The sequence below is a fragment of the Faecalibacterium sp. 3 genome (genome assembly GCF_048323735.1).
GTDB lineage: Bacteria > Bacillota > Clostridia > Oscillospirales > Ruminococcaceae > Faecalibacterium > Faecalibacterium wellingii.
This window is the reverse complement of record NZ_JBLWFN010000001.1, coordinates 2,865,001-2,919,567: the sequence shown is the minus strand read 5'-3', so window position 1 is coordinate 2,919,567 and position 54,567 is coordinate 2,865,001. Positions and strand designations below refer to the sequence as shown.

The 54,567-nt window shown below is 57.0% G+C and carries 51 protein-coding genes, 3 tRNA genes and 1 other annotated feature (1 of these 55 only partly in view); of the genes, 16 read left to right on the top strand and 38 right to left on the bottom strand.

Features of this window, described 5'->3' with window-relative positions:
- From ACNSPV_RS13775 to ACNSPV_RS13715, 13 genes are all read right to left on the bottom strand, one after another.
- Window positions 1–145: Maff2 family mobile element protein (locus tag ACNSPV_RS13775; RefSeq protein WP_418268307.1), on the bottom strand; the 145-nt coding region annotated here is incomplete at its 3' end.
- A 137-nt stretch (window positions 146–282) separates the two neighbouring features.
- A complete protein-coding gene (locus ACNSPV_RS13770; protein WP_348585108.1) occupies window positions 283–2,064 on the bottom strand; it encodes a VirD4-like conjugal transfer protein, CD1115 family in 1,782 nt (593 codons plus the stop codon).
- The gene (locus ACNSPV_RS13765; RefSeq protein WP_207699050.1) at window positions 2,061–2,519 is read right to left on the bottom strand and encodes a PcfB family protein; all 459 of its coding nucleotides are present in this window, start codon (window positions 2,517–2,519) and stop codon (window positions 2,061–2,063) included. The genes ACNSPV_RS13770 and ACNSPV_RS13765 overlap by 4 nt, the downstream gene beginning before the upstream one ends.
- 29 nt (window positions 2,520–2,548) lie before the next feature.
- Window positions 2,549–2,998, bottom strand: coding sequence for a DUF3846 domain-containing protein (locus ACNSPV_RS13760; RefSeq protein ID WP_418268287.1), 450 nt, complete (start codon window positions 2,996–2,998; stop codon window positions 2,549–2,551).
- Entirely contained in the window at window positions 2,922–3,122 is a 201-nt protein-coding gene (locus ACNSPV_RS13755; protein WP_348585110.1) for a hypothetical protein, read from the bottom strand. The genes ACNSPV_RS13760 and ACNSPV_RS13755 overlap by 77 nt, the downstream gene beginning before the upstream one ends.
- A gap of 41 nt (window positions 3,123–3,163) precedes the next feature.
- Window positions 3,164–3,403 carry a hypothetical protein gene (locus ACNSPV_RS13750; protein WP_348585111.1) on the bottom strand — a complete coding sequence of 80 codons (240 nt, stop codon included), beginning with the start codon at window positions 3,401–3,403 and terminating at the stop codon, window positions 3,164–3,166.
- Window positions 3,404–3,413: 10 nt separating this feature from the next.
- Entirely contained in the window at window positions 3,414–3,884 is a 471-nt protein-coding gene (locus tag ACNSPV_RS13745; RefSeq protein WP_005924908.1) for a hypothetical protein, read from the bottom strand.
- Window positions 3,885–3,949: 65 nt separating this feature from the next.
- Window positions 3,950–4,879 (bottom strand): ParB/RepB/Spo0J family partition protein, encoded by a 930-nt coding sequence (locus ACNSPV_RS13740; protein WP_348585112.1) that lies wholly within the window; start codon window positions 4,877–4,879, stop codon window positions 3,950–3,952.
- Window positions 4,836–5,669 carry a ParA family protein gene (locus tag ACNSPV_RS13735; RefSeq protein WP_348585113.1) on the bottom strand — a complete coding sequence of 278 codons (834 nt, stop codon included), beginning with the start codon at window positions 5,667–5,669 and terminating at the stop codon, window positions 4,836–4,838. The genes ACNSPV_RS13740 and ACNSPV_RS13735 overlap by 44 nt, the downstream gene beginning before the upstream one ends.
- Entirely contained in the window at window positions 5,669–6,565 is an 897-nt protein-coding gene (locus ACNSPV_RS13730) for a DUF6017 domain-containing protein (RefSeq protein WP_348585114.1), read from the bottom strand. Before ACNSPV_RS13730 ends, ACNSPV_RS13735 begins: the two co-directional genes overlap by 1 nt.
- Window positions 6,528–6,782 carry a hypothetical protein gene (locus ACNSPV_RS13725; RefSeq protein WP_005924919.1) on the bottom strand — a complete coding sequence of 85 codons (255 nt, stop codon included), beginning with the start codon at window positions 6,780–6,782 and terminating at the stop codon, window positions 6,528–6,530. Before ACNSPV_RS13725 ends, ACNSPV_RS13730 begins: the two co-directional genes overlap by 38 nt.
- The gene (locus ACNSPV_RS13720) at window positions 6,779–7,039 is read right to left on the bottom strand and encodes a hypothetical protein (protein ID WP_154256648.1); all 261 of its coding nucleotides are present in this window, start codon (window positions 7,037–7,039) and stop codon (window positions 6,779–6,781) included. Before ACNSPV_RS13720 ends, ACNSPV_RS13725 begins: the two co-directional genes overlap by 4 nt.
- A gap of 397 nt (window positions 7,040–7,436) precedes the next feature.
- Window positions 7,437–7,510 (bottom strand) — tRNA-Arg (locus ACNSPV_RS13715).
- A 371-nt stretch (window positions 7,511–7,881) separates the two neighbouring features.
- Here ACNSPV_RS13715 and ACNSPV_RS13710 point away from each other — a divergent pair.
- The gene (locus ACNSPV_RS13710) at window positions 7,882–9,267 is read left to right on the top strand and encodes a TrkH family potassium uptake protein (RefSeq protein WP_348585115.1); all 1,386 of its coding nucleotides are present in this window, start codon (window positions 7,882–7,884) and stop codon (window positions 9,265–9,267) included.
- Between the two features lie 177 nt (window positions 9,268–9,444).
- Here ACNSPV_RS13710 and pepT read toward each other — a convergent pair whose 3' ends face one another.
- Window positions 9,445–10,662, bottom strand: a complete 1,218-nt coding sequence (pepT, locus tag ACNSPV_RS13705; protein ID WP_348585116.1) for a peptidase T — start codon at window positions 10,660–10,662, stop codon at window positions 9,445–9,447.
- A 211-nt stretch (window positions 10,663–10,873) separates the two neighbouring features.
- On the opposite strand from pepT, the gene ACNSPV_RS13700 reads away from it, so the two are divergent.
- Window positions 10,874–11,869 (top strand): D-isomer specific 2-hydroxyacid dehydrogenase family protein, encoded by a 996-nt coding sequence (locus ACNSPV_RS13700; protein ID WP_339396106.1) that lies wholly within the window; start codon window positions 10,874–10,876, stop codon window positions 11,867–11,869.
- A 54-nt stretch (window positions 11,870–11,923) separates the two neighbouring features.
- Here ACNSPV_RS13700 and ACNSPV_RS13695 read toward each other — a convergent pair whose 3' ends face one another.
- The 4 genes from ACNSPV_RS13695 to ACNSPV_RS13680 all read right to left on the bottom strand — a co-directional run bounded on the left by ACNSPV_RS13695 (window position 11,924) and on the right by ACNSPV_RS13680 (window position 17,369).
- Window positions 11,924–13,396, bottom strand: coding sequence for a family 1 glycosylhydrolase (locus ACNSPV_RS13695; protein WP_348585117.1), 1,473 nt, complete (start codon window positions 13,394–13,396; stop codon window positions 11,924–11,926).
- A gap of 28 nt (window positions 13,397–13,424) precedes the next feature.
- Window positions 13,425–15,062 carry a PTS transporter subunit EIIC gene (locus tag ACNSPV_RS13690; protein WP_348585118.1) on the bottom strand — a complete coding sequence of 546 codons (1,638 nt, stop codon included), beginning with the start codon at window positions 15,060–15,062 and terminating at the stop codon, window positions 13,425–13,427.
- An 82-nt stretch (window positions 15,063–15,144) separates the two neighbouring features.
- Window positions 15,145–15,975, bottom strand: a complete 831-nt coding sequence (locus tag ACNSPV_RS13685) for a PRD domain-containing protein (RefSeq protein ID WP_348585119.1) — start codon at window positions 15,973–15,975, stop codon at window positions 15,145–15,147.
- Window positions 15,976–16,289: 314 nt separating this feature from the next.
- Window positions 16,290–17,369, bottom strand: a complete 1,080-nt coding sequence (locus tag ACNSPV_RS13680; protein ID WP_348585121.1) for an ATP-dependent 6-phosphofructokinase — start codon at window positions 17,367–17,369, stop codon at window positions 16,290–16,292.
- Window positions 17,370–17,649: 280 nt separating this feature from the next.
- On the opposite strand from ACNSPV_RS13680, the gene ACNSPV_RS13675 reads away from it, so the two are divergent.
- Window positions 17,650–17,723, top strand: a tRNA-Gln gene (locus tag ACNSPV_RS13675).
- Between the two features lie 33 nt (window positions 17,724–17,756).
- Window positions 17,757–17,832: transfer RNA gene (locus ACNSPV_RS13670), tRNA-Pro, on the top strand.
- Window positions 17,833–17,948: 116 nt separating this feature from the next.
- On the opposite strand, the gene ACNSPV_RS13665 is transcribed toward ACNSPV_RS13670, so the two are convergent.
- Window positions 17,949–18,566: a uridine kinase gene (locus tag ACNSPV_RS13665; protein WP_348585122.1), complete on the bottom strand. Its 618-nt coding sequence runs from the start codon at window positions 18,564–18,566 to the stop codon at window positions 17,949–17,951.
- A 500-nt stretch (window positions 18,567–19,066) separates the two neighbouring features.
- Here ACNSPV_RS13665 and ACNSPV_RS13660 point away from each other — a divergent pair, with 500 nt between their 5' ends.
- From ACNSPV_RS13660 to ACNSPV_RS13625, 8 genes are all read left to right on the top strand, one after another.
- On the top strand, window positions 19,067–19,651 hold the full coding sequence (locus ACNSPV_RS13660) for a DUF3793 family protein (RefSeq protein ID WP_348585125.1): 585 nt from the start codon (window positions 19,067–19,069) through the stop codon (window positions 19,649–19,651).
- A gap of 445 nt (window positions 19,652–20,096) precedes the next feature.
- Window positions 20,097–20,312 (top strand): FeoA family protein, encoded by a 216-nt coding sequence (locus ACNSPV_RS13655; RefSeq protein ID WP_348585127.1) that lies wholly within the window; start codon window positions 20,097–20,099, stop codon window positions 20,310–20,312.
- Between the two features lie 82 nt (window positions 20,313–20,394).
- Window positions 20,395–20,616, top strand: coding sequence for a FeoA family protein (locus ACNSPV_RS13650; RefSeq protein ID WP_005944554.1), 222 nt, complete (start codon window positions 20,395–20,397; stop codon window positions 20,614–20,616).
- A gap of 25 nt (window positions 20,617–20,641) precedes the next feature.
- Window positions 20,642–22,840, top strand: a complete 2,199-nt coding sequence (gene feoB, locus ACNSPV_RS13645; RefSeq protein WP_348585129.1) for a ferrous iron transport protein B — start codon at window positions 20,642–20,644, stop codon at window positions 22,838–22,840.
- 29 nt (window positions 22,841–22,869) lie between these two features.
- Window positions 22,870–23,040, top strand: coding sequence for a FeoB-associated Cys-rich membrane protein (locus ACNSPV_RS13640; RefSeq protein WP_348585130.1), 171 nt, complete (start codon window positions 22,870–22,872; stop codon window positions 23,038–23,040).
- 107 nt (window positions 23,041–23,147) lie between these two features.
- Window positions 23,148–23,552, top strand: coding sequence for a metal-dependent transcriptional regulator (locus ACNSPV_RS13635; RefSeq protein WP_348585131.1), 405 nt, complete (start codon window positions 23,148–23,150; stop codon window positions 23,550–23,552).
- The gene (locus ACNSPV_RS13630) at window positions 23,549–25,279 is read left to right on the top strand and encodes an ABC transporter ATP-binding protein/permease (RefSeq protein ID WP_348585132.1); all 1,731 of its coding nucleotides are present in this window, start codon (window positions 23,549–23,551) and stop codon (window positions 25,277–25,279) included. The genes ACNSPV_RS13635 and ACNSPV_RS13630 overlap by 4 nt, the downstream gene beginning before the upstream one ends.
- 2 nt (window positions 25,280–25,281) lie before the next feature.
- The gene (locus tag ACNSPV_RS13625) at window positions 25,282–26,952 is read left to right on the top strand and encodes an ABC transporter ATP-binding protein (RefSeq protein WP_348585133.1); all 1,671 of its coding nucleotides are present in this window, start codon (window positions 25,282–25,284) and stop codon (window positions 26,950–26,952) included.
- A 66-nt stretch (window positions 26,953–27,018) separates the two neighbouring features.
- On the opposite strand, the gene ACNSPV_RS13620 is transcribed toward ACNSPV_RS13625, so the two are convergent.
- From ACNSPV_RS13620 to glgB, 11 genes are all read right to left on the bottom strand, one after another.
- Window positions 27,019–28,032: an SGNH/GDSL hydrolase family protein gene (locus ACNSPV_RS13620; RefSeq protein WP_348585135.1), complete on the bottom strand. Its 1,014-nt coding sequence runs from the start codon at window positions 28,030–28,032 to the stop codon at window positions 27,019–27,021.
- 205 nt (window positions 28,033–28,237) lie between these two features.
- A complete protein-coding gene (locus ACNSPV_RS13615; RefSeq protein WP_348585136.1) occupies window positions 28,238–29,974 on the bottom strand; it encodes a class I adenylate-forming enzyme family protein in 1,737 nt (578 codons plus the stop codon).
- Between the two features lie 219 nt (window positions 29,975–30,193).
- Window positions 30,194–31,123, bottom strand: a complete 930-nt coding sequence (locus ACNSPV_RS13610) for an ATP-binding cassette domain-containing protein (RefSeq protein WP_348585137.1) — start codon at window positions 31,121–31,123, stop codon at window positions 30,194–30,196.
- 1 nt (window position 31,124) lies between these two features.
- Window positions 31,125–32,177: an ABC transporter ATP-binding protein gene (locus tag ACNSPV_RS13605; protein ID WP_348585138.1), complete on the bottom strand. Its 1,053-nt coding sequence runs from the start codon at window positions 32,175–32,177 to the stop codon at window positions 31,125–31,127.
- Between the two features lie 12 nt (window positions 32,178–32,189).
- Complete coding sequence (locus ACNSPV_RS13600) at window positions 32,190–33,221, bottom strand: ABC transporter permease (protein WP_249237196.1); 1,032 nt, start codon at window positions 33,219–33,221, stop codon at window positions 32,190–32,192.
- Window positions 33,221–34,162, bottom strand: coding sequence for an ABC transporter permease (locus tag ACNSPV_RS13595; protein ID WP_339396122.1), 942 nt, complete (start codon window positions 34,160–34,162; stop codon window positions 33,221–33,223). The genes ACNSPV_RS13600 and ACNSPV_RS13595 overlap by 1 nt, the downstream gene beginning before the upstream one ends.
- Before the next feature lie 777 nt (window positions 34,163–34,939).
- Window positions 34,940–36,973 (bottom strand): ABC transporter substrate-binding protein, encoded by a 2,034-nt coding sequence (locus tag ACNSPV_RS13590; protein WP_348585139.1) that lies wholly within the window; start codon window positions 36,971–36,973, stop codon window positions 34,940–34,942.
- 148 nt (window positions 36,974–37,121) lie between these two features.
- Window positions 37,122–38,438, bottom strand: coding sequence for a 4Fe-4S dicluster domain-containing protein (locus ACNSPV_RS13585; RefSeq protein ID WP_348585141.1), 1,317 nt, complete (start codon window positions 38,436–38,438; stop codon window positions 37,122–37,124).
- Window positions 38,439–38,441: 3 nt separating this feature from the next.
- Window positions 38,442–39,416 carry a trigger factor gene (tig, locus tag ACNSPV_RS13580; RefSeq protein WP_348585143.1) on the bottom strand — a complete coding sequence of 325 codons (975 nt, stop codon included), beginning with the start codon at window positions 39,414–39,416 and terminating at the stop codon, window positions 38,442–38,444.
- 59 nt (window positions 39,417–39,475) lie between these two features.
- A complete protein-coding gene (locus tag ACNSPV_RS13575; protein WP_348585145.1) occupies window positions 39,476–41,395 on the bottom strand; it encodes a hypothetical protein in 1,920 nt (639 codons plus the stop codon).
- 136 nt (window positions 41,396–41,531) lie between these two features.
- A complete protein-coding gene (gene glgB, locus ACNSPV_RS13570) occupies window positions 41,532–43,481 on the bottom strand; it encodes a 1,4-alpha-glucan branching protein GlgB (protein WP_348585146.1) in 1,950 nt (649 codons plus the stop codon).
- Between the two features lie 238 nt (window positions 43,482–43,719).
- Here glgB and ACNSPV_RS13565 point away from each other — a divergent pair, with 238 nt between their 5' ends.
- The 3 genes from ACNSPV_RS13565 to ACNSPV_RS13555 all read left to right on the top strand — a co-directional run bounded on the left by ACNSPV_RS13565 (window position 43,720) and on the right by ACNSPV_RS13555 (window position 46,325).
- Window positions 43,720–45,075 (top strand): alpha-amylase family glycosyl hydrolase, encoded by a 1,356-nt coding sequence (locus ACNSPV_RS13565; RefSeq protein WP_348585148.1) that lies wholly within the window; start codon window positions 43,720–43,722, stop codon window positions 45,073–45,075.
- Window positions 45,076–45,157: 82 nt separating this feature from the next.
- The gene (locus ACNSPV_RS13560; protein ID WP_348585151.1) at window positions 45,158–45,676 is read left to right on the top strand and encodes a transcription repressor NadR; all 519 of its coding nucleotides are present in this window, start codon (window positions 45,158–45,160) and stop codon (window positions 45,674–45,676) included.
- Between the two features lie 97 nt (window positions 45,677–45,773).
- Window positions 45,774–46,325: a TetR/AcrR family transcriptional regulator gene (locus tag ACNSPV_RS13555; RefSeq protein ID WP_339396130.1), complete on the top strand. Its 552-nt coding sequence runs from the start codon at window positions 45,774–45,776 to the stop codon at window positions 46,323–46,325.
- A gap of 313 nt (window positions 46,326–46,638) precedes the next feature.
- Here ACNSPV_RS13555 and asnB read toward each other — a convergent pair whose 3' ends face one another.
- Both asnB and ACNSPV_RS13545 read right to left on the bottom strand, forming a co-directional pair.
- Window positions 46,639–48,225 (bottom strand): asparagine synthase B, encoded by a 1,587-nt coding sequence (gene asnB / locus ACNSPV_RS13550; protein WP_418268286.1) that lies wholly within the window; start codon window positions 48,223–48,225, stop codon window positions 46,639–46,641.
- Window positions 48,226–48,278: 53 nt separating this feature from the next.
- Window positions 48,279–48,541, bottom strand: a binding site (T-box leader).
- A 14-nt stretch (window positions 48,542–48,555) separates the two neighbouring features.
- Window positions 48,556–49,041, bottom strand: a complete 486-nt coding sequence (locus ACNSPV_RS13545) for a Fur family transcriptional regulator (RefSeq protein WP_348585153.1) — start codon at window positions 49,039–49,041, stop codon at window positions 48,556–48,558.
- Between the two features lie 350 nt (window positions 49,042–49,391).
- Between ACNSPV_RS13545 and ACNSPV_RS13540 the strand changes: the two genes are divergently transcribed.
- Window positions 49,392–50,051, top strand: a complete 660-nt coding sequence (locus tag ACNSPV_RS13540) for a GntR family transcriptional regulator (protein WP_249237185.1) — start codon at window positions 49,392–49,394, stop codon at window positions 50,049–50,051.
- Between the two features lie 308 nt (window positions 50,052–50,359).
- On the opposite strand, the gene ACNSPV_RS13535 is transcribed toward ACNSPV_RS13540, so the two are convergent.
- The 6 genes from ACNSPV_RS13535 to nusG all read right to left on the bottom strand — a co-directional run.
- Complete coding sequence (locus ACNSPV_RS13535) at window positions 50,360–51,496, bottom strand: aldo/keto reductase (protein ID WP_348585157.1); 1,137 nt, start codon at window positions 51,494–51,496, stop codon at window positions 50,360–50,362.
- 457 nt (window positions 51,497–51,953) lie between these two features.
- The gene (rplL, locus tag ACNSPV_RS13530; protein ID WP_005944525.1) at window positions 51,954–52,328 is read right to left on the bottom strand and encodes a 50S ribosomal protein L7/L12; all 375 of its coding nucleotides are present in this window, start codon (window positions 52,326–52,328) and stop codon (window positions 51,954–51,956) included.
- A gap of 72 nt (window positions 52,329–52,400) precedes the next feature.
- Window positions 52,401–52,916, bottom strand: a complete 516-nt coding sequence (gene rplJ, locus ACNSPV_RS13525; protein WP_249237183.1) for a 50S ribosomal protein L10 — start codon at window positions 52,914–52,916, stop codon at window positions 52,401–52,403.
- A gap of 277 nt (window positions 52,917–53,193) precedes the next feature.
- A complete protein-coding gene (gene rplA / locus ACNSPV_RS13520; protein WP_005944523.1) occupies window positions 53,194–53,886 on the bottom strand; it encodes a 50S ribosomal protein L1 in 693 nt (230 codons plus the stop codon).
- Window positions 53,887–53,943: 57 nt separating this feature from the next.
- Window positions 53,944–54,369: a 50S ribosomal protein L11 gene (gene rplK, locus ACNSPV_RS13515; RefSeq protein ID WP_118551709.1), complete on the bottom strand. Its 426-nt coding sequence runs from the start codon at window positions 54,367–54,369 to the stop codon at window positions 53,944–53,946.
- 136 nt (window positions 54,370–54,505) lie between these two features.
- Window positions 54,506–54,567 carry the final stretch of a transcription termination/antitermination protein NusG gene (gene nusG / locus ACNSPV_RS13510; RefSeq protein WP_249237182.1) on the bottom strand. It continues 472 nt past the right edge of the window, so the window shows 62 of its 534 coding nt (coding positions 473–534); its start codon lies off the right edge, out of view — the gene reads right to left on this strand; it ends in the stop codon at window positions 54,506–54,508.

The following is a 54,567-nucleotide window of genomic DNA, read 5'->3' as shown; positions in this document are numbered from 1 at the left end:
GCTGCTTCATACCCTGACTTTTTGCGGAGGGGTTATCGCCGCCGTAACCCTCCATCAGGTTGACGGCACCCCACACGCCCAGACCGGCACCCAGAGCCACAACCAGAGTCTTCAGAACGTCCACTGCGCTGTTAAAGAATTCCATAGAAAAATCTCCTTTGTTTTGAAAAAGTGACCCTGCACACACCTGAAATCCGTTTGCAAAAAGCCGAAAGCCACGGCGAAGGCCGATTTTCCGGTGTACCTGTTGGGTCAATGGGTAAAAAATAACCGCTCGTCTTATCAGGCGGGCGGGAGTGAATCGGCATCCACCATGATGAAGGTATCATCCGGGTGGATTTTTTCTTTTCGTTTCAAGAACTTCTCGATATCGAGTGCGTTCTTGGGGTCATAATCGGAGGTGTACTTGTAGTTCGGGTGCTGGGTCAGGTCGTACTTGTCGCTCAAAAATGGGCGCACACCACGAAGCTGCAGGATGCACTTGCCGCCATCCAGCACCGCCAGTTCATCCCGGCTCATAAGTTCGTGGCCGAGTTTTTGATAGTTGGTGCCATAGCTTGGGCTATTGCCACGGGTATCAGAATTGTTGTAGCTGTCGATGGTTTCCTTGCCGAGTGCTTCGGCAAGATCTTTCAGGGTGGTAGGCTCGCTGCCGCCGAGAAAGATCTGCGAATCCATATTGCCGACAATGGTGTCGGCGTTGTCCTTGTAGATGGCTTTCAACTGGCTGCGGGTCTGCAAGACCAGACACGCCGAGATCTCACGGCTGCGGATGGTAGCCACCAGCTTTTCCAGCTGCGGAATCTGACCGATGTTAGCACACTCATCGATCAGGCACCGCACATGGACTGGCAGTTTGCCGCCGTATTGGTCATCTGCCTTATCACAGAGCAGATTGAAAAGCTGTGTGTAGATCATGGAGATCAGGAAGTTAAATGTACTGTCCGTATCGCTCATGATAAGGAACAGCGCCGTTTTCCGGTCACCCAGCTTGTCCAGTTCCAGCTCATCGTACATGGTGGCATCCCGGACTTCCTGAATATCGAAGGGTGCGAGCCGGGCACCGCAGGAAATAAGAATCGACTTGGCCGTTTTGCCGGCAGCTAGCTTGTAAAGTTTGTACTGCCGCACGGCAAAGGATTTTGGCTTCTTCTTGCCCAGATCCTCAAACAACAGGTCTACCGGATTCTGATAAGTTTCATCGTCCTCAGACACCTGCATAGTGTTTAGCATTTCCAGCAATGTTGCGAAGTTTTGCTCCTCGACAGGGGCTTCGTAGTGGAGGTATGCGATCAGCGAAACGAGCAGAAGCCGTTCCGCTTTGTCCCAGAATGGGTCGCCGCCCTGACCTTCACCTTTGGTGTTGGTCATCAGTGCGGTCACGAGTTTCAGAACATCCTTTTCACTGTGGATGTACGCCATGGGGTTATAGCGCATACTCTTGGAAAAGTTGATGGTGTTGAAGAATTTTAGCTTGTAGCCGTGCTTTAACAGGGCTTCTCCACATTCCACGCCGATACTACCTTTCGGATCTGTAACCACGAATGATACCGGAAAATTCTTGGAATCACATTGCAGCAGATTCGGCTTGATAAAGAACCTTGTCTTACCGCTGCCGGAGCCGCCGACTACCAGCACATTTTTGTTCCGGGCGTTCTTGGGGTCCGGTGGGCGGTTGGACATCATCAGGCGTTCTGTTTTGGTGAGGATGATATTGTCCTCAAACTTCGGAGCCATAAACGGCTCGATATCTTTGGGTCCGCCCCACCGGGCAGAGCCGTACTCCATGCCGTGGCGGTACTTCTTGGCGTTTTTACCACGCAGATAGACCGCCAGCCGTAACCCTGCGCCGCAGCACAAGCCCACCAGCAAATCCAGAGGGTGCAGGCTGGGCAGCGGATTTGAAAATGCAGCCGGGAGCGTATCCATCAGTGATACGATTTTGTCGCCCAGTTCCTTGCCCACGGCCAGCCGCCACGCCTCGCCCAGATTGGTGGCCAGCAAGCCAATTACCACATAGGGCAGATAGAGCACCAACAGCTTGGAAAGCTTCTTTTTGCTCATAGGCCACGCTCCTCCTGCTTGTGCCGCACTTTGTCCGGCAGATTTGCAACGGACTGCGCCAGATCGTGCAGCTTTGCCAGCACGGAAGGACGCTTGGTTTTATCCAGCACCGATGCCGAATATTCCTTGAATGCTGCGCTCAAAGCGTCCGTGTCCTGTGCCTTGAAGTAGATCAGATACCGGGGCGGCGTGCAGGACAGGTCTTTCTGGATGGAGTAGTCGATGTGATACCGCTTAGCATAGCGGTCAAAATCCTTGATGCCAGTTTTCTGGATCTCCACATTGGTTACGCCACGGTTCTGCCGTACCAGCCGCTTCATGGACTGCTTGCCCTGCGAAGCGTGCTTGTCGTACTGCCGCAGCAGAAACTGCATCCCACGCAGCAGGGTGCGGGCAGACAGTTTTGTGGTCGAGATGGCAAGGTTGACCGTCTTATGCTCGATTTCTTCCTGCATCGTTACCACCTCCTGTGCAGAAAATCGCCTTAACGGTCATGTTCCACCGGGGGCTTACTCACAGCCTTTTCTGCATCACTCTGAACTGATTCATCCGGAACCGGAATGACCATCAGGCGACGCCTCAGAGGGAGAAAGGCTTCGGGTTGATGGAATTCTTCTTCATACTTCTGCGCCAGCTCCGGGGAGAGCGATACAAAATCTTCCTCGCCCAGACCTACCACCAGAAAGGTTCCGGCAATAACATCGTACATCAGCCCGTCCTCGTCCCATAAGGCCCGGTTCAGCGGCAGACCCATAAGCTTGCCGTCATCGTTATAAACGATGGCAATCGGGTCATCAGCAAAGGGGTAGCTTGCGCCGATGGAGCCGCCCACCGCCTGCTGCAAGGCTTTCAGGTCGTTATCGATCTCGACCTGCTGCGGATGCTGTCCCGGTGCAATTTTCAGCACCGACAAGGTGTTCTCGGTCTGTTCCATTATCTTCCTCCTCGAATTTGATAGTGATTTCCTGCCCAGCACGGGCGGCGTTCAACAGAGCTGCCACAAAGAAGCCGAAAAAGGCACCAGCTTCAAAAATGATAAACGAATAAATAAAATTCATAGCGAACCTCCTACATTGACTGAACTGTGAGAAGAATCCTCTCAGGGAGGACGGGGAGCGCAAGACGCGGTGACGGTATGCTTAGTGGAAACATTGGCATGAGTATGCGGTGCGGCATCGGTAGAAAAATAGTCGTACAGAGCATCCCGCAGAGAATAGAAGCAACGAGCATGGTAGTCGTGCAGACGGAGAACCAGAATCTTCAAAACATCAACGGCAGAGCAATAATAGTCCTCTGTGACTTCTGCGAAACTCGCATAGCAGGTCATTTCAGTATCCATACTGCACCTCTCAGTCAATGCAGATGCAGACCATCTTCTCGCGGCCAGCCATCAGAGGAACACTGTTCTCGCCCAGATAACACTGGATCAGGTACAGGTCGGCGGTGGTAAGTGCAACAAAATTGCCATCGGTGTCGTAGCGTACAAAGATGACTGCGCCGGACAGGTAACGCTTGCCAGCCAGCGTAATGACCTGACGAGGATCGTAGCAGAGTGCCAGCGGCACATCTTCGCTGATGCTGTAGCAGGAATCAGTTTCATCGAAGCAAGGCAGGTAACTGCGAACGTTCGCCAGCGGGGTGATGGTCAGTTCGATCTCCGGGGCAATCACGGCGGCGTAAACTTCATCATCGCCGAGCTGCCGCTCCAGCACATCGCTCATCTTGTTGAAGAAGTCGGTCACAGCATTGTCCATGTGGTTGATCTTCTGGTTCATGGCTTCGATGGTCTTTGCGGTCTTGAGATCAATAGTAGTGTTCATAGTGTTTTTTCTCCTTTTGTTTGCAAAAGAAAAAGGCCCCATCGGGTCTTTCGTTACGGTATAAGTCAGCGTTCGTTCTGCCGCTGGAGTTTGCGCTGCCACTGTTCCAGCAGCTTGATGATGGTGTCCTCCATCTGTTTCGGGGTGTAGCTGCGCGGGAAATATTTCCGCAGAGTGTCATTTTTGATGACCACCTTGTCCAGCTCGTCCTTTTTTTCTTCTCCCATGACCGCAAAAGCAACATCATACGAGAAGTGCCCTTCCTGCGCCAGCTTTTTAAGCCGCTGCGCTTGGGAAAGGGACGGTGCATTTTGGGTGTCGTTCATCGCTTCTAAAAAATCCCGCTGTTGGCTTTCGTCCAGATAGGACAACTCCACAGCGGGATTGAAGGCAATTTTCTTTTCGTCTACCATGTCCAGCAATTCGGGAATAAGGTTGGTCAGGCGGATAAAACGCTGGACGGTTTTATATCCCTCGCCAGCATCTTCCGCAACCCGTTCAATGGACAACTTCGACTTCTGGACAATTTGTCCAGAAGTTAAATCTGACCTAGCACCTTGATTTTTTATTGCTTCCAGCTTCATTTTGTAGGCGAAAGCTCTTTCACTGGGCAAGATGTTTTCACGTTGGAGATTGCTGTCCACCATGAGCAAAACTGCGGCATCATCATCCATCTGACGGACGATGACAGGCAGGGCATCCAGCCCAGCAAGCTGTGCAGCGTGCTGACGGCGGTGCCCAGAGATGATCTCGTAGCCACCTTCCGGGCGTGGACGTGCAATCAGCGGAGAAAGCACGCCGTACTGTTCTACGCTTTCCACCGTGCGCTGCATGGACTCATCATCCAAGACCTTAAAGGGGTGGTTCTTGAAAGGGAACAGCTCCCCGATGGGAATTTGCTGAACCTGTTCCCGCTGCTGTTCCTGTCGGGATTCTTCGGTGGAGAAGATGTCATCTGCCCCTTTCAGCGACACGTTTAAGCTGTTTTTCGGCATTCGCCATCACCTCCTTTGTCAGAGAGCGGTAGGCTTCTGTCACCTTGCCTTTGGGGTCGTGCTGGAAAATACTCTTACCCACGGCACTGATTTCCGCAGCACGGACAGACCGGGGAATGGTCTGGTCGAACACCTTGATCTTGCTGCCATAGGCACCTCGAATCAGGTTGTCAATCTGCTGCCCGTAGTTGGTGCGGCTGTCGGTCATAGTCAGCAGGATGCCCTCAATTTTCAGCTTGGGGTTGATCTGCCGCCGGACTTTCTGCACAGTCTGCAAAAGCTGCTCCAGACCCTTTGCAGACAGGTACTGCGCCTGCACCGGAATCAGGGTGGTGTCTGCCGCCGCCAGTGCATTTACGGTCAGCATCCCAAGGGAAGGGGTGCAATCCAGCAGAATGAAATCGTAGTCGCGCTTTGCGCCTTCCAGCACCTGTTTCAGCATCTTTTCCCGGTTCATGCAGTTCACAAGGGAAACTTCCATCCCTGCCAATTCAATGTTTGCCGGAATCAGGTCAACGCCCTCTGCATGGTGCAGGATGCCTTCACCGGGCGGAATGCTCTGGTCGTTCATGGCTTTTGCCATCAGGGTGGAAAGGGTGGTGGGTAGTTCATCGGGCTGTTGCCAGCCCATGCTGATGGTCAAAGACCCCTGTGGGTCAGCGTCCACCAACAGGACCTTTTTGCCTTCCATCGCCAGCCCGATGCCCAGATTCTCACAGGTGGTGGTTTTTCCAGTGCCGCCCTTCTGGTTTACGATGGCAATCGTGGTTGCTTTCTTTGAAATTTTCATCACCTCCGCATCGCTAAGTCATGGTTGGTTTGGTTCTGATAGAAAAGCTGCATTGTGGTGGGTGCATTATATAGAGAAGCAAGCAGATACTGTTTCATGTTTCGGATCGGGCTGCTGTTCTCTGCAAGGCACTTCAGCACAAAGCAAATATGGTCGGCGTTCAGCTTCATAAACCGGCTGCGTACCACCTCGGCGGGCTTATCGTCCCCGGCAATGCGCAGCGTCTTGCGGTTGGTGGCACAGGTATCCACCAGCAAATCCACGATTTGGTAGAGGGTATCTTCATCATCCGGGTAAAGCCGGAGAAGAAGGTCCATCTCCAAAGAACGTGAAAAATATTCTTCCAGTTGGGTGCGTTTGCTCATCCAGTCGTTTTCATCGGAATAGATAGGATCAGTATCGCTTACCTCTGTATTATTTCTCTCAGTCTTATTACATCGTAGTTTGGCCGGGTCTTGAAGCGTATTCTGGACGGTTCCAGAATCGTCATTATCACGATTCAAAAAGCGTAGTTTTGACGATTCTGACGAAAAATTCTTTACATAGATGAGATCAGGCTTGCCCAGCCCCCTTCGTTTGCGTTCGATCAGGCCGTACTCTTCCAGTTCTCGCAGCAGCTTGGTCGCCTTTTTATCGGCACAGCCCAGTGAATCCTGTACTTCCTGCACGGTATAGATGATGAACACCCGCCCAGCCTTGTCCAACCAACCGTTCCGGGCTGAAAGGCTCATGCGGTCGAGCAGGATACCGTACAGCGTTTTGGCATCTGTGGAAAGCGGTTGGAAGCGGCTATCCTGAAACAACAGCTTGGGAATCCGGTAGAAGGAGAACAGCTCGCTGGACTGCCCATAGAAGTAATCAAGGTCTGCGGTTCTTGTCGGCTTTCTTTCGGGCATAGAGAATATCCCATTTTTCAGGTGTAGAACGGAACACGTTGACCTGCTTCTTATAAGGACAGTGGGCATACAGGCAGGTGCGGAACTTGAAATCGGGCCGATAGTACGGACACAGCTTGCAGCTGTCCGGGGCACGGTCAGAACCTTCGCCAGCGGCGATCACATGGTGCATGGAGTGCTGAACATGGCGCAGGGCTTCGTTTCGCTTGTGGCTCACTTGGCATCACCTCGCTTCTCCAGCGGTGCCATCAGGTCTTTGTAGCAGGGAACCAGCACACAGGGCTTTGCCCGCTTGTAGGGGCACCCTTCGCACTTGCTGGGGCCTTTGGGCGGCTCGATCAGGTAGTAGCAGTTCTCTTTGCCGAGAACGCAGCCCTTCTTTCGATTCTTCCAGAAGAAGCAGTGCCGGCAATCTGCCGGGCGGGAAGCATGGTAGCGGATACCGTCGATCGTGACGGTCAGAACTTTTTTCATCGGTAAACCCTCCTTTGATGGATTCGGGAAGTTCAGCCCGAAAATAAAAAAGCGCGTTCCTCTTTCTGTTCCGAGAGAACAGCGAGTGAACGCGCTATGTATGGAGAAAAGTGTTTTACACGGTTTTGGGTAGGAATGTGGAAAATAGATTTACACAAATTATTTTGTATTTACATGGATTTACAGGAAAGCGGCTACCAATTTTAGCAGAGAGCCGGAAAACGGAGTTCAAAAGGCGCTTTATGGGGCTTCATTAGCTGGAAGCCTGATTTTATTAGCTGAAACCGAAAATTCTGCTAATGGCATTAGCTGGCTAATTTTGGTGATAGGTTCAAAATGAAAAATGCGAAGATCGTCTTTCACATGGAAAAATGACCTTCGCATTTTCTTAAAGGGATACCCCAGACAGGATTCGAACCTGCGGTCTCCTCCTTAGGAGGGAGGCGCTTTATCCAGCTAAGCTACTGAGGCATATTATGTATTATCGTTGATTTTTTGAAATTCAACGCACTTGGAAACAAATGTGTGGAATGCTTTTCACACCGAAGTGACCGACTGCATTGCAACCGGGACGATGGTAAAGTTGTTGCATCAAAATTTGTTTGGAAAATCTCGATCCCCAGCCTTGCTTTTGATTAGAGCAATCACTTCCGCACCCAAGGTATCAGGTTGACCGAATTCTTAGGAGGCGGACGCTCTATCCAGCTGAGCTACGGAGACAGATGCCCTATTATAATACAGCATTTTGCGGATAAAATCAAGTTGAACCGTAAAGCAAAATGGTGTATGCTATAGAAGAAATGAAATAGCCGCGGCAGGTCTTGCCGCGTGCGGAGGATCTTATGGAAAAGATAAAGAGAAAAAAGCTGTTTTACCGCCCGGCGGGCAAGCGCAAGGGAGGGTATACGCCTACGCAGATCATCTGCGGGAGCTTTGTCATCGTGATCGCGCTGGGCACCTTCCTGCTCAGCCTACCCATTGCCAGCAGGCATGGGCGGCTGGATGTGCTGGATGCCATGTTCACGGCCACCAGTGCCACCTGCGTTACCGGCCTGATCGTGCGGGACACCTGGACGCAGTTTACCTTCTTCGGGCAGGCCGTGATCCTGCTGCTCATTCAGGTAGGCGGCCTTGGTCTGGTCACGCTCACCAGCTTTTTTGCGCTGGCCATGCGGCGGCGCATGGGCTTCCGTGACCTGCGGCTGCTGGGCGAGAGCGTCTCGGCAGATGGATACGCGCAGGCAAAGGACGTGCTGAAGATCGTGGTGGGTCTGGCCGGGCTGTTTGAGGGCATCGGTATCCTGCTGCTGCTGTTTGTCTTTGTGCCGCAGTTTGGGCTGGAGGGCATCTGGATCAGTGTGTTTACGGCAATTTCGGCCTTCTGCAACGCGGGCTTTGACCTGTTTGGCCGGTTCGGGCAGTATTCCTCGCTGGTGCCCTATGTGAACAACTACTATGTACAGGCCGTTGTGATGTTCATGATCATTTCCGGCGGTCTGGGCTTTATGGTCTGGGTGGAGATCGGCGAGTACCACAAAAAACACCGCTTGTCTCTGCAGGCCAAGGTGGTGCTGAGCTTCTCGGTGATCCTGTGGCTCGGCGGCGCGGCGCTCATCGCGCTGATGGAGTGGAACAATCCTGCCAGCATGGGCGGGCTCTCTGTGCCCGGTAAGCTGATGGCGGCGCTGTTCCAGTCGGTGTCTACCCGTACGGCGGGCATGAATACCATCGACCTTGCCGCCTGCGGGCCCATTACCAAGCTGCTGATGAGTGTGCTGCAATTCATCGGCGCGGCACCCGGCTCCACCGGCGGCGGTGTGAAGGTGACCACCTTTGCTGTCATCATCCTGACCATCCGCAGCGTGGCTCAGGGCCGCGACGATTGTGTGATCGCAGAGCACCACATCGAGTCCAAGACGGTTTATCGTGCTTTGACCATTATCGTGCTCGGCGGGCTGGCGGCGGTTGGCTCGGCTGTGGTAGTGTACTACAACACTTCGGAGGCGGTATCGATTATTGACGCGATCTTTGAATCCTGCTCGGCCTTTGGTACGGTGGGCCTTTCGGTGGGCGTTACCAGCCAGCTGAACCGGGGCGCGAAAGCTTTGTATATGGCGGTCATGTTCATGGGCCGTGTGGGCCCGGTGTCGCTGGCCATGAGCCTGACGGCAAAGCCCGACGATAACAAGCGGAAGATCATGCCGGTGGGACATATCAACGTGGGTTAAATGATTTGAATGCCCTCCGCTGGCGTGTTGGGCATGAATAGAGCAAATCAGGGCAGACTGCGGTCTGCCCTGATTTGCGTTTTCACGTGAAGAGTCGTAAAGGCAAACGTCAGAGTATAATAAAAGTGGGTGCTATCCCAAAACAGCACCCACTTTTTGTATATTGAGAATAAAAAATCACTCTGCGTACAGAGAAATGATGTTCAGCAGGATCTCGGTGCAGCGGTCCATGCGCTCGGCGGTGATGCACTCACACACGCCGTGGAAGTTGAAGCCGCCGGTGCCAAGGTTCGGGCAGGGCAGGCCCTTCCAGCTCAGCATAGCGCCATCGGTGCCGCCGCGCACCGGAATCTCTTCCGGTTCCAGCCCGGCCATGCGGGTGGCCTTGCGTGCGGTTTCTACTAAATGGAAATGCGGCTTGATCTTTTCCAGCATGTTGCGGTAGCTGTCCTTGATCTCCACCTCAACGGTGCCTTCGCCGTACTTGCCGTTCAAAAACTCGGCAATATCCAGCATGTTGTCCTTTTTGAACTGCAGCTTGTCGGCGCTGTGGTCGCGCAGGATATAGCCCAGTTTTGCGGTGGTCACATCGCCGTACATCTGGCACAGATGATAGAAGCCCTGCCGGCCCTCGGTCGTTTCGGGGCGGGCGGTGATGGGCAGCGCCTGATGGAACTCCATGGCCACATTGGAAGCGTTGATCATGGTGTCCTTGGCAGTGCCCGGGTGGACAGAGAAGCCGTGGATGGTCACGGTGGCAGAAGCGGCGTTGAAGTTTTCGTACTCAATGGAACCGGCATCGCCGCCGTCCACAGTGTAGGCAAAGTCCGCGCCGAAGCCGGGGATGTCAAACAGCTCTGCGCCCTCGCCGATCTCCTCGTCCGGCGTAAAGGCTACGCACAGTCTGCCGTGGGGCAGGCCCTTTTGCTGCAGGGTCTCCACGGCGGTGAGGATCTCCGCAATGCCGGCCTTGTCGTCGGCACCCAGCAGAGTGGTGCCGTCCGAGGTGATAAGAGTCTCCCCCTTCATGGAGGTGAGGAAGGGGAACATGGAAGGCTTCATCACCATGCCGGTGGCAGGCAGGGTCACATCGCCGCCGTTGTAGTTCTCCCAGACGATGGGCTGCACATTCTCGCCGCTGGCATCATCGGCGGTGTCCATGTGGGCGATGAGCCCCAGCGCGTGCTTGTCCTCGCAGCCCGGGGTGGCGGGCAGAGTGCCGTAGACGTAGCAGTGCTCGTCCACATGGGCATCCTCCATGCCAAGAGCCTTCATCTCCTCCACCAGCTGACGGGCAAGGTCGAACTCCCGCTCGGAGGAGGGGTGAGTGCCGGAGGTCTCATCCGAGGTGGTGTGCACCCGGACATAATTCAAAAGCCGTTCATAAGCGCGCATAAGGCACACTCCTTTTATGTTTCAGTGATGTATACTACGACTTGCTCCTTCTATCATACCCTCTTTTCCGATTTTTTACAACTCTTTTTGCAGCATCTGCATGGAAATATGCGTCCTCATGCAAAAGATGAATATAATTCACCACTAAAAATGCGTCAGTCCGCGCAGAACGTGTTAAAATAAAGACAAAATCAGCCGGGAGGGAAGTTCTATGGCAACAAAAGTCTTTTTTTACACGCTGCGTCCGTACGATGAGCTGAGCATTGCACAGCGGCTGGCACCGCAGCTGGATATTGAGTTCGGCTATACGCAGGAGTATCCCACACTGGAAAATGCAGAGCTGGCAAAGGGCTATGACGCTGTATCAGTAACGCCCTGCGATATGAGCGCGCCCATGGTAAAGCGCTTCCATGAACTGGGCGTAAAGTCCATCTGCTGCCGCTCCATCGGCTATGACCATGTAGACCGCGAGACGGCCCGGGAACTGGGCATGAAGGTGGCCAATGTGGACTACCCGCCAAACGGCGTTGCAAACTTTGCCATTATGCTCATGCTGATGAGCCTGCGCAAGGCAGGGCACATCCTCAAGCGCGGGGAGGCGCAGGACTACTCGCTGCAGGGAAAGATCGGCCGTGACATCTCCACCTGCACGGTGGGCGTGATCGGTACCGGCCGCATTGGCCGCACGGTATTGCAGCATCTGTCCGGCTTTGGCTGCCGTCTGCTGGCCTACGATCTGTACCCCAATGCAGAGGTGAAGAAGATCGCGGAGTATGTGCCGCTGGAGACCCTGCTGGCCGAAAGCGATGTCATCACCCTGCACACCAATGCCACCGAGGAGAACCACCATCTCATCGACGCCAAAGCCATTGAGACCATGAAGCCGGGCGTGACCATCATCAACACCGCACGCGGCAAGCTGATCGACAGTGATGCACTGATCGCCGGGCTGGAAAGCGGCAAGATCGGCGCGGCGGGCCTGGACGTGCTGGAAAACGAGAACGGCCTGTATTATTATAATCGCATGGGCGATGTGATCCAGAACCCGGAGCTGGCGGTTCTGCGCAGCATGCCCAATGTGATCCTGACCGACCACACGGCTTTCTACACCCACGAGGATGTGGAGAGCATGGTGCGCGGTGTGCTGGAAAGCGCCGCGGCCTTTGAACAGAACCAGCCTACCCGGCATGATGTGACCGAAAAGTAAAAAATACCGGTGCAGCTTTTCAACTGTACCGGTATTTTTATGTCTGTGGAAAAATCAGCTCAGGTCTTCGCCATTGGTGGCAATAACCTTTTTGTACCAGTAGAACGAATCTTTTCTGTAGCGGTTATAGGTGCCGTTGCCTTCGTCGTCGGCATCGACATAGATGAAACCGTAGCGCTTGGACATCTGCGCATCGCCCATGCTCACAAGATCGATGCAGCCCCACGGCGTGTAGCCCATCACCGGCACACCGTCCCCGATGGCATCCCGAATGGCTTCGATGTGTTGACGGAGATAGTCAATGCGATAGGCATCGTGTACAGTGCCGTCCGTTTCCAGCTTGTCATGTGCACCGAGACCGTTCTCAACGATGAACAAAGGTTTCTGATAACGGTCGTACAGCTCATTCAACGTGATGCGCAGGCCAGTGGGGTCGGTAGCCCAACCCCAGTCGCTGTGCTTGAGGTACGGGTTCTTCAGTTTGCGCACAAAGATGCCGCGCGGTTCCCGTTTGTCCGGGTCGTCCGAGATCACGCCAGTAAAGTAGTAGCTGAAGGACAGAAAGTCCACTGTGCCTTCCTGCAGGATACGCTCATAGTCTGGGTACCAGTCCAGTACGACATCATTGTCCCGATAGTAGTTCAGCATGGTCTGCGGGTAGCGACCCCGCGCCATGACGTCCTCAAAAAAGAGGTTCAGCTGGTTGGCCTGCATGGTGGCTAACTCATCGGCAGGCTGGCAGGTATAGGCGTAATTGTGCAGCCGTGCGATCATATTGCCAATTTTGCACTGCGGGGCGGTATCGTGGGCATATTTGGTTACAATGGCACTGGCTACCAGCATATGATGAAAAGCCTGATGCACACAGGTCAGCGGCTTTTTGCCGCTCTTTTCCACTAACATGCCACCGCCAAGATAGCTGCTGTTGGCAGCCATATTGATCTCGTTAAAGGTGAGCCAGTAGGTCACCTCATCCTTATACTCATCAATCAGAAATTTTGCAAAGTGTGTCCACAGCGCCACCATCTCTGGGTTTTCCCAGCCGTTGATACTTTCGGTAAGAGTAGCGGGGATATCATAGTGTGTCATCGTGACCAGCGGCTCGATGCCATATTTGTGCAGCTCACGGAAAACATTATGATAAAACTCTACGCCCTCAGTCAGGGGCTTTTCCTCTCTTCCGGTGGGGAAAAGGCGGGACCACTTGATGCTCATGCGGAAGGTCTTGAAGCCCATCTCGCCGAACAATGCGATGTCCTCTTTATAATGATGATAGAAATCGACACCTTTGCGGAACGGGAAATAATACTCAGGGTCGTGTGCGGCATCATGTGCCTTGTAGTCATCGAACATTTCCGGGGTGATGTTCAGCACACGGTGGTACATACCCTCCTTACGGGGCAGATAACGAATATAATCCATGTGAGACAGCCCGCAGCCGCCCTCGTCGGCACCGCCTTCATATTGGCCAGCGGAGGTTGCACCGCCCCACAGAAATCCTTCGGGGAATTTAATAGAATTACTCATGATTAAATCGTTCCTTTCAATACGAAAATCAATGCAGTTTTACAGCCTTTTTCTCGGCCTGAATCGCACGCTCGTCCTTTTCGATACCCTCATCGAATCCCAGCATATAAGTCAGAACAGCGGTAAGCACAAACGAGATAACAAAGCCAATCAACATCGTGGGAATGGAACCGCTGTAAACAGGCAGGCTAACGATGGAAGGCATTGCAAACGAGATGGCCTTTGCACCCATGGCAGCAACGAACGCGCCGGATACACCACCACCGATGCACAGAGCAATCAGCGGGCGTTTGAAACGCATGGCCACACCATACAGGCTTGGTTCCGTAATGCCGATGAAGGCAGAAATGAATGCAGAAAAGCAAGTAGACTTGTTGCTGTCCTTGCGGGCACGCAGGAATGCGCCAAAGCACATACCGGCGCTGGCCATGGTAGCCACTGCATGCACAGGGCCGAGCATATCATAGCCCAGTGTGTTAACATTATTGATCATGATGGTGGAAAGGGTCATGTGCATACCTGTAAAGATGACCAGAGGACGGGTGCCGCCATCGATCAAGCCGCCCAGCCATGGAGCAGTATCAAACAGCCATTTGAATGCATAGCCAAGGTAAACGCCCAAGTTGTAGCCAATGGGTCCAATAACACAGATGGAAAGCAGGCCGGTAACAACAAGCGTTACGATCGGCACCACGACCACACGCAAATACTCGACCGTGTGTTTCTGCATCCATCTGTAGATATAACTCATGATCCACACGGAGCACAGGATGGGCAGCACTGTACTGCTATATTTTACGCAGGTGACCGGGAAGCCCAGCACACTGATGCTGTTTCCTGCATTGTTGAGGATGGAAGGGTACATATATAGACCTGCCAGCACCAGAGCTAACACTTCGTTGGTCTTGAATTTTTTAGCAGCTGTGTAAGCGATGATGAACGGCAGAAAGTAGAATACCGAATCACCAATGGCATTGAGCACTAGATACAGGCCCGTCTCATTGCTCATCAGTCCGTAGGTCGTAAAGAGCGTCAGAAGGCCCTTGATGATGCCGGCACCGGCAAAAGCGGGGACCGCAGGAACAAATACGCTGCTGATGACGTCAAAAAGCACTTTGGGTGACCACTTCTTCTTTTCTGCATCAAGATTTTCGGTCAGTGCCGTCTGGGTATCCAGCCCAGCCTGACTGCAGACCTCAGCGTATACATCTGCCACAGTCTGGCCGATGATTACCTGAAGCTGTCCACCCTGATTCACGCAGCCCACTGTGCCGGGGATAGAACCGATCTCCTCAGTACTCTTGGATTTTTTAAGGTCTTTGAGGTTGAAACGAAGCCGAGTGACACAGTGCACGCAGCTGGTAATGTTCTCCTTGCCACCGACTGCTTCAACAATCGCAGCGGCCAGCGCGCGGTAGTCCGTATTTTTGTTCGCCATAAAGGGAACCTCCTCTTTTCTTTCCGGCTCCCCGAATGTGACCGTAAGGCGGCCGCGGCGCAGGGTGGCGGATGCAACATCCGGCAGTTTTGCCACAGCGTTTTCATCGGACAGACCGGCGTCCTTCAGGGTGACGTAAAGCACGCCGTCCTGAAACTCGCACAGACTGGTGTTTTCTTTTCCGCCAATCAGCGGAAAAAGCTTTTCCAGAAACTTCTCACGATCCATAGGGGAAACCTCCGTTGGTGGATAACTCTATCTGCATCCGGCCCGGACGCGCGCATCTCCGGAGCCGGAAACATTCAAAAAATCAGTTGCTTTCGCAGTTCTGCACACGGTAGATGTGCAACATCAGGTACAGCACTTCGTCACAGCTGCAATGCCAGCCGTGGTGCTGTTCAATATCCTGTGCCACGGTGCAGGCACAATGATAGACGGCGGGGTATTCGCGGGAAAGCTCGTCCAGCATTTTTCCGCTGCCCTGCTCCATGGCAACCCCGGCGGAAAGCCGCCGCACCAGAAACTGGATGTGCATGGCAAACCGGGCGTAGTTGTAGCTTTCGCGGTTCAGCACAATGCCAAGCTCCTGCTCCACGGCCGAGGTCACCTCGTTCAGAACTTCCACGGCGGTCAGGGTGCTGGAAAGGTCGCTGCCTTCCAGCTCGGCATTGACGATATGCAGCGCAATGCTTACTGCCTCGGCGCGGGGCAGGGAAGAACCGGTACGCAGACGAACGGTCTCCAGTGCCCGCAGGCCCAGCTCGTACTCGCGGGGATACAGATGCTGCACGTCGTAATGGAGCGGAGCTGCCATCCGGATGCCCTGCTTTTCCCGCTGCTGTGCAAAGGCGATGTGGTCGGCCAGCGTGAAGGGCAGGTTGGGGTTCAGCTCGGTGCGCAGGGCAATCTCGGACTGCTCGGTAATATCTGCCGCTGCCAGAAGAGCGTCTTCCGGCAGGTTGGACAGGATTTCGTAATACTGCGGGTCTACGTCATAAAAGGTGCGGTAGACCACAGAAAGGTCGGTCAGCTCATAGGGCATCGGGTGGAAGCCTACCCCGCGGCCCAGAACGACCATCTCACGACCACGATTATCCTGCGCCACGGCAGCGTTATTATTGATCTTACGCAGCAGCTTCATGGACAGCTTCCTCCCGACAGAATGTTGAAAAACACGCAATAAAAAGAAAAAACCTCCGAAAGCATCTACCTGTGCAGAACCGATAACACACCCATAATGTCTTTCGGTTAACTGCCAGTAGCGCCTCCCGAGGAGTAACGACTGGTTTAATTGTCTATGGATATCTTACCAGAACAGACAGAGATAATCCATTCGCGATTTCGACAAAAGATATTCTGAAAAATCAGACGGGTTACCCAAACGTTGGATACAATAAACCCCTGCCGACAGGAGAAATGCCATCGGCAGGGGGAAAGCATAATATTTGAAGAAAATCAACCCAGGCTGATGCCCATGCGGCGGGCGACGGTGAGCAGCTCGCAGCCCTCCGGCACGTTGCGGGTCTTGCCTGCAATGTCGACCAGACGGTTCTGGGTGACGTGACCGTTCACCATGGCGACGGTCACGCCGTAGCGCTCGATCTCCACCAGCTTTGCCGCATAGCTGCCGAACTGGGTGGCCAGAACACGGTCGTAGGCGCTGGGGCTGCCACCGCGCTGCATGTGGCCCGGGATGCACACACGGGTCTCCATGCCGGTCTTTTTCTGCACGGCCTGTGCAATGCGGTTGGTGGCGGTGGTGCCAAAGCCTGCCTCGGCGCGCTTTGCCATCCACTCCTTGCGCTTCATGCCGGCTTCCTCGCAGTTGATGGCACCCTCGGCAACAGCGATGATGGAGAAGTTGGAACCCTTTTTGGCGCGGCGCTCCACGGCAGAGCACACACGGTCGATATCATAGGGCTGTTCCGGCAGCAGGATGATGTCTGCACCGCCTGCAATGCCGGAGTACAGCGTCAGCCAGCCGGCCTTGTTGCCCATGATCTCGATGCACATTACGCGGCTGTGGCTGCCGGCAGTGGTGTGGATGCGGTCGATGACATCGGTGGCAATGTCCACGGCGGTGTGGAAACCGAAGGTCACGTCGGTGCCGTAGATATCGTTATCGATGGTCTTGGGCAGGCCGATGATGTTCAGGCCCTCCTGCGAGAGCAGGTTTGCGGTTTTGTGGGTGCCATTGCCGCCCAGACACAGCAGGCAGTCCAGCTTGGCTTCCTTGTAGGTCTTTTTCATGGCGGCGACTTTATCAACGTTGTCGTTCTCCACCACACGCATCATTTTAAAGGGGGTGCGTTTGGTGCCCAGAATGGTGCCGCCCAGCGTCAGGATGCCGCGGAAGTCGTCCTCACACATCTCTTTGTAATCGCCGTTGATGAGACCGCTGTAGCCGTTCAGGATGCCCACGATCTCCACATTCTCGCCCATGCGGGCATACAGTGCTTTGGCTACGCCGCGGATGGTGGCGTTCAGACCCGGACAATCACCGCCGGAGGTCAGGATTCCAACACGTTTTTTCATTCAAAAGCCCTCTTTCATTTGCTGTTCAGCACCGCGCATTCCGGCTCCGAAAGTCAGTCTGCCCGGGAACCCGCTTATTTATAGTATAAGATTATTCCGGATGGGGCACCGTGTCAAGAGAAGTGCAAAAAATTTACACGGTCCCACGGACTGTTTTTGCGGGCAGAGCAGATGGGGGAAAAGTTTTGCGGAAAAAATAAAAAAATGGTTGACAAGCAAGACCCTTTCGAGTATAATATTCCTTGTCAGCAGCGCACAGCGCGGCAGACAAACAGAATAATGGGGATTTGCATAGTGGTAGTGCGGTAGACTCTGACTCTACTTGTGGGAGTTCGATTCTCTCATCCCCAACCAGAAAACCGCAGTCTCAACTGGCTGCGGTATTTTCGGGGCATAGCGCAGTTGGTAGCGCGCCTCGTTCGGGACGAGGAGGCCGTGGGTTCAAATCCCGCTGCTCCGACCATGACGGATATTCTTATAGCATCTGAGATGCTGCGGAATATCCGTCTTTTTTTGTTTGCTGATTTGCTGGATAGCGATACCACAGGGGCGCAGTTCACAACTGTGCCTTTTTTGCATTCACCGACACATCATTCCTGCGCAGGCATTGGCTGCGGTCGTGTCTACCGCAAGATCTGCCGTTTCCTCAATGCGGTACTGGGCAAAGTAGCCCTCCTCCAGCGGGATCCACCGGGCGGCAAAATTGGCGTACCGCTCCCCCTCCCGCGCCTGCAGGCGGCGGGTCTGCTCTTCTCTTGAGCAGGTGACGAATACCTGCAGGGTCTCATACCCGGCCAACAGCGGGTGATGGCTGTAGCTGCCCTCCAGAATGACCAGCGGCTGTGAGGCAAGCTCCTGCACAGGCTGGTATGCGCCCGCCCGGCAGGAGTAGGCGCGGTAGAGCACCGGCTGGCCCTCATAGGCCGGACGCAGGGCTTCGTCCCGCAGACGGACAAGGTCCATGTTGGCGCAGGGTGTTTTTTCCCAGCCGCGTACACGCTGGGCGGGCGGCAGATAGAAATCGTCCGTGTGCAGGACGATGCTGGCCGGGAACTGCCGGGTCAGCCGGTCGGCAAGGGCGGTCTTGCCGCTGCCGCAGCGGCCATCCAGCGCCAGCACCAGCGGCTTTGTGGGCTTCTGGGCCAGTGCGGCGGCGAGGATCGAGGTCAGGCTTTCCGGTGTGATGTTCTGCGCCATGGGAAACGTGCTCCTTTTATAAGATAGAACCCTCTCATTCATTGCTGCGCAATGCCAGCTCTCCCGAAGGGGAGAGTTTTTGAATGCGCTGACTCTATAAAGAGCTCCCCCCTGAGTGGAACGACTTCCCCCGCGCCGGGGGAAGATGGCGAAGCCAGAAAGGGGAACGGCTGGCGAACGCAGTGAGCCTGAGAGGGTTTTCCTTATTATACCATACCGTATCTCAAAACGGTAGGATGCGCAAAAAACAGGCCGAAGCAAATGACGGTTTGTTGTAAATAACTTTTTTCGGAAAAAGTGTTGACAATGCCCCCGGGCTGTGGTAAGATACAGTCACGTTAGAAATAACTAACCGCAAGAAACCAATCGGCAGGCCGAAGCCTTAATTGCTCCGCGCAAAGCCGCTTCTTTTTTGAAATCTGGGTTAGAAACATCTAACTTATAAACACGGTGCATCCGGGAAACAATAGCCCGGAGAAACAAGGCGGGAGGGCACAGACATGGAGCGCAATTTTGAAACGGTCATGATCGAACAGTGTGCCCCGGTGCTGGCCAGCTTGAAACCGGCGGGCCTGTTCCGCTACGAGACCCGCGACTGCGCCGACCTTGCACGCCGCGTGAAAAACTGGAATGTCCAGCTTGAGCCCAAGGGCCTGCGGGTGCGGGTGCTCAAGGGCTGCGTGCGCAACCACCGGTATCTTGTGTACGTCTACCGCGAAAGCAGGCTGTCTGCTGTACTGGCAGACGAAAAGGTGCAGAGCTTCCTGCAGCAGGAGGGATACCGTCTGCCGGAAGCGGGGGAACCGCTGGATGTGGGCGGCATGCTCACCCAGCTTTCCCGCAGGCTGTGCTGCTCGGAGGATTTTCCCCATGAGATCGGGGTGTTCCTTGGCTATCCGCTGGGGGATGTGGTGGGCTTTATCGAGAACCGCGGCAAGAACTTTACCTGCTGCGGCTGCTGGAAGTCCTACGGCGACCCGGATGTAGCGCAGAAGCACTTTGACCAGCTGAGCAAATGCACAGCAGTCTATCTGCGGCTGTTCCACAGCGGAACGCCCATTCTCCGCCTTGCCGTGGCGGCTTGATGTTGTCATTCTCTTTTCAAATACTCTCTTTTTATCCTGGCGCCTGCTGGTGTCCACGCACCGGCGGGAAAGAAATCCTCCTTTTGACACGCGGCCGCGCGGTGCAGAATGACCACTGTACCGCGCGGCTGTGTCATTTGCTGCAAAAGAGCACAGCAGGAGTAGGAAAAAAGCCTTGTGATAGTTTACAAGATGCCGCCAAAAAAGAACGAGAAAATGTAAACAATGGCTAACTTTGATTCAATAATTTGAGTTAGTTATTGTTGATTGTGGTGAAAAAACGGAAAAACTCGGGCAGAAAAATTGTTTGTTCATATGAACTAACTTTTAAATATGAAAAAAATATTGACATCAAAGGTTAGTAAGCGTAAACTATCCACGTTGATAGTTGCGGCTGACTAACCGCAGCGATATCCCAGATTCAAACAGGAAGGGAAGCGGAAGTATGATGCCTTTGACAATGGCAAAAGCAGGGGAGACCGTCACCATCAAAAAGATCACCGGCAAGGACGAGATCCGGCTGCATCTGGCAGAGCTGGGCTTTGTGGTGGGCAGTGAGGTAACGGTCGTCAACGAGATCGCAGGCAACCTGATCCTGCAGGTCAAGGAGAGCCGCATCGCGCTGGACAAGACGATGGCAAACCGTATCATGATTGGCTGAACAGTGCCCCGGCGCTGTTTGGGAGCTGCTCCGAAACTGGAATAGTCTCTCTATAAAGACAAGCAGAGGAGGATGGTTAAGAATGAAAACTCTGAAAGACGTAAAGGTCGGCGAGACCGCTACTGTGGCAAAGCTGCACGGTGAAGGCCCGGTCAAGCGCCGCATCATGGACATGGGCATCACCAAGGGTGTCGAGATCTATGTCCGCAAGGTGGCACCTCTGGGCGACCCCATGGAGCTGACCGTGCGCAACTACGAGCTGAGCGTGCGCAAGGCCGATGCTGAAATGATCGAAGTAGTCTGATCCCAAAGGGAGGAAGGATTAAGCAATGAGCATTAAAATTGCACTTGCCGGCAACCCGAACTGCGGTAAAACGACCCTGTTCAACAATCTGACCGGCTCCAACCAGTATGTCGGCAACTGGCCCGGCGTTACGGTGGAAAAGAAGGAAGGCAAGCTGAAGGGCGATAAGGATGTTATCATTCAGGACCTGCCCGGCATCTACTCTCTGTCTCCGTACACGCTGGAAGAGGTCGTCTCCCGTACCTATCTGGTCAAGGAGAAGCCCGACGCCATCCTGAACATCATCGACGGCACCAACATCGAGCGCAACCTGTACCTGACCACCCAGCTGATTGAGCTGGGCATCCCGGTGGTCATGGCTGTGAACATGATCGATCTGGTGCGCAAGAACGGCGATAAGATCGACCTGAAGAAGCTGAGCGCAGAGCTGGGCTGTCAGGCTGTGGAGATCAGCGCACTGAAGGGCGAGGGCACCGAGGCCGCTGCAAAGGCTGCTGTGGCTGCCGCCAAGGCTACCAAGGCCGGCGAGCTGCCTCACGTGTTCACCGGCAGCGTGGAGCACGCCATTGCCCACATCGAAGAGTCCATTCAGGGCAAGGTGGATGACCGCTTCCTGCGCTGGTACGCTGTCAAGCTGTTCGAGCGCGACGACAAGGTGCAGGATGAGCTGAAGCTGGACAAGGCCCTGATGGATCACATCGATCAGCACATCAAGGATTGCGAGACCGAGCTGGACGACGATGCAGAGAGCATCATCACCAACCAGCGCTATGCATACATCAACACCGTGGTGGGCAAGGCTGTCAAGAAGAAGGCCCGCGTGGAGCACCTGACCGTTTCCGATAAGATCGACCAGATCGTGACCAACCGTATTCTGGCTCTGCCTATCTTCGCACTGGTCATGTACCTGATGTACTCCCTGTCCATGGGCACCTCCATTGCAGACGGCGGCTGGGCCATCGGCACCTTTGCCACCGACTGGACCAACGATGTCCTGTTTGGTGAGATCGTTCCCAATGCTCTGGGCGGCCTGCTGGAGAGCATCGGCGTGGCAGGCTGGCTGTACGGCCTGATCATGGACGGCATCGTTGCCGGTGTCGGCGCAGTTCTGGGCTTCGTTCCCCAGATGCTGGTGCTGTTCTTCCTGCTGTCCATTCTGGAGGATGTGGGCTATATGTCCCGTGTCGCCTTCATCATGGACCGTATCTTCCGCAAGTTCGGCCTGTCCGGTAAGAGCTTCATCCCTGTTCTGGTGGGCACCGGCTGCGGCGTCCCGGGCGTCATGGCATCCCGTACCATCGAGAACGAGCGCGACCGCCGCATGACCATCATGACCACCTGCTTCATCCCCTGCGGCGCAAAGATGCCCATCATCGGCCTCATCGCAGGTGCGATGTTCGGCGGTTCTTCTCTGGTGGCTGTCTCTGCTTACTTCATTGGCATGGCTGCCATCATCTGCTCCGGCGTGATCCTGAAGAAGACCAAGCTCTTCGCAGGTGATCCCGCTCCCTTCGTGATGGAGCTGCCCGCATACCATGTGCCTGCATGGGGCAACGTGTTCCGTGCAACCTGGGAGCGCGGCTGGTCCTTCATCAAGCGCGCAGGCTCCGTCATTCTGGCCGCTACCGTTGTGCTGTGGTTCATGCAGGGCTTCGGCTTCGAGAACGGTGCCTTCGGTATGGTCGAGGATCAGGACAACTCCGTGCTGGCTGCTATCGCTACCAAGGTCGCATGGATCTTTGCACCTCTGGGCTTCGGCAACTGGCGTGCAACCGTCGCTTCCGTCTCCGGCCTGATCGCAAAGGAGAACGTGGTTGGTACCTTCGGTGTTCTGTATCACTTCGGCGGCGAGCTGTCTGAGAACGGCGATGAGATCTGGGCTGCTGTTGCGCAGGACTACACCGCTCTGTCGGCTTACGCCTTCATGATCTTCAACCTGCTGTGCGCTCCCTGCTTCGCTGCAATGGGCGCCATCAAGCGCGAGATGAACAACGGCAGATGGACGGCCATCGCCATTGGTTACATGTGTGCTCTGGCTTACTGCGCAGCTCTGGTGGTTTACCAGCTGGGCGGCCTGATCACCGGCGAGGTTGGCTTCAACTTCTTTACCATCGTGGCGGCTGTGGTTCTGGCTTGCTTTATTTACCTGCTGGTTCGTCCCAACAAGTACACCGGCGACAACGAGGTCAAGATCGACGTTTCCAAGATCACTGCAAACAAGTAAGCTTCGTCTGCTGAAAGGAGAGATGCTTTATGATGGAATTTCTGGCAGCAAACTTTAATCTGTCTACGATCATTGTGGCAGTCATCGTGTTTGGCGGTGTGGGCTGGATCACATGGCACTCTCACAAGCATGGCGGCTGCGGTGGCTGCGGCGAGGGCGGCTGCAATGGTAATTGCGGCGGCTGCAGCGGCTGTCACTGATCGGTAAAAACCGCAAGGGGCGCGGGCTGGAACTTTCGGCTCGCGCCCTTTTTTCAAAAGAAAAAAGTTAGCCTTGAGTAACATCAAAACGAAAGAGAGTGATCGGGATGGAACTTACGTCGGCGCATCTGCGCTATCTGCTGGCGATCTACGAGGTCTCGCAGACCCATCTGGATATCAGCTCCCGCAGCATTGCGGAAAAGCTGGGGGTCACCAAGCCCTCAGTGGTGCGCATCATGAACCTGCTCATGGAGCATGGCATGATCGTAAAGGAGCATTACGGCAAGATCTACATGACCGACCGGGGCATCTGGGTGGCAAAGCAGGTGGACCGGCAGCTGAAAACGATCCTGACCCATTTCCCGCCGGTCGGCGAGCCGCTGTCAGAGGAGGAACGCTTTGCGGCGGCGCTGGCCATGACCAGTGCATTGCCGGAGCGCATCTTTACCGGCGAATACGAGCGTCTGTTCGGAACAGCGGCGGATGACACAGAAATGGAGAAAGCCCAGTGATCAACAAAAAATTGCTGTCCTTTGACCGCGGTGCACTGCGGTATGTGGAGCTGAATGTGCTGTTCCAGTGGCTGGGAATGCTGTGCAATGTGGTGTTTGTAAAGGCTGTTGCGGGGCTCATCGGTGCTGCCTTTGCAGGCAGCCTGACCAGCGCCCTGCTGTGGCAGCAGCTGGTGCTGTGCCTTGCTACGGTGCCGCTGCGCTTTGCCTGCACCATGCTGGCCTCCGGCATGAGCGACCGGGCGTCCAAAAACGTCAAGCGCACCCTGCGCAGCAGCATCTACGCAAAGCTTGCCCGCCTTGGCCCCAACTACACCGAGACGGCGGCCACCAGCGAGGTGGTGATGCTGGCCAGCGAAGGCGTGGAGCAGATCGATACCTATTTTGCAAAGTACCTGCCCCAGCTGTTCTACAGCCTGCTGGCGCCGCTTACCCTGTTCGCGCTGCTGGTGGGGGTGCACGCACGGTCTGCCATCATCCTGCTGTGCTGCGTGCCGCTGATCCCCATGTCCATCGTGGCGGTGCAGAAGTTTGCCAAAAAGCTGCTGGCGAACTACTGGGGCGAGTACACCACCCTTGGCGACAGCTTTCTGGAAAACATTCAGGGCCTGACCACCCTGAAGATCTATCAGGCAGACGGCTGGAAGCACGAGCAGATGAACGCGCAGGCTGAGCGCTTCCGCAGGATCACCATGAAGGTGCTCACCATGCAGCTGAACTCGGTGACACTGATGGACCTGATGGCCTACGGCGGTGCGGGCCTTGGCATCATCAGCGCGGTGGCTGCATTTGCGGCAGGCCGGCTGACCCTGACCGCCACATTGACCATCGTGCTGCTGGCGGCGGACTTCTTCCTGCCGCTGCGGCTGCTGGGCAGCTACTTCCACATTGCCATGAACGGCGCCGCTTCGGCAGAAAAGATCTTCCGGCTGCTGGCAGCGGAAGAGCCCGCCGACGGCGACCGCTTGCCCGGCGAAAACACCACCCTGCAGCTGGAGCATGTCACCTTTGGCTACGAAAAGGACCGCACGATCCTGAACGATGTATCGCTCACCATCCCGCAGGGCAGCTTTGTCTCGCTGGTGGGCGAGAGCGGCTGCGGCAAAAGCACGATCGCAGCGCTGCTGTCCGGCAGCCGCACCGGCTATACCGGCAGCGTGACGCTGGGCGGCGTGCCGGTGCAGGAGCTGCAGCAGGAACAGCGCCTGCGCACCCTGACGCTGGTGCCCCATAACGCCGCCATCTTCAAAGGCACAGTGGAGAGCAATCTGCGCATGGCAAAGCCGGATGCCTCCGAAACAGAGCTGTGGAACGCACTGGAACAGGTGAATCTGGCCGATTTCTGCCGCAGCCAGAACGGCCTGCAGACCGCCTTGCATGAGGGCGGCAGCAATCTTTCCGGCGGTCAGCGTCAGCGCCTTGCCATGGCCCGCGCCCTGCTGCATGATACGCCCATCTACCTGTTTGACGAAGCCACTTCCAATGTGGATGCCGAGAGCGAGAACGACATCATGCAGGCCATCCACAGCCTTGCCGGGAAAAAGACGATCATCCTGATCTCCCACCGTCTGGCAAACGTGGTGCACAGCGACTGCATCTATGCAATGAGCAATGGCCGTGTGATCGAGCAGGGCACCCACGCCGAGCTGCTGGCAAAGCAGGGGGCTTACAGCCGCCTGTATCTGGCACAGCGGCAGCTGGAAACACTGGAAGAGGAGGATGCCTGAGCATGAACAAGAGTGATCATCGCAGCCCCTTTGCCATTGTGGGGCGGCTTATCGTACTGGTAAAGCCCATGCTGCCCGTTATGCTGGCAGCGATCGTGATGGGGGTCGCAGGCCATTTCTGCGCCACCTTCATTACCATCTTTGGCGGCTTTGGCATCCTGCGTGCGCTGGGGCTTGCAAGCCCGGTGGGGACCGTGGGCACGGCCTTTGCCTGCATTCTGGTGTTTGCGCTGCTGCGCGGCGTTCTGCGCTACGCAGAGCAGGCGTCCAACCACTATATCGCCTTTAAGCTGCTGGCCCTGATCCGCGATAAGGTGTTCGGGGCGCTGCGCCGCCTGACCCCTGCAAAGCTGGAAGGCCGTGACCGCGGCGACCTGATCTCGCTCATCACGGCCGACATCGAGGCGCTGGAGGTGTTCTACGCCCACACCATTTCGCCCATCTGCATCGCGTGCATCTGCATCATCGGCATGACGGGCTTTGTGGGCAGCTGGCACATCCTGCCTGCACTGGTGCTGCTGGCGGGCTATCTGCTGGTGGGTGTGGCCCTGCCGGTGTGGAGCGCAAAGCGCGGCGACCGTGCCGCCCGGGAGTACCGTCAGGCACTGGCCGATACCAACAGCTATGTGCTGGAAAGCCTGCGGGGCCTGAAGGATACCCTGCAGTATCAGGACACCGCAGCCCGTGCCGAGGGCATCACGGCCCACAGTGAGACGCTGGGCGAAAAGCAGAAGTCTCTCAAGTACCGCGAGGGCCTGACCGTGGCCCTGACCAATACCCTGATCCTGCTCACGGTGCTGGCCGTGCTGGGCACCAGCCTGAGCCTTTACCAGAGCGGAAAACTGGGCGCCGAGGGGGTGCTGGTGTGCACCCTTTCGGCTCTGAGCTCCTTTGGCCCGGTGGTGGCACTGGCAAACCTTGGTGTGGGCCTGACGCAGGTGTTCGCCAGCGCCGACCGTGTTCTGGACCTGCTGGAGGAAGAGCCTGTCACTGCGGATGTGACCGACGGCACAGATACCGCCTTTGCGGGTGCTGCGGCAGAGCATGTGAGCTTTGCCTATGCCGAGGAAGAGATCCTGCATGACCTGAGCCTGACCATTCCGGAAAAGAAGATCGTGGGCATCACGGGCCGTTCGGGCAGCGGAAAGTCCACCTTCCTGCGGCTGCTGATGCGGTTCTGGGATGTGTCCGGCGGCAGCATCCGCTTTGGAGAACAGGACATCCGCCGGGTGAACACCGCCACTCTGCGTGCGCAGGAGAGCCTTGTGACCCAGGAGACCGAACTGTTCGATGACACCATCGGGAACAACATCCGCATTGCAAAGCGGGATGCCACCCGGGAAGAGGTGGAAGCGGCCTGCAAAAAAGCTGCACTGGATGGCTTCATCCGCAGCCTGCCCAAGGGCTATGACACCCCGGTGGGGGAGCTGGGCGGTGCCCTTTCCGGCGGCGAGCGTCAGCGCATCGGTGTGGCGCGTGCGTTCCTGCACGATGCGCCGTTTCTGCTGCTGGACGAGCCTACCTCCAATCTGGACAGCCTGAACGAGGGGGTCATCCTTAAGGCTGTGCGGGCAGAGTGCAAAGACAAAACGGTGCTGCTGGTCTCCCACCGAAAGTCTACCATGGCGGCGGCAGACATCAGCTTTTCGGTGGAAAGCGGCCGCCTGAGCTGAAAACGGGTTCTACAAAGAAACAGCCGGTCTCCTGTGCGGAGGCCGGCTGTTTTTGGTCATAAAGAATTACTGGATCGCATTCAGGATCTGCTGTGCAATGTACTTGTGGCCTTTGACGGTGGGGTGGCCGTCCGCAGCGGTCTGGGTGCGGGGAATGTCCACATAGATCAAGCCTTCCTGTGCGGCAAGGTCTTTGGCAAAGCGGTTCAGTTTGCTGAAATAGCGGTTCCATGCGGGCAGCAGAGGCACGGGATTGGTGTAACCCAGCAGCACGATTTTGGCATCCGGGTTCAGCGCGCGGATACTGGCCACGATCTGCGGCAGGCTGTTGGTCACATTGGTATAGGCCTGATTGCAGATCTCATCCATGCCGCGGAACAGCAGGCGGTTGGTGGCGCGGCTCTCGTCAAAGGTAAGGGTCATACGGTTCAGCGCTTCGAGAAAGAGCCCCAGCTTCTGGAAGTTGAAATCACGCAGGGCACCGCTGACCATCAGCCCGGCCAGCTGCTCACTCTTCCAGTTGGTGGCCTCGCCCAGACCTACGATGCAGGGCACCAGCGCGTCGTTGGAGCCGATCTGGATGGAAATGATATCGGCCTTGCGCAGATACTCCTGATATTCCGGGTAGACGTAGTACGAGCCGGAAGCCTGATTCATCTTGGGCATGGCGCTGCTTTGCACCATATCCACCATGTCAGGGCTCATCAGGCTGGGCAGGCCCAGATTGATGGCGTGCTGGCGGTCCAGCCCAAGGCCCTTGCCCACAAGGGCGGTATAGCACTGGGAAGAGTAGCCCTCGAAGTTTGGCCGGAGATCGTAGCCGATCTGGGCGATGTTGTATTTCATATCGGCAAGGCCGACACCGGAGGTGATGCTGTCGCCCAGCGCCACATAGGTGAGCTGCGGCTCCGGTTCGCCGGCTGTCTGGGCATCGACGGACGCTGCGGCCTGTTCCTGCTGCACTTCTGCTGCTTCGGCGGCAGGCAGCTCTGTCTGTTCGTCGGCAGCAAATGCAGGCATGGCCAGCAGCACAAGCGCTGCCGCTGCGGCCAGAAAGCTGGCAAATTTTTTGTTTTTCATTGAGATTCCTTCTTTCCGGAATGACTGCACCTGTGCGGCACAGCTGTTGTCTCTATGATAAAATGGAAAGTAAAAATTGTCAACTGACAAAATTCAAAAAATTGCGGTCATCGCTGCGCCCGTATTCTGCGGTTTCTTCCATACAAAAAAGCTCCCCCTTGCGGGAGAGCTCAGTGTCTGAAAAACGATAGGGTGATGTTCAGGATCAATAATCGCGGGGAGTGATCTCTTCCTCCAGCTTGCGGTAGTCCACCTTACCAACGGGGGTCATCGGCATTTCACTGATGAACTTGTAGCTCACCGGCTGCACGTACTCCGGCAGCTCTTCCTTGCACAGCTGGCGCAGCTCGCGCACGATCTGGCGCTTCTTTTTGTCGGCCTCCGGGTCCAGCACCACGTAGACGAAGGGCAGGCGGCCCTGCACATGGTCCTTATCGGTGCAGCCTACCACCGAGCACTGATGCACAGCCGGATGGCGGCTGATGACGTTCTCGATCATGGACGGGAACACCTTGAAGCCGTCGTGACGGATGATCATGCGCTTGATGCGGGAGTCCAGATACACAAAGCCGTCCTCGTCCATGTAGCCGACATCGCCGGTGTGTGCCCAGATCTGGCCGTCTGCATGGCGGCGCAGGATCATATCGGTCTCATCGGGCTTATTGTAGTAGCCCTTCATGACGGTGGGGGTGCAGATGCAGATCTCGCCGCGCTCCCCGATGGGCAGCTCGGTCTCGGTGCCGGGCTCGAAGATGGACACCACCGTATTCAGCATGGGGATGCCCACGCTGCCGGGCTTGGTCACATTGCCGGCGGCAACGGTAGCGGCAGAAGCGACTTCGGTCATGCCGTAGCCCTTGGCCAGCGGATACTCCACGTTGTGTGCCTTCAGGAACTCGTTCACGGTCAGCTCAGCGCCCAGCGGCAGCGAGTCGCCGCCAGCGGCATAGTTGCGGATGAAGGAGAGATCCTTCTTCTTCTTGAGCAGCGGAGAAGCTGCCATCTGCTGGTAGTGAGCCGGAACGCCGAACATGTGCTCGGGCTTGTGCTTCCAGATCAGTGCGCCCAGCTTGTCGGGGTCCAGATTGGGGATAATGACGACGTGCAGGCCCATGACCAGCGGCATATGCACGCCGCAGGCGTAGCCGTAGGCAATGAACGGAGGCATAACGTTCATCAGCTTCTGGCCGCGGCAGAACAGGTTGCTCTGGGCAATGAATTCGTGGGCCAGAGAGTTGAAGCTGTCGTCGGTCAGCATAACGCCCTTGGGCGAACCGGTGGTGCCGCCGGTGTGCACCACCACGCAGGCGTGCTGCGGGTCGTAGGGTTCGGCGTTCATGCTCTGATCCTTGCCCTGTGCAATAAAGTCCTTCCAGTGGATCACGTTGGACTTGTAGCGGTTCTTATCGGGGTTAGTCAGCTTGTAGCCGACGGCCAGATGCAGCGGCAGGGAGTCTGCGGGGCTGATGACCAGAACGCGCTCCACATTGGTGCGCTTTTCTGCCTTGTGGCAGCGCTCATAGGTCACATTCAGGCAGATCAGCAGGCGGGAATCTACCTCCTCGATGTACTCGTGGATGCCCTCAACGCTGTAGCGCGGGTCCACCAGATTCAGCGTTGCGCCGATCATATCGACAGCGTAGAAGGCGTAGATCACCTCGGGGGTCATCACGCTGACGACGGTGATGATGTCGCCCTTCTTCACGCCGAGAGCACGGAAGGCAGCAGCGGTTTTCTTGACATTCACAAAGAGGTCTGCAAAGGTGAATTTGCGGCCATAATACTCCAGAGCGGTCTCGCTCAGATGGTTCTTGTTCTGATGGCAGAGATACTCAAAGGCGCTGCACTTGGGCAGAGGCATGTCGATGTATTTCTGGTCGTAGTACTTCAGCCAGGGCTTCGCAGTGGACGCATAGAGCGGTTCACGCTGTTCAGTAGTCATAGAATAAAGTCCTCTTTTCTTTCTTCTTTTCATTGCTAAAAGCCGACAGCTTTGCAAGAAAGATGAAAGCCGCCGGTCAGATCACGCAAATAACTCAAAAATTAGAATCAACGATGCAGTCTCTATTGTAGTGGAGCCGCCTGAGAATGTCAAGAAATAAACTATGAACGTTGCGTAAAAGTGCCGTAAAACAACGATTCCTCCCGAAATGTCGGGGGGTCAGCGCGGCAGCCACTGCTCCGCTTCGGCGGCGCTGCACAGCACAAAATGCTCAGGCCGCAGCTCGCGCCACTGAGGGGTCTCTCTGGAGTAGTCGTGCATGGCAGGGTCGTAGACCAGAAGCTTTTTCTGCCGCTCCCGGCGGGGGTCCGGCATGGGAATGGCGGAAAGCAGGCTGCGGGTGTAGGGGTGGATGGCGTGGGCCGTCAGCTCTTCGGCCCCGGCCAGCTCCACGATGCGGCCCTTGTGGATCACGGCGATGCGGTCGGAGATGTAGCGCATCACGGACAGGTCGTGGGCGATGAACAGATAGGTGATGCCGCGTTCTTTTTGTAAATGGCGCAAAAGGTTCAGCACCTGCGCGCGGATGGACATATCCAGTGCGCTGATGGGCTCATCGGCAACGATGAACTCCGGCTCCACGATCAGCGCCCGGGCGATACCGATGCGCTGGCGCTGTCCGCCGGAAAACTCGTGAGGGAAGCGGGAAGCAAATTCCGGCAGCAGGCCCACGTCCCGCAAAGCCTGCCTCACCCGCTCCTCCCGCTGGGCGGCGGTGAGGTCGGGCCGGACGTTCTGCAGGCCCTCGCCCACGATATAGCTCACCTTTGCGCGCTCGTTCAGCGAGGACTGCGGGTCCTGAAAGATCATCTGGATCTCCTTGATGATCTGTCGGTCCAGCTGATGGCTGATCCTGCCGTTGATCTTCTGGCCTTTATAAAGGATGTCACCGCCGGAGGTGGGCAGGATGCGCAGGATGGCCCGGCCGATGGTGGTCTTGCCGCTGCCGCTTTCGCCCACAAGGCCGAAGGTCTCGCCCTTATAAATTTTAAAGCTGGCGTCCCGCACGGCATGATAGGTGCTGCGGCCGGAGCCGTAGGTCACGTTCAGGTGGTTCACTTCCACAAGAACTTCGCGTTCATTTTCCATCTTACAGCCCCTCCTCTCGCAGCATTTTCACCGCAGCAGGCGGCTCGATCTTGGGTGCCCGGGGGTCCAGCAGCCATGTCTTGGCCTTGTGGGTGGGGGATACGGTAAAGTAGGGCGGGCGCCTGACAAAATCGATCTTGAGCGCCTGCGGGTTGCGGGGCGCAAAGGCGTCGCCGCGGATCTCTGCAAACAGGTTCGGCGGTGTGCCCACGATGTTGAACAGGTCCTCGCCCTTCACGCCCATCTGGGGCATACTGGACAGCAGTGCCCATGTATAGGGGTGGCGGGGGTCGTAGTAGATCTCGTCGGCGGTGCCGATCTCCACGATGTCGCCCGCGTACATCACGGCGACCCGGTCGGCAATGTTGGCCACCACGCCCAGATCGTGGGTGATGAGCAGGATGGTCAGATCGTACTTGACCTGCATTTTTTTGAGCAGCTGCAAAATCTGGGCCTGAATGGTCACATCCAGTGCGGTGGTGGGCTCATCGCAGATGAGAATTTTGGGGCTGCAGGCCGCTGCAATGGCGATCACCACCCGCTGGCGCATCCCGCCGGAGAACTCGTGCGGGTACTGCTTAAAGCGCTTTTCCGGCTCCGAGATGCCCACATCCCGCAGGTATCCCAGCGTCTTTTCCCTTGCGGCAGCGCCCTTCAGGCCCTGATGCAGGGTGACGGCTTCCATGATCTGTGCCCCGATGGTCTTCAGCGGGTTCAGGCTGGTCATGGGGTCCTGCATGACCATGGCGATCTCCCGGCCGCGTACCCGCAGCCAGTCCTTTTCGGTTCTGAGGTCAGAAAGGCGCAGCGGCTTGCCGTCCGCCATGCCGTAGTAATCGATGGTGCCCCCGGTGATGGAGCCGTTGGCGTCCAGAAGGCCCATGAAGCTCTTGGTGAACACGCTCTTGCCGGAGCCGCTCTCGCCCACGATGGCGAGCACTTCGCCCTGATAGAGGTCGAGATCGATGCCCCGGATGGCGTGCAGAATCTTTCCACGCAGATCGAACTGGATGTTGACATCTTTTGCGGAGAGAATGAGCGGGTGATGTTCCATGATATCCCCTCCTTACTGCAGATGGTTCTTCGGGTCGGCGGCGTCCGAGAAGGCGTTGCCGATCAGGTAGAACGCAATGGTGACAAAGCTCAGGATGAGGGTGGGGTACAGCAGCTGGTAGCGCAGCCCGGCCTGCATCATCACCTTGCGGCCATCGTTGACCAGATTGCCCAGCGAAGGCGTCTCCACCGAAAGCCCGAGGCCGATGTAGGTGATGAACACCTCGTTGCCGATGGCTTCCGGGATGGTGAGGGCCATGCGCAGCATGATGACCGAGACGAGATAGGGCAGCAGGTTGCGCAGTACGATGCGCACAGTGGGCGTGCCGAGGCAACGGGACGCTACATTATAATCCCGGTCGCGGATAATGAGGATCTGGTTGCGGATGAAGCGTGCCATTTCGATCCAGCCCTTGATGGCCATGCCAAGGACCATGGTCCAGATGCTGGGCGTTGCCACGTAAGAGATCAGGATCAGCACAATGGCGGTGGGGATGTTATCAAAGATGTTGTACAACTCGGTGAACACGGGGTCCAGCCCGCGCACATAGCCCCACAGCACACCGGCGGTGATGCCCACCACCGCTTCAATGAGGGCCACGAAAAAGGCGATGGTCAGGCTGGTGCGTGCACCGGCCCAGATGCGTGCCCACAGGTCCTGTCCGATGGAGTTGGAACCCCAGATAAAGCCGTCCTGTCCGGGGGCAATGTTGCGGTACTGGATGCCGGTGGCGGGGTCCACGGCGCAGAGGTTCGGGTCTGCCTGACCGGGCAGGTGGGGCTGGATGAAGGCAAAGGCCACCACAGCGGCCAGCGCCACCAGTAGAACCACCGCGAACCTGTTCTTGAAGAAAGCGCGGAAGGTGCTGCCCCAGTAGCTGTAGTTGGAGCTGGCAGTGGCTTCGGCCTGCGCCTCGCTGAACCCGGCGGGGGTGAACAGCTCGTCTTCGGGCAGAGCCTCCCATCCGGCAGTGTGCTGTGCCTGCGCGGCATTGAGCTTGTCTTCCAGCAGCCGGGAGCGTTCACGTTTGAGAAAAGAGAGCATCAGCGGCCACCTTCCTTCCTGCCAAAGTGGATGCGGGGGTCCAGGAGAACCATGAGCACATCGCCCAAAATCAGGCCGATGATGCCCACGCAGGCATACAGCAGCACAATGCCCTGCACCATGGTGTTGTCGTGGCGCTGCACGCAGGTGACCAGCAGACCGCCCATGCCCGGGATGCTGTACAGGCTCTCGATGTAAATGGAGCCGACGACGGTGTTCAGGAATGCGGAGGGGATGTACTGCACCAGCGGCACCATGGCGTTGCGGAAGACGTGATGCAGGGCAATGCCGCTCTCGCTCACGCCCTTGGCTCGGGCCAGCTTTACGTAATCCTTGTTGCTTTCGTCTACCATGTAGCGGCGCAGCCACATGGCGTAGAACGCAAGGTTTGCAAGGCTCATGCTGCACACCGGCAGCACCCAATAGCGCCAGTCGGCGGCATCGAACAGCAGGCCCACGCCCATGGCGGTGGTGCCGTACATCTGAATGTACAAAAAGTACACGGCGGCAGGCACGGCCTGAATGAGCACGATGACGGCTGTGCCCAGCTTATCCGGCCAGCGGCCCTTGCACCGGCCCATGACAAGGCCCAGCGGGATGCCGAAGATCAGGCTGAGCAGCATGGCCAGCACACCCATTTCGATGGAAATGGGCAGCTTCTGGGCAAGGATCTTGGTCACGGGGGCGTTGAGCTTGTAAATGTGGCTCACGCCCAGATCACCGTGCAGTGCGTCCCGCCAGAAATGGCCGATCTGCACCGGCAGCGGGTCCAGCAGACCCATGGACTGCAGTCCGGCCTGGATCTGTGCCTCGGTCATTTTTTCGTAGTTGGCAAAATAGCCCTCTACCGGCATGAGCCGCAGCAGGCAGAACACCAGCGTCACGATGATGAACAGGGTCAGGATCGAGCGCCCGATGCGTTTTGCGAGATATGGCACCATCGCTGTGCACCTCACTTTTCGATTGAAATACAGATACCTATAGAATACCGCAATTTTTTACGTTTGGAAAGGGATTTGTGAGTTTTTGCGGGAAAATGGGGTGAGGAACGATTCAAAATGGCCTCCGCTTGCGCTCTGGCCATATTCAGCGGAAAAAATATTTTTAATTCGCGTTTGTCGCGGCCTGCGAGAACTTGTCGGGGCGAGGCCCCTCCATCTGCTAACGCAGACCGCTCCTCCGCTTAAAAGCCCCACTGGGGCTTTTATTGCTGCGCAACCGCGACCTACTCCAAACGCTGCTTTCACCAGTGGGGTCGTAGACCGGATACAGTAGATGCACACTTTACCGACCTTGCCCTCTCCGCCAGCGGCCTAGCCCTCTCAGTCATCGCTGCGCGATGCCAGATTCCCCTTTTTGTCACCTGCGGTGACATCTTCCCCCGGCCGGGGGAAGTCTTTCCTCAAAGGGGGAACCCTTGGCAGTCCACGCAAAGTTCATCTCTTTGCCAGGGCCTCTCCCTTTGGGAGAGGTGGATGCGAACGCAGTGAGCGGATGGAGAGGGTGAGGACGCTCCCCGCAGCGCGGATGTTTCCGCAGGAAACCAGCGCTGCAAATGCCGCTTTCCTCCACGACTCTACCCGTGAAAATGCAATGCCGGACAGCCCGCAGGCTGTCCGGCATTGCTCTAATTAAAATAATTCTTCCTCTGAATATGGCTAGAGCGAAGCGGAAGCCATTCAAAATCGTCCGTCCTGCATTGCCGCAGGCACTGCGGCTCACCGCGCGTCGCGGTTGGCATTGTACTCCTCCATGGAAACGTAATGGTCGAGGATGTGCACGCCCTTCAGGCGGTTGGTGGACAGGCCCGTGGGAGCGTACTGGCCTTCCCACAGGTTCAGGCGGGTGGCGATGTACGGCGGCACCGGCATCCCCAGCGGGATGACCAGCGCGTTCTGGATGAGGAAGGCTTCGGCATCCGCAAAGGCGTCATACCGGGCATCCAGATCCTCGGTGATGGTCTTTGCCTTCTCCACCAGAGACATGTACTGCATCACAAGTTCGGCGGTCTCGCCGGTCACGATGCCGTCCTCCACGCCGGTGCGCAGGAAGCTGTAGCAGGTGCCGCGGTCGCCGGCTTCCTGATAGAAGGGGTACACCTCGGTTTCGGGGTCGGAGTAATCGGCACCCCAGTAGTAGGACATCAGCTGGTAGGCACCCACCCGGCGCACCGCGTTCAGGAAGTTGTCGGAGGGGCCCTGGGTGATGATGATGTTCACAAAGTCGAAGCCGTCGTTCAGCACGCTCTCCACCTGCTGCTTGAACACCTGACACTGCTTGTCCCAGTCCACCACGGCGGGGTTGTAGGGGTACTGCACCTTGATGGGGAAGGTGACACCGGCAGCCGTCAGTTCTTCCACTGCGGCATCGCGGTACTGCTTGGCGGTGGCTTCGTCAAAGAAATCGGACAGGCCTGCCAGCCCGCCGCACTCAGTATAATCCACGCCCTTGCTGTTGGCGCAGAAGGAAGGCGGGGTGATGGTGTGCAGCTTATAGTTTTCGTAGCCCTCGGGCGCAGTGACGGCCAGCGTGACGGAGGGATTGATGGCATACAGGAACGCCTTGCGGAAGTTGGTGGAGTTGATGGCTTTGGCCCAGTTGTCCGGCTCATATTCAGCGTCCACGCCGGTCACGGTCCAGTTGGAGAATTCGTGGCGGTAGGGCAGGAAGTTGAAGATGTAGAAATAGCTCTTGCCGGTCTCCGGGCGCTCCATGGACACCATATCTCTGGTGGTGTCATCGGCCAGCCAGCTGTCCAGAATGTCCGAGCTGATGGTGGCCTGATCGATCTCGCCGCGCTTGACCATCTCCGGGCCGCTGATGAGCTCTTCCTGATTGTAGATGTAGCGCACCGTATCGATATAAACGCTGTCGGCATCGTAGTTCTCGGGGTTCTTCTTCATCACCCAGTTTTCCAGCGGGGTGTACTCGGCCAGATAGAACGCGCCGCAACTGCAGGCGGTCTCGGCACTGGTGCAGAACTGGTCGGCAAACTCCTCCAGCAGCGGGCCGTAGGCGGGCTCGTAGGGGGCGTAGCTGAGCAGGCTGAGGAAGCCCGGAAAATCAAAGTTCAGGGTGTAGGTCAGGGTGTGCTTGTCCACAGCCTTGACCCCCACAGCACTGAAATCCACAGCCGGGTACGCAGTGGCAGTGCCGTCCGCAGCGGTGGCCGTCACAGTGCCGTTTGGGTCGATGGCGTAGGTGGTGCCGTCCTCGGCCACGGTGCCGTTGTTGGCGTTGTTGCGGTAGACACAGTAGTTGTAATAATCATCCGCACCGGCCACATAGGGGGTGACAAGGCTTGCAGTGGAGGAAGCATAGTCCGGGTTCAGCACATAGGCCAGCGCATCCACAAAATCCTGCGCGGTCACAGGGCCCAGCACCTCGCCATTGCAGTCCACCCAGTTCTCGTCCCGCAGGTGGAAGGTCCAGGTCAGGCTGTCGGCGTCCCATTCCCACGCAGTGGCAAGGCCCTCCCGGATCTTGCCGCGGTTGTCGTATTCCACCAGTGTGTCGATGCACTGGGTGCCGTGGTAGAGGTCCGGGTCGGCAGAGCAGACCAGATAGTTCAGGGTGGCGGGCTGGCGGGAGTACAGCACGGTATAGGTGGAGCTGCTGCCGGAAGCGCCGGTGCTGCCGCCATTGGAAGCGGAGGAGCCGCCGCAGCTGCTCAGCAGACCGGCAGCTGCAGCAGAAAGGGCGGCTGCACCGCTGCCCTTCAGGAACTGACGGCGGGAAATGGAATGACGCATAGTGTGATCCCTCTTTCTTCTAGCTCTAGCATTTGTGTGCTCTGAAAAAAGGGAGTAACGGAACACACATCCGTTACCCCCTTTGTAACAGTCCATTGCCGCACAAAGGGCGGCTTTATGGTCAGTATAGCATTGAATCGACGCGCCGTCAATCGTTTTTCGGCGCTACGGCTTCGGGTGCCTCGTCCGGCAGCGTGGGTGCGGGCTTGGCAGGCGTCACGGCACTGATGACCGAACCGGCTGCAGCCGGGACAGCGGCTTCGGCGGGGACCGCTGCGGCCTCGGCGGAAACAGCGGCACCGGCTTCTTCCGCTGCCTTTGCGGCCTCCTCGGCAGCCTTTTTGGCCTCCCGCTCCTCCCGCAGCTGCTTTGCCCGGGCGGCGGCTTCCTCCTGCCGCTTTTTGGTGCGTGCCTTGATGCGGCACACGGTGCACACGCCCTCCGCACTGTCCGGCGCAATGGGCTTGCCGCACTCTTTGCACAGGGTCTTGCGGCATTTGTAGACGCTCACCGGGCCAAGGGTGGTCAGCTGGCGCAGCTTCATGCCATCGATGCCGTGGTTCGAGCAGGATGCCACGCACACCTCGCATTCGCTGCACTTCCACGGCGTGATGACGATGCGGGTCTGGCCGTCGGGCAGGTCCTCCAGCTTCAGCGCACCGGCGCGGCAGGCCTTTTCACACTTGCCGCAGCCAAAGCATTTGTCGGTGAAGTTGGGCAGATAGTAGCCGTACTTCAGCGGCGTGTCCATGGCCGCTTTCAGCTGCTTTGTGCGCTGGTGCAGCAAAAGGCGGAAATCCACACCGCCGTCGTCCTCGCTGCGCAGGCCGGGCAGCAGCTGCAGCAGCTTTTTGGTGCCGCTCTTAGAGCCGTGGCTCACCTGCTCGAACATTTCGCGGCGGCTCAGCTCCTTTACGTGATAGGGCGCTTCGTCCTGCTCGTAGGCCAGCGTGAACCGTGCCTCGAACATGGGCTGACCAAAGAAATCCACAAGCCTTGTCAGCTCCTTGCGCAGCTGGGCGGCGCACAGGTCGTTCTCACACTCACCGCAGGGGGTCAGGTCCAGTACGATCTTTTTGTTCAGGGCAAGGTAGGCCAGCGTCTCCCATGTGAGGGCAGAGATGCAGGCGCGCACCATGGAATTTTTGCGGGCGGACTTTTCGCAGCCGATCCAGATGGTGTCATTGTCGGTATCGGCGGCAGAGGTGTCCCGCTGCACCTGCTCCGGCGAAGGGATGATGCAGCCGCTGCGGCAGGCAGAAACGCACAGGCCGCACTCGGTGCAGGGGTCCCAGTCCTTGACGAGGTTCGGACGGGTAAAGATCTGTTCGCCATAGGGGCAGATATCCTTGCACTCGGTGCAGGGCTTACGATGAGGATGCAGGTTCCAGCACTGGCGGCGGTTGATCTCGGGATGGGTAGTTTTCATCAGCATATCCATCGCGGTGCGTGTAAAAAAGCCCATAATTTACTCCCCTTCCACAACAGAAGTGATATTTGCATGTTCGATCAGAAAGCGCTGTACCTTCTGGGTGGTCACGGCAGAGGCCACAGCGTCCCGGCTGAGCACTTTGCGGATCTCAGGTTCCGGGGTGTCGTGCAGCTTGGCAAGGCGGGCGTATTCGGCGTCCACCTCGGCGTTGGACACGGTGATCTGCTCTGCTTCGGCAATGGCCCGCACCGCAAGGATGCTGCGCATCTTGCGCTCCGCATCCCGGCGGAAGGCGGCACGCACCCCGTCCGGTGTGGTCTGGCCTGCCTTGCAGTACAGCTCCATGGTCATCTTGCTGCGGCGCAGCCGGTCGCGCAGGGCGTTCATGTCCCGCTCTGCGTTCTGATCCAGAATGGCGTCGTTCAGCTCCGCCGTCAGGTTCGCCCCGGCCATGTCCAGCAGGGCGGCACCGGCAATGCGGTCGGCGTTGGCCTCGTGGGAGCGGCGCTTCTTTTCGCGGATGCTCTCTTTCAGCGCATCCACCGAGTCAAAGCCCAGCGTTCCGGCAAAGGCGTCATCCAGCGGCACGATCTGCTTTTGCTCCACGGTGTGCAGGGCAATGGCGAACTGCGCCGTTTTGCCGGAAAGCTCCGGCACCCGGAACTCGGCGGGGTAGGTAAAATCGAACCGGAAATCCTCACCTGCCTTGTGGCCGTAGACCGCGTTTTCGGCGGCGGGCATCAGCTGGCCGGTGCCCAGCACCACCGTGACGTTTTCCATCCGGCTGTCCGGGATGGGGACTCCGTCCAGAAAACCCTCAAAATCCAGCGTTACACGCATCCCGCGTGCAGCGGGCAGCTCCACCGGTACAAAGGGGGCATGGGTGCGGGTGAGGTTCGAGGCCTCCAGCTCCACGGCTTTTTCAGACACCGGGCGCACCCGGCGGGTAAAGTCCAGCCCTTTGTACTGGCCCAGCGTGACCTTGGGCAGGGCGCTTGCATTCTGTTCCATCGAAAAAGACTCCTTTTATCTCCAAAGTACAGGCGCAGACGGCCTGAGAAAACGGCAGCTTAAAGCCCATGCCCGGCAAGCCAGCTTTCTGCCACCTGCGAGAACATCTCGGGGTAGAGGACATCCTCCTGCGCGAAGGCATCCAGATAATATTCCACCTCAGCCCGGTCGGCAGGCTCGGTGCGCTCCCACACGGTGAACACGGTGCCGTTGCCCATGTCAAAGCTGGCGGCTTGCGTAAAGTGTTCATCCCGCGCGGCGCAGAAGAGGGCGTTCCACCGGCCGGAGAGCTCGCCGCCGCTGACAAAGGTCTGGGGGAAGGGCTCTGCAGTGAGCACATACTTTGCCTCAAAGAACCGCACCGGGAACTCGTGGGTGCCCGGGATGGAGATGCCGGCGGCCAGCTTGCCCTGCAGCTGGATGTCCGGCAGGGCGGCATACTGGAACATGTCCGAGTTGTATAGCATATCGTGGGGGATCATGTAGGCGAACTCGCCCTTTTCCGCATCGCAGTGGGCATCGATCCAGTCGTCCACGCGCTGGATCTGGGCGGCGTCGGTGCGGTCGTAGGTGAGCTTGTCCAGCCGGACGAACTCCGACACCGCCTTGAGGGGAAAGTGGTCCACCGCAAAGCCCGGCAGGGCCACGGTGGTCAGCGGGGAACAGCGCACCGACATGGCAAACACCAGCGTGAAGGCCCAGTAGAAAAGCTTGAGCTTCCGGTGCTTCCGGATGCCCTCGGCCAGTGCGGCGGAACCGGTGAGGAACAGCAGCAGCCATCCCGGCACGAACAGCAGCATCTGGTGGGAACCGGTGTTCTGCACCCGGGTGAACAGCAGAAGGCTTACCAGCAGCTCCACACCCGCAAGACAGGGCAGGGCAGGCAGACGGCGTTTTGCGGCAAACCACAGCCCCAGCCCGATGAGGATGAAGTTCAGCAGGCCGATGCGCAGGGTCTGCGCGGCCAGCTCCAGCGTGATGCCGCCGAAGTTGTAATAGGAGTAGCGCCCGGCGTAATCAAAGCCGAGGATCTTGCGCACCATGGGCAGCAGAAGCAACACCATGGCCCCGGCGGCGCACAGGCCGAACACGGCCAGCCGGACGAGGCGGCGCACAGCCCGGGACTGCTGGCCGCTTTTTGCCAGCCGCACACTGGATACCACCAGCAGCAGGACGTAGGCGAAGCAGTAGCCCACCACAAAGTATAAGTACCACCGCCGGGTGAGAATGACCCCCGCCGTGGCGGCAAAGATCAGCAGATAGCGGGGCAGATCGATGCGGTCAAAGCGGTAGTCCAGCGTGAGCAGCAGGAGCATGAAGGCGAAGATAAGCCCGAACCAGTCCGGCTGGCCCAGCATGGCAGACATGCGCAGGAACGGGAAGGTGACGCACCAGGAAAAGCCGATGAGGAAATACCAGCGGGTGTTTTTCACCCGCAGCAGCTGCCCGGCTTTGCACACCAGTCCCGCCAGCAGCACCAGCAGGCTGGGCAGGACGCTGAACAGCTGACAGAATGCGTAGTCGTCACCGGTCTTGCCACTCAGACAGAACGGGAACTCGGTGAACAGGGTGATGAAGTTGGTGTAGTCCTCAGTGATGGAATCGAGGAGGAAGCGGAAGCCTGCGCCTGTGCTCTGGGCAAAGGCGGCTTCGGCGTTATACTGCTTTAAAATGTAGTTCACATAGTCCCAGTAGTAGAGGAAGGTGCGGCTGCCCAGCGCCCAGAAAGAGTAGAGCGCCGCCACAGCCCAGACGCCCACCAGCACCGCCTTGTGGAACAGGTCCAGCTCCACACCGGCCCGGCACAGCACCAGCAGCGCCAGTGCAAACAGCGCTGCATTGCACCACAGGCTCAGCAGCGGGAAAAACAGGCCGCTGCCCGGTGCGGCAAGGCCGAATACGATAAGCGCCAGCGCCCCGGCAGCAAGGCCCAGCCAGACCTTGCCAAGGGCAGACAGACGGGAAACGATTCCATTCATCCCCAAAAACCTCTCAGTTGCAGAATATCACAGCTACAGTATAGCAAGCAAAATCTGCACTGTCCAGCCGCAGGGCGCGGAAAACAGCAAAATGTCCCGCAGCTTTCAAAGCATACAGGACATTTTGAGGTGAATATTACTTACTGGAATTTGAAGCGGTCTTTGTGCTGCGGGCGCTGCGGCGCTTTTGCGCCATGGCTTTGTTAGCGCTGATGCGGGCGGCGTCCGGGTTCGGGGCTTCCGGGGTCAGCCGCAGCAGGCAGCTTCCCATGGCGGGCAGGTCGATGGTGAGGGTGTAATCCCGGCCATAGACGCCGCCGTCGGTGGTGTGCAGGCTGGTCTTGCGGCGTCCCTTGAGCGCACCGCCCCACTCGGGGGACTCGGTGTTCAGCACCTCCTCGGCACCGCAGGGGAACCGGAGGTAGAGGGGGAACTTTTTGTGGGCGTGATCCTGCGTGTTCATGATGCACAGCAGGCTCTGGCCCTGTCCCTTGCGCAGCCATGCGTACACGCCCTCGCTGCGGCTCTCGCAGGCCACCCACTCAAAGCAGTCGGGGTTGTACTCACCATCGTAGAGGGCGGGCTCGGTGGAGTAGACCCGGCTCAGGTGGGCAAAGTATTTCTGGAAGGCATCGTGGAAGGGATATTTCAGCAGGTCCCAGTCCAGCTCCCGCTTTTCGTCCCACTCCCGGAAGTGTCCCATCTCGTTGCCCATGAAGTTCAGCTTCTTGCCCGGGTGCATATACATATAAAAATACAGGGTGCGCAGCTGGGCGCATTTTTCCGCGTAGGTGCCCCACAGCTTATCGATGATGGTCTTTTTGCCGTGCACCACCTCGTCGTGGCTCAGCGCCAGCAGATACAGCTCGTTGTAGAAGTAGTGCATGCTGAAAACGATCTTGCCATAGGCATTCGGACGCTCACCGAAGGGGGTGGCAAAATAGTCCAGCGTGTCGTGCATCCAGCCCATGTCCCACTTGTAGTCGAAGCCCACGCCGTCGTAGCGGGTGGGAGCTGTCACCTTGAGGAAGTTGGTGGAGTCCTCTGCCATGTAGATGCCGGTGGGCCAGCGCTCGTTCAGGCCGTGGTTCAGGCTGCGCAGAAAGTTCACAGCTCCCTCGTTCACGCCGCGGTTCGGGTCTCCCTGCCAGTACAGCGCGCGGGAAATGGCGTCCATGCGGATGCCGTCGCAGTGGTACACATCCATCCACAGGGCAGCGGCACTGTTCAAAAAGCTGCACACCTCCCGGCGGTAGTAATTGAAGTTGCAGGTGCCCCACTCGCTGTGGCCCACATCGCTGTCGTACTCGTAGAGGTAGGTGCCGTCAAACTTTGCCAGAGCGTCGGCGTTGGCGGCAAAGTGCACCGGCACAAAGTCCATGATGACGCCGATGCCCATGCGGTGGCAGGCGTTGACGAAGCCGGCAAACTGGGCGGGGGTGCCGTAGCGGCTGGTGACGGAAAAATAGCCGGTGGTCTGGTAGCCCCAGCTGCCGTCAAAGGGATGCTCTGCCAGCGGCAGCAGCTCCACATGGGTAAAGTGATGGTCCAGCAGCCAGGGGATCAGCTCCTTGGCCAGCTCCTCATAGTTGTACCAGCCGTCTGAGCCGTCCTCCTGCTTGCTGCCGGGCTTGTGCCGCCAGCTGCCAACGTGCATCTCGTAGATGTTCAGCGGGCGGTTGCGGCATTTGTCGCGGCGCTCCATCCATGCACTGTCGTCAAAGCGGAAGTCCAGCTTTGTCAGACGGCTGGCTGTGCCCGGCCGCAGCTCGGTGGAAAATGCGTAGGGGTCGCTGCGCATCACCACACTGCCGTCGGCACCATGCACCCGGTATTTATAAAGGTCGCCCTCTGCAAGGCCGGGGACGAATGCGCTCCACACGCCGGTATCGGCTTTTTCCATGGGCACGCCTGCCTCCCAGCCGTCGAAGCCGCCGCAGACCTCCACTGCCGTGGCACCGGGGGCCCACACCGCAAAACGCCACCCTTCGGTGCCGTTGTCGGAGCAGGGATGTGCACCAAGGATGCGGTAGGCATCAAAGCAGTCTCCATTGAAGAATTCACGGGGAATGGCGGGGTAATTCATGCAAAGATCTCCTTACATTCTATGATGAGCAGTGCCCGGCGGCACTGCATGTGATACAGATATTTGGGCAATATATCCAATAAAAACAAGGCGAAATGGGGCACAGTGGCCGATATTCTTGTCGATTCTTGACAAAAATCGGCAAATATTAACATATTTTACAGATTCTGTGCTATACTATTCCTGCCGCTGCAGTGGGCGGCGGCTGATTTTTTTTTGTATGGGAGCGGTATGAACAATGGCTTGGTATGACAACGCGGTATTCTATCACATCTATCCTCTGGGGCTGTGCGGCTGCGCACATGAGAACGACGGGCAGGCGGTGCCCGGCGCATTCGAGAAGCTGAACGCATGGGCGAAGCACGCAGCGGACCTTGGCTGCACGGCCATTTATATCGGCCCGCTGTTCGAGAGCGGCTCCCATGGCTACGACACCATCGATTACCGGCTGGTAGACCGCCGCATCGGCACCAATGAGGAGTTCCGGGACTTTGTGGCAGACTGCCATGCCCGGGGCCAGAAGGTGATCGTGGACGGCGTGTTCAACCATGTGGGCCGTGATTTCTTTGCGTTCCAGGACCTGAAGGCGAACCGCGAGAACGCCCGCTATAAGGACTGGTTCTGCGATGTGAATTTCTGGGGCAACAACGAGTACAACGACGGCTTTTCCTATGGCAACTGGGGTGGCTACAATCTGCTGGTCAAGCTGAACCAGCGCAACCCGGAGGTGCAGAACTACCACTACGATACCATCCGCTTCTGGGTGGATGAATTTGACATTGACGGCATTCGTCTGGACGCCGCCGATGTGCTGGACTTTGACTTCATGCGGGGGCTGCGCCGCCTTGCCAATGAGGTAAAGCCCGAGTTCTGGCTCATGGGCGAGGTGATCCACGGGGATTACAGCCGCTGGGCAAACCCGGAGATGCTGCATTCGGTGACCAACTACGAGCTGCACAAGGGCCTGTGGAGCGGCCACAACGACCACAACTATTTCGAGATCGCCCACACCATGCGCCGTCTGCAGGGCCTGTGCCACGATACCCGGCTGTATCTGTTCTCGGACAACCACGATGTGGAGCGGCTGCCCAATAAGCTGCGCAACCGGGAGCACATCCGTCACATTGCAATTCTAGTATATACGCTTTGGGGCATTCCGTCCATCTATTATGGCTCAGAATTTGGCATTGAAGGCAAAAAAGAGTGGGGAAGCGACTGGCCGCTGCGTCCCTGTCTGGAGCTTTCCGACTTCAAGGACGCTGAGACCACCAACCCTGTCACCAGCGTGTATGCCGCACTGGGCAGACTGAAGGCGGAGCTGCCGGAGCTGACCGACGGCGAGGTGAAGGAACTGCAGCTCACCACCCAGTGCTATGCCTTTGCCCGGGTGCTGGATGGAAAGGCCTGCGTCGTGGTGCTGAACAACGGCGACAGTCCCGCACAGCTGGAATTCCAGCTGCCGGTGGAGGCTTCCGGGGCCGTTGACCTGCTGGCGGATACCGTGGGCGCACAGCCTGTTCTGACCAGCATGGAGTGGGGCCGCATGAAGGTGCAGCTGCCCTCCAATTATGCTACCATTCTGCAGCTGGAATAAAGGGCTGGCTTCTTGCACAAACCGCCGTGTTTTGCTACAATAGAGCAGGAATGCAGAAATGCGGAAAGGAAGCCTGAGACCTATGAACGCAGCGCAGCGCAGAGAAGCCATCCTGAACCGGCTCAGCGGGGCCGAGACCCCGGTCAGTGCCAGTGCCCTGGCGGCACAGCTGGGGGTATCCCGTCAGATCGTGGTGGGGGATGTGGCTCTGCTGCGGGCAGGCGGCGCACAGATCGATGCAACGCCCCGGGGCTATCAGCTGCATCCGGCCCAAAAGGGCTATGTGGGCATTCTGGCCTGCGTGCACAGCACCGAGGAAGAGATGCGCACCGAGCTGTACACCATTGTGGATCAGGGCGGCATCGTGGTGGATGTGGCTGTGGAGAACAGCCTGTATGGTGAACTGCGGGGCAACCTGAACCTTGCCAGCCGCTATGATGTGGACAACTTTATCCAGCAGGCAAAAAATACGCCGGAAAGCCTGCTGAGCCGCATGACCGGCGGCGTGCACCTGCATACACTGCACTGCCCGGATGCCGACAGCTTTGAGCGCATCCGGCAGGCGCTGGACGAAAAAGGCATCCTGTACCGCAAGGAGTGACGCGGAGGGGGGATAGCCCCAGTATAAAAAAGGCTGAGGGCCTTGTCTATCCGCAAAACAGGAAAATGGTTGGATAATCAACAGAATTGCAAAAGAGGTGGATTTTCTGGATATTCGCATTGAAAAAACGGAGCGTGCCATCAAGCAGGCGTTCATGGAGCTGCGGGCGCAGAAACCGCTGGAAAAGATCAAGGTCAAGGAGCTGTGCGATCTGGCCTGCATCAATAAGTCCACCTTTTATGCCCATTATCAGGATATCTATGCGCTGGCCAACGCCATGGAGGACGAAATGGTGGAGGTGGTGGTGGAAAGCCTGCCGCAGCTGACCGCCCGCGATGTGAGCGAGCGCACCGAGTGGCTGACCCGGGAAATGTTCCGGGCCTTTACCCGGAATCAGACCGAGATCGGCATCCTGTTTTCCGGCTCCCGTCAGGGACTGTTCATCAACCGGGTGGAAGCGGCCATGTGCAAATGCATCTCGGAGCGAGACCCCTCGTTTGATGCCGATGTGGTGCGCAAGATCGTGCTTTCCTTCTGCGTGCAGGGCTGCTACTACACCTTCACCAGCTACTGCGGCCAGATGGACGAAAAGCGTCTGGTGGCGCTGCTGGCGTCCATTGCCCGGGCGGCGCAAAAAATCAGGATGTAACAAATCAGAATGCCCGCCGCGTTCGCTTTGGGCATGAATAGCGGAAAAATAATTTTAACAGAGCAATGCCGGGCGGTCTGCGGACCGCCCGGCATTGCATTTTCACAAGAGGGGTCGTAACTGGAAGCGGCATCTTTTTCCCTGTGCAGATGTTCCCGTAGAGAACAGGCACAGAAGATGCAGTTTGCTTTTCGGACTCTTTCTGTGAAAAAAGCAGTTCAGCAAAGCCCGCAGGCTTTGCTGAACTGCAAACTATAAAAACTTTATTTCCGCTAAAGATGGCCAGAGCGCAGCGGAGGCCATTTAAAATCAATTACACGCCGGAAGCGCCGTAGTTTGCCAGCACGCGGGCAGAGGGGTCGTTGACGTTGCAGTTGGGCCATGCCTTGTTGGGCATCCAGAAGCCCACGATGGTGCGGCTCTGGTCGTGGTAGTACTTCTCAAAAATTTCGCGGTAGAACAGGCTTTCCTTGGTGAACGGCATGCAGTGGGCCGAATAGTTCGCCCGGCGCAGCTGGAACTCCTCGTCGGTGTAAAGGCTCTCGGCATACTCCTTGATATCGTCCACCATGCTGTGGCCCACGGCATCCGAGAAGGCGGCCTTCTCGCGCCACAGGATCTCCGGCGGCAGCCAGTCGCCCTCAAAGGCCTTGCGCAGCAGGTACTTGCCCTTGCCGTAGCTGTTCAGCTTCTTTTCCGGGTCGATGGCCATGACGTAGCGCACAAAATCCAGATCCCCAAAGGGCACGCGGGCCTCGATGCTGTTGGAGGAGATGCAGCGGTCGGCCCGCAGCACATCGTACATGTACAGCTCCCGGATGCGCTTCTGGCTTTCCTGCTGGAAGGCGTCGGCGGTGGGGGCGTAGTCGGTGTACTTGTAGCCGAACAGCTCATCGGAGATCTCACCGGTCAGCAGCACCCGGACGTCGGTCTGCTCGTGGATGGCCTTGCACAGCAGGTACATGCCCATGCTGGCGCGGACGGTGGTGATGTCCCAGGTGCCCAGCAGGCGGATGACCTCTTCCAGACTGTTGATGACCATGTCCCGGTTGATGATGATCTCGTGGTGCTCGCTGCCCAGATATTCAGCGGTCTGGCGCGCATACTTCAGGTCAATGGCGTCGGTGTCCATGCCGATGGCAAAGGTGCGGATGGGCTTGCCAAGCTTCTTGGCGGCAATGGAGCACACCAGCGAGGAATCCAGACCGCCGGAAAGCAGGAAGCCTACCGGGGCATCTGCGTCCAGACGCTTCTCAACGCCTGCGATCAGCTTTTCGCGGATGTTCCGCAGCACGGTGTCCATATCGTCCTGCATGGGGGCGGGCACATCGGCGATGTCCTCATAGCGGACGAAGCGGCCATCGCAGTAGTAGCTGCCGATGGGGAAGGGACGGATGTCGTCGCACCAGCCAATGAGGTTCTGCATCTCGGAGGCGAAGGCGATCTGATGGCTGGACTTGGAGTAGCCGTAGAACAGCGGACGGATGCCGATGGGGTCGCGGGCGGCGATGAGCCGGTCCTTGCGGGAATCGTACATGATGAGCGCGAACTCGGAATCCATGTGGCGGAACATATCCAGACCATACTCATAGTACAGCGGCAGCAGGATCTCACAGTCGCAGTCCGACTGGAACTTGTAGCCCCGGCGCTTCAGGACTTCTTTTTCAAAGCGGAAGCCGTACAGCTCGCCGTTGCACACCACGCAGTCGGCACCGCGGTAGAACGGCTGCATGCCTTCCGGCGTCAGGCCCATGATGGCAAGGCGGCCAAAGCCCATCAGACCGAAAGGCCCTTCCACCACACGCTGGTCGTCCGGGCCGCGCATGACCGTGCGCAGCAGGTATTCCTTGAATTTGGCGGCACTCAGATCGTGCCCGGTATAGCCCATAACACAACACATATTTCTTACCCCTCTTTTTTCAAAAAAAAATACGGCAGCTCATTCATCCCAATCGCTAGGACGAATATGCTGCCGTATCCGTGGTGCCACCTAAATTACCGGCATAAAACCATGCCAGTCACTTTTGTGCGCTCTCCCCGTTGAAAGCACTGCCGCGATAACGAGCGGCGCACGTCTGCCCCTACTGCTGCACAAACAGGTTCAGGGGGAAGCTCACGGGTGTTCGTTCGGGCTTCGTCCTCTGCACGGCTCCCAGCTGCCCGCACTCTCTGAAAGAGAACATTGAAACCTTACTTTTCCCGGTCAACGCTTTTTCTTGCCTGCATTGTATCACGGCTTTTGGTCCGTGTCAACACAGCAGGCGCATTTTTGTGCGGTTTGATCAGCAGAGTCGGACTGTTCCGCTTTTTGGGCACAGTGACGGCACAAACCATACAAAACGCTGCCCTCGCACTGCAGGGTAAAGCCGTGCTCTGCCATCAGATGGGCGCGCACCTCGTCCATGAAGTGGCAGTCCAGATGATAGATGCGTCCGCACTGCACGCATTTGAGGTGCAGATGCTCCCGGCAGTGGCGGCCCTCGTCCACGTATTGGAACACGGCTTTTTCGCCCTTGTCGGCTACATACTTCATGATGCGCTGCTCCCCGGCCAGCTTGTCCAGATAGCGATACACCGTGGTGGGGTTGGGGCTTGCGCCCTGCGCTTCCAGATGCTCCAGAATGTTGGAAGCACTCACCGCGTGCTGCCGGTTGTTGATGAGATAATCTAAAATCAGTTGACGGGTCTTGGTATTGTAGCCGTCGCTTCGTGCCATAAGAGAGATCCACACCCTTTTCGTTATTTTATTCATTGTAGCATATTTTTGTGTTGGATGCAAAAGAACCGGGCCAAAAGAAGCAGCATTGGCTACAAGCACAAAAACCGTTGTTGATTTTAGCAAAAAATAAGACATAAAAATTAGCAAAAACGGAAAACGCACCAAAGTTCGAAAAAAAGTATTGTAATAATTGCCCTATTATGAAATAATAGGACTGGAATACTACTTGGATTGCAGCAAGAATACAAGAGTGCTTTTGAAGAAGAAAAAGCATGCGCTCCAAAGTATTATAGGAGAAGAAACCTTTTTCATTGCAAAGGAAAAAGGGAATAGGAGTTGTGCAAAATATGAAAGAAACGGAGTCGCAGACCAAACTGAGCCTGAAGCTGCAGGCGTACCAGTACCTCAAGACCAGGATCCTGAACTGCGAGTACCGGCCCAATGAATTCCTGAACGAGCAGAAGCTCTGTGCGGAAATGGGCAACATCAGCCGCACCCCCATGCGGGATGCTCTGGGCCGCTTGGAGCAGGAGGGGCTCATCACCATCCTGCCCAAAAAGGGCCTGATGGTATCCGGCATCACCGAAGAGGACGTGCACAGCATGTTTGAAATGCGTTTGCTGGTGGAGCCGTATGCCCTGCGTACTTATGGCAGCAGCATCCCGCGGGAGCAGCTGGAGGCGTTTGCTGAGCTGATGCATCATCCGGACCGCATCACCGACTTCTGCGAGTCGGACGATGCGTTCCATGAACTGCTCATGAGCACCCTGCCCAATAAGTACCTGCGCTCGGCTTACGACCGCATCACCGGCCTGAACACCCGGTTCCGTATCATGACCGGCAAGGTGAGCATGATCAATCAGGAGCAGACCTGTGACGAGCATCTGGAAATTCTGGATGCTGCGCTGGCGGACAACTGGGATCTGGCTGCGGATTCTCTGCAGCATCACCTGGAGCTGGCCCGCGATAAGGCGGAGGGCGTCATCAAGGTCATCCGGCTGTGGTAAAAACTGCATAAAAAAGACCGTTGCACGAAAAACGTGTGACGGTCTTTTTTTGACTCTCTCAGTCAATGCCTGCGGCATTGCCGGATTCCCCCTTTTGTCGCTGCGCGACATCTGTTCCTCTCTTTGTCACCTGCGGTGACATTTCTCTCCGGCGCGGGGAGAATCTGTCCCGGCAGGGGGAAGTCTTTCCTCTCAGGGGGAGCTTTTTGCATTTACCGGAAAGGTGTGTTTCTATAACAAAAGAGCTTACCGTGCCCATAGAGCTCCCCCTTCGGGGGAGCTGTCGAGCGAATGCGAGACTGAGAGGGTTATAAAGCATCCAGCTCCTTTTGCAGCTGTGCCAGCGAATCGCGGATGGGCAGCTTTTGCGGGCAGACTGCCTCACATTTGCCGCAGCGCACGCAGTGCAGGGCCTTTTCGCTGTCCGGGAAGTGCTCGGTCCACTGGGCTTTGATGGCATCCTTCTGCCCGAACATGCCCAGCTTGTTCCAGATGCTGAAATTGTCCGGGATGTCCACCCCCATGGGGCAGGGCATACAGTACCGGCAGCCGGTGCAGCCGACCTTGATACGGCGGTGCAGCTGGTCGGCAACGCTTTCCACAGCGGCATTTTCGGCAGGGGAGAGCGGCTGGAAAGAACCAAAGGTAGCCAGATTGTCGGTCAGCTGCTCCTCGGCGCTCATGCCGGACAGGATAACATGCACGTTGTTGTGGCTGCCCACCCAGCGCAGCGCCCAGGAGGCATCGGAGGCATCCGGACGCAGGGCGTGCAGCGGTGCGGCGGCGTCTGCGGGCAGAGACGCCAGCGTGCCGCCCTTGATGGGCTCCATGATGATAAGAGGCACGCCGCATTCTTCGGTCAGCTGATAGCCCCGGTCACCGGAGATCTCCTCGGCACGGTCGTCCCGGTCCAGATAATTGTATTGCAGCTGGCAGAAATCCCACGGCTGGTCGCGCAGAATGTACTCAAACCCGGCAGAGTTGTCATGACAGGAAAATCCAAAGTTCCGGATGCGTCCTGCAGCCTTCTGCTGCCACAGCCAGTCCACAAGGCCCATGGCTTTTGCCTTTTCGTACCGTGCTCTGTGCAGGGAGTGCAGCAGATAGAAGTCGATGTATTCAACGCCAAGCCGCTGGAACTGCTCTTCAAAAATTCGCTTGGCATCGTCCAGATTTTTGCAGCTCCACAGCGGCATTTTGGTGGCAAGATAAAAGCTGCTGCGGTCCCACTTGGCAATGACCCGGCCCACGAAGGGCTCACTCTGGCCGTTGTGATAGGGATAGGCGGTATCGAAGTAGTTGACACCGGCGGCCTTGGCGGTGTTCAGCAGCGCTTCGGCGCGCTCTTCATCAATGGTGCCGTCGGCCTTGGTGGGAAAGCGCATACAGCCGTAGCCCAAAAGGGAAGTGCGGATATCGTTTTTGCTCCAGTTGCGGTATTCCATAGCTCTCTTTTTGCGGCAGAGGGGGTAAAGGTTCTGCCGTTCCTCCTGTTGAGGATAGTATAACATAGTTTTTGAATGCAGAAAAGATACGACGATGACGATTTAGAATGCCCTCCGCTTCGCTCTGGGCATAAATAGCGGAAATCATATTTTTAGATATTTGCAGCTCCGAAACGACTGCGGTCGTTTCGGAGCTGCTTTTTCACCATAGAGTCGTAGCGTTAAATGCATTTTCCTACCGCACAGATGCCGCTTGCCTTTACCGCCCCTCCTGTGAAAAAGTGTTCAGAAAATGTCCGCAGACATTTTCTGAACACAAATTAAAAATAATAATTCCTCTAAACATGCCTAGAGCGCAGCGGAAGGCATTCCAATCATCAAACAAAAAAAGGCGCCCGCACCTTTCGGTACGGGCACCTCATTGTTCAAGAATGAACGACTCTCAGAAGAGGTTCAATTACTTGACCTCGACCTTAGCGCCAGCCTCGGTCAGCTTCTTCTGGATGTCCTCAGCCTCAGCCTTGGAGACCTTCTCCTTGACAGCCTTGGGAGCGCCATCGACGATAGCCTTAGCTTCCTTCAGGCCCAGACCGGTGATCTCCTTCACCAGCTTGATGACCTGCATCTTGGTAGCGCCAGCCTCAGCCAGGATGACGTCGAACTCGGTCTTCTCTTCCTCAGCGGCAGCAGCAGCGCCAGCAGCAGCGGGAGCAGCAGCAGCAACAGCGGAAACACCGAACTCTTCGCAGTAAGCGTCGATCAGTTCCTTCAGCTCCAGAACGGACAGCTCCTTAACGGAGTCGATGATGGCAGTAATCTTCTCAGAAGCCATAGTAGTAACCCTCCAATATCAATGGTTTTGTTTGTTGATTTCAGAATTGTTTAAGCAGCAGTCACGCGGCCATCAGGCAGCGGGCTCCTCCTGCTTGTCGGCATAAGCCTGCATTGCAACGGCCAGACCAGACAGAGTGCTGGTGAGGGCGCCTGCGAACATGGACAGCATGCCTTCGCGGTTGGGCAGCTTTGCGATTGCGTTGGTCTCAGCTGCATTCATGACCTTGCCTTCCATGAAGCCAGCCTTCACGACGAACTTCTTGGACTTATCGCCATCCTGATACTTGCACAGGATGCGGGCAGCGGACATGGGATCCTCTTCGTGAGCAAAAGCGATAGCGGTATCGCCCTTGAACTGCTCAGCCAGGCCCTCCAGAGAGGTACCCTTGACAGCCAGACGCAGCATGGTGTTCTTCACGACCATGTAATCGACGCCTGCCTCACGCAGCTCCTTACGGAGCTTGGTGTCGTTCTCGACGTTAATGCCGCCGTAAGCGACGACGCAGCCGGAAACCGCACTCTCAAACTTTGCCTTCAGATCAGCGACATAAGCCTGCTTTTCAGAAAGAATCTTTGCACTGGGCATTCGGTTTCACCTCGTTTCAAAAACTTGTATCGAAAACCGGAGCAAGTATGAAAAAAGCCTCTTTCCCGCACTTGGTCGAGAAAGAGGCATAAAACAACTTTACGCACGTTTCTCGGCAGGCGGCATAGCCTTACACTGGACTCCAGTACCTGCTGTCTCAAAAACAGCATGATTATATTACCGCAAACGTGCGGAGTTGTCAAGTCTTTTTTGAAATTTCCTGACAAAATTTTTCTGCCGTCCATACAAACGGCAGAAAAACGATCAGAACTTCAAATCAGACACCGTACTTCAGGGTGTTCAGACGGATGCCAGGGCCCATGGTGGTGGCGATGGTAGCGCTCTTGAAGTAGGTACCCTTTGCTGCAGCGGGCTTTGCCTTGGCAATAGCCTCCATCACAGTGTCCAGGTTGGCGTACAGCTTCTCTGCACCGAAAGAAGCCTTGCCCACGGGCACATGGATGATGTTCTGCTTGTCCAGACGGTACTCGATCTTACCAGCCTTGGCCTCGGAAACAGCCTTGCCCAGATCAGGAGCAACGGTGCCGGCCTTGGGGTTCGGCATCAGGCCGCGGGGGCCCAGGACCTTACCGAGACGGCCAACGCGGCCCATCATATCGGGAGTGGTCACGACGACGTCGAAATCCATGAAGCCGCCGGCGATCTTTGCGATCAGCTCGTCATCACCGACGATATCAGCGCCAGCAGCCTCAGCAGCAGCAGCAGCGGGGCCCTTGGCGATTGCGCAGACGCGGACGGTCTTGCCGGTGCCGTTGGGCAGAACGACAGCGCCGCGGACCTGCTGGTCAGCGTGACGGCCATCAACGCCCAGACGGACGTGCAGCTCAACAGTCTCGTCGAACTTGGCAGAAGCGGTCTTGCAAGCCAGCTCCAGAGCCTCGTTCACATCATATGCCTTAGTAGAATCGACCAGCTTTGCAGCGTCGACATAGTGCTTGCCATGTTTCATTGTATATCCTCCTGTGTGGTCATGCGGGCAGTGTTATGCCCTCCCACTGTTTATGTCTCAGCCCTCGACGGTGATGCCCATGGAACGGCAGGTGCCGCGGACCATGCTGCATGCAGCTTCCAGAGAAGCAGCGTTCAGGTCGGGCATCTTGGTCTTTGCGATCTCTTCCACCTGAGCGGCGGTCAGAGAAGCGACCTTCTCCTTGTTGGGCTTGCCGGAAGCGGTGTTGATGCCAGCGGCCTTCTTGATCAGAACGGCTGCCGGAGGAGTCTTGGTGATGAAGCTGAAGGAGCGGTCAGCGTAAACAGTGATGACGACGGGGATCACATAACCCATCTGGTTCTTGGTACGCTCGTTGAACTCCTTGGTGAAGGCCATGATGTTGACGCCCTTCTGACCCAGAGCAGGGCCAACAGGGGGAGCCGGAGTTGCCTTGCCGGCCTCGATCTGCAGCTTAATGTAGCCAGTAACTTTCTGTGCCATGATAAATGCACCTCCAAAAATCTGTGGTGAGTTGCGGTACGGTGTCTCCGTACCTCCCACGAGCATGTGCCCAGTGCACACGCTCTATAAGAACCGCACTGCGGTCTTACCTTGGTAAACGTTCCTTGCCGGTTGATTACGGCAGCTCGACCTGACCAAGCTCCACTTCTGCGGGAGTTTCGCGGCCGAACATGTTGA

Bases quoted from the DNA above. Each gene is read 5' to 3' on its own strand.
- ACNSPV_RS13770 (WP_348585108.1), bottom strand. From the start codon at position 2,064: ATGAGCAAAAAGAAGCTTTCCAAGCTGTTGGTGCTCTATCTGCCCTAT.
- ACNSPV_RS13765 (WP_207699050.1), bottom strand. From the start codon at position 2,519: ATGCAGGAAGAAATCGAGCATAAGACGGTCAACCTTGCCATCTCGACC.
- ACNSPV_RS13760 (WP_418268287.1), bottom strand. From the start codon at position 2,998: ATGGAACAGACCGAGAACACCTTGTCGGTGCTGAAAATTGCACCGGGA.
- ACNSPV_RS13755 (WP_348585110.1), bottom strand. From the start codon at position 3,122: ATGAATTTTATTTATTCGTTTATCATTTTTGAAGCTGGTGCCTTTTTC.
- ACNSPV_RS13750 (WP_348585111.1), bottom strand. From the start codon at position 3,403: ATGGATACTGAAATGACCTGCTATGCGAGTTTCGCAGAAGTCACAGAG.
- ACNSPV_RS13745 (WP_005924908.1), bottom strand. From the start codon at position 3,884: ATGAACACTACTATTGATCTCAAGACCGCAAAGACCATCGAAGCCATG.
- ACNSPV_RS13740 (WP_348585112.1), bottom strand. From the start codon at position 4,879: ATGCCGAAAAACAGCTTAAACGTGTCGCTGAAAGGGGCAGATGACATC.
- ACNSPV_RS13735 (WP_348585113.1), bottom strand. From the start codon at position 5,669: ATGAAAATTTCAAAGAAAGCAACCACGATTGCCATCGTAAACCAGAAG.
- ACNSPV_RS13730 (WP_348585114.1), bottom strand. From the start codon at position 6,565: ATGCCCGAAAGAAAGCCGACAAGAACCGCAGACCTTGATTACTTCTAT.
- ACNSPV_RS13720 (WP_154256648.1), bottom strand. From the start codon at position 7,039: ATGAAAAAAGTTCTGACCGTCACGATCGACGGTATCCGCTACCATGCT.
- ACNSPV_RS13710 (WP_348585115.1), top strand. From the start codon at position 7,882: ATGGAAAAGATAAAGAGAAAAAAGCTGTTTTACCGCCCGGCGGGCAAG.
- pepT (WP_348585116.1), bottom strand. From the start codon at position 10,662: ATGCGCGCTTATGAACGGCTTTTGAATTATGTCCGGGTGCACACCACC.
- ACNSPV_RS13700 (WP_339396106.1), top strand. From the start codon at position 10,874: ATGGCAACAAAAGTCTTTTTTTACACGCTGCGTCCGTACGATGAGCTG.
- ACNSPV_RS13695 (WP_348585117.1), bottom strand. From the start codon at position 13,396: ATGAGTAATTCTATTAAATTCCCCGAAGGATTTCTGTGGGGCGGTGCA.
- ACNSPV_RS13690 (WP_348585118.1), bottom strand. From the start codon at position 15,062: ATGGATCGTGAGAAGTTTCTGGAAAAGCTTTTTCCGCTGATTGGCGGA.
- ACNSPV_RS13685 (WP_348585119.1), bottom strand. From the start codon at position 15,975: ATGAAGCTGCTGCGTAAGATCAATAATAACGCTGCCGTGGCGCAGGAT.
- ACNSPV_RS13680 (WP_348585121.1), bottom strand. From the start codon at position 17,369: ATGAAAAAACGTGTTGGAATCCTGACCTCCGGCGGTGATTGTCCGGGT.
- ACNSPV_RS13665 (WP_348585122.1), bottom strand. From the start codon at position 18,566: ATGGCGCAGAACATCACACCGGAAAGCCTGACCTCGATCCTCGCCGCC.
- ACNSPV_RS13660 (WP_348585125.1), top strand. From the start codon at position 19,067: ATGGAGCGCAATTTTGAAACGGTCATGATCGAACAGTGTGCCCCGGTG.
- ACNSPV_RS13655 (WP_348585127.1), top strand. From the start codon at position 20,097: ATGATGCCTTTGACAATGGCAAAAGCAGGGGAGACCGTCACCATCAAA.
- ACNSPV_RS13650 (WP_005944554.1), top strand. From the start codon at position 20,395: ATGAAAACTCTGAAAGACGTAAAGGTCGGCGAGACCGCTACTGTGGCA.
- feoB (WP_348585129.1), top strand. From the start codon at position 20,642: ATGAGCATTAAAATTGCACTTGCCGGCAACCCGAACTGCGGTAAAACG.
- ACNSPV_RS13640 (WP_348585130.1), top strand. From the start codon at position 22,870: ATGATGGAATTTCTGGCAGCAAACTTTAATCTGTCTACGATCATTGTG.
- ACNSPV_RS13635 (WP_348585131.1), top strand. From the start codon at position 23,148: ATGGAACTTACGTCGGCGCATCTGCGCTATCTGCTGGCGATCTACGAG.
- ACNSPV_RS13625 (WP_348585133.1), top strand. From the start codon at position 25,282: ATGAACAAGAGTGATCATCGCAGCCCCTTTGCCATTGTGGGGCGGCTT.
- ACNSPV_RS13620 (WP_348585135.1), bottom strand. From the start codon at position 28,032: ATGAAAAACAAAAAATTTGCCAGCTTTCTGGCCGCAGCGGCAGCGCTT.
- ACNSPV_RS13615 (WP_348585136.1), bottom strand. From the start codon at position 29,974: ATGACTACTGAACAGCGTGAACCGCTCTATGCGTCCACTGCGAAGCCC.
- ACNSPV_RS13610 (WP_348585137.1), bottom strand. From the start codon at position 31,123: ATGGAAAATGAACGCGAAGTTCTTGTGGAAGTGAACCACCTGAACGTG.
- ACNSPV_RS13605 (WP_348585138.1), bottom strand. From the start codon at position 32,177: ATGGAACATCACCCGCTCATTCTCTCCGCAAAAGATGTCAACATCCAG.
- ACNSPV_RS13600 (WP_249237196.1), bottom strand. From the start codon at position 33,221: ATGCTCTCTTTTCTCAAACGTGAACGCTCCCGGCTGCTGGAAGACAAG.
- ACNSPV_RS13595 (WP_339396122.1), bottom strand. From the start codon at position 34,162: ATGGTGCCATATCTCGCAAAACGCATCGGGCGCTCGATCCTGACCCTG.
- ACNSPV_RS13590 (WP_348585139.1), bottom strand. From the start codon at position 36,973: ATGCGTCATTCCATTTCCCGCCGTCAGTTCCTGAAGGGCAGCGGTGCA.
- ACNSPV_RS13585 (WP_348585141.1), bottom strand. From the start codon at position 38,438: ATGGGCTTTTTTACACGCACCGCGATGGATATGCTGATGAAAACTACC.
- tig (WP_348585143.1), bottom strand. From the start codon at position 39,416: ATGGAACAGAATGCAAGCGCCCTGCCCAAGGTCACGCTGGGCCAGTAC.
- ACNSPV_RS13575 (WP_348585145.1), bottom strand. From the start codon at position 41,395: ATGAATGGAATCGTTTCCCGTCTGTCTGCCCTTGGCAAGGTCTGGCTG.
- glgB (WP_348585146.1), bottom strand. From the start codon at position 43,481: ATGAATTACCCCGCCATTCCCCGTGAATTCTTCAATGGAGACTGCTTT.
- ACNSPV_RS13565 (WP_348585148.1), top strand. From the start codon at position 43,720: ATGGCTTGGTATGACAACGCGGTATTCTATCACATCTATCCTCTGGGG.
- ACNSPV_RS13560 (WP_348585151.1), top strand. From the start codon at position 45,158: ATGAACGCAGCGCAGCGCAGAGAAGCCATCCTGAACCGGCTCAGCGGG.
- asnB (WP_418268286.1), bottom strand. From the start codon at position 48,225: ATGTGTTGTGTTATGGGCTATACCGGGCACGATCTGAGTGCCGCCAAA.
- ACNSPV_RS13545 (WP_348585153.1), bottom strand. From the start codon at position 49,041: ATGGCACGAAGCGACGGCTACAATACCAAGACCCGTCAACTGATTTTA.
- ACNSPV_RS13540 (WP_249237185.1), top strand. From the start codon at position 49,392: ATGAAAGAAACGGAGTCGCAGACCAAACTGAGCCTGAAGCTGCAGGCG.
- ACNSPV_RS13535 (WP_348585157.1), bottom strand. From the start codon at position 51,496: ATGGAATACCGCAACTGGAGCAAAAACGATATCCGCACTTCCCTTTTG.
- rplL (WP_005944525.1), bottom strand. From the start codon at position 52,328: ATGGCTTCTGAGAAGATTACTGCCATCATCGACTCCGTTAAGGAGCTG.
- rplJ (WP_249237183.1), bottom strand. From the start codon at position 52,916: ATGCCCAGTGCAAAGATTCTTTCTGAAAAGCAGGCTTATGTCGCTGAT.
- rplA (WP_005944523.1), bottom strand. From the start codon at position 53,886: ATGAAACATGGCAAGCACTATGTCGACGCTGCAAAGCTGGTCGATTCT.
- rplK (WP_118551709.1), bottom strand. From the start codon at position 54,369: ATGGCACAGAAAGTTACTGGCTACATTAAGCTGCAGATCGAGGCCGGC.